This window comes from Desulfovibrio sp. 86, assembly GCF_902702915.1.
GTDB lineage: Bacteria > Desulfobacterota > Desulfovibrionia > Desulfovibrionales > Desulfovibrionaceae > Desulfovibrio.
On the sequence record NZ_LR738849.1, the window covers coordinates 1,267,126 to 1,324,796 of the forward strand.

General features: G+C 60.2%; 45 protein-coding genes (2 of these 45 only partly in view). 30 read left to right on the top strand and 15 right to left on the bottom strand.

Annotated features, from left to right (window positions below):
* A protein-coding gene (locus DESU86_RS05420) for a tRNA lysidine(34) synthetase (protein WP_179980114.1) crosses the window boundary here: on the bottom strand, positions 1-219 show its beginning. The gene continues 552 nt to the left of window position 1, outside the view; only the first 219 of its 771 coding nucleotides appear in the window; it begins with the start codon at positions 217-219; the stop codon falls past the left edge of the window.
* Positions 220-450: 231 nt separating this feature from the next.
* Between DESU86_RS05420 and rpoZ the strand changes: the two genes are divergently transcribed.
* Both rpoZ and dnaJ read left to right on the top strand, forming a co-directional pair.
* Positions 451-690 (top strand): DNA-directed RNA polymerase subunit omega, encoded by a 240-nt coding sequence (gene rpoZ, locus DESU86_RS05425; protein ID WP_179980115.1) that lies wholly within the window; start codon positions 451-453, stop codon positions 688-690.
* A 111-nt stretch (positions 691-801) separates the two neighbouring features.
* The gene (gene dnaJ / locus DESU86_RS05430) at positions 802-1,908 is read left to right on the top strand and encodes a molecular chaperone DnaJ (RefSeq protein ID WP_179980116.1); all 1,107 of its coding nucleotides are present in this window, start codon (positions 802-804) and stop codon (positions 1,906-1,908) included.
* 1,131 nt (positions 1,909-3,039) lie between these two features.
* Here dnaJ and DESU86_RS05435 read toward each other — a convergent pair.
* Positions 3,040-4,863: a carbon starvation CstA family protein gene (locus tag DESU86_RS05435; RefSeq protein ID WP_197957575.1), complete on the bottom strand. Its 1,824-nt coding sequence runs from the start codon at positions 4,861-4,863 to the stop codon at positions 3,040-3,042.
* Positions 4,864-5,715: 852 nt separating this feature from the next.
* On the opposite strand from DESU86_RS05435, the gene thiS reads away from it, so the two are divergent.
* The 4 genes from thiS to thiF all read left to right on the top strand — a co-directional run bounded on the left by thiS (position 5,716) and on the right by thiF (position 9,082).
* The gene (gene thiS, locus DESU86_RS05440; RefSeq protein ID WP_179980117.1) at positions 5,716-5,916 is read left to right on the top strand and encodes a sulfur carrier protein ThiS; all 201 of its coding nucleotides are present in this window, start codon (positions 5,716-5,718) and stop codon (positions 5,914-5,916) included.
* Between the two features lie 231 nt (positions 5,917-6,147).
* The gene (locus DESU86_RS05445) at positions 6,148-6,960 is read left to right on the top strand and encodes a thiazole synthase (protein ID WP_179980118.1); all 813 of its coding nucleotides are present in this window, start codon (positions 6,148-6,150) and stop codon (positions 6,958-6,960) included.
* A 161-nt stretch (positions 6,961-7,121) separates the two neighbouring features.
* A complete protein-coding gene (gene thiH / locus DESU86_RS05450) occupies positions 7,122-8,243 on the top strand; it encodes a 2-iminoacetate synthase ThiH (protein ID WP_179980119.1) in 1,122 nt (373 codons plus the stop codon).
* 239 nt (positions 8,244-8,482) lie between these two features.
* Positions 8,483-9,082, top strand: a complete 600-nt coding sequence (gene thiF / locus DESU86_RS05455; protein ID WP_179980120.1) for a sulfur carrier protein ThiS adenylyltransferase ThiF — start codon at positions 8,483-8,485, stop codon at positions 9,080-9,082.
* Between the two features lie 163 nt (positions 9,083-9,245).
* Here thiF and DESU86_RS05460 read toward each other — a convergent pair whose 3' ends face one another.
* The 7 genes from DESU86_RS05460 to DESU86_RS05490 all read right to left on the bottom strand — a co-directional run bounded on the left by DESU86_RS05460 (position 9,246) and on the right by DESU86_RS05490 (position 19,694).
* On the bottom strand, positions 9,246-10,883 hold the full coding sequence (locus DESU86_RS05460; protein WP_179980121.1) for an L-lactate permease: 1,638 nt from the start codon (positions 10,881-10,883) through the stop codon (positions 9,246-9,248).
* Positions 10,884-11,421: 538 nt separating this feature from the next.
* The gene (locus DESU86_RS05465) at positions 11,422-12,396 is read right to left on the bottom strand and encodes a glycosyltransferase family 2 protein (RefSeq protein WP_179980122.1); all 975 of its coding nucleotides are present in this window, start codon (positions 12,394-12,396) and stop codon (positions 11,422-11,424) included.
* Positions 12,393-12,950, bottom strand: coding sequence for a GtrA family protein (locus DESU86_RS05470; RefSeq protein WP_232088274.1), 558 nt, complete (start codon positions 12,948-12,950; stop codon positions 12,393-12,395). The genes DESU86_RS05465 and DESU86_RS05470 overlap by 4 nt, the downstream gene beginning before the upstream one ends.
* A complete protein-coding gene (locus DESU86_RS05475) occupies positions 12,917-14,056 on the bottom strand; it encodes a DegT/DnrJ/EryC1/StrS family aminotransferase (protein WP_179980123.1) in 1,140 nt (379 codons plus the stop codon). Before DESU86_RS05475 ends, DESU86_RS05470 begins: the two co-directional genes overlap by 34 nt.
* A 114-nt stretch (positions 14,057-14,170) precedes the next feature.
* Positions 14,171-14,665, bottom strand: coding sequence for a chemotaxis protein CheW (locus DESU86_RS05480; RefSeq protein ID WP_179980124.1), 495 nt, complete (start codon positions 14,663-14,665; stop codon positions 14,171-14,173).
* Between the two features lie 101 nt (positions 14,666-14,766).
* Positions 14,767-17,823, bottom strand: coding sequence for a response regulator (locus DESU86_RS05485; protein ID WP_179980125.1), 3,057 nt, complete (start codon positions 17,821-17,823; stop codon positions 14,767-14,769).
* A 152-nt stretch (positions 17,824-17,975) separates the two neighbouring features.
* Complete coding sequence (locus tag DESU86_RS05490) at positions 17,976-19,694, bottom strand: cobyric acid synthase (protein ID WP_179980126.1); 1,719 nt, start codon at positions 19,692-19,694, stop codon at positions 17,976-17,978.
* Positions 19,695-19,924: 230 nt separating this feature from the next.
* Between DESU86_RS05490 and DESU86_RS05495 the strand changes: the two genes are divergently transcribed.
* From DESU86_RS05495 to lepA, 13 genes are all read left to right on the top strand, one after another.
* A complete protein-coding gene (locus tag DESU86_RS05495; protein WP_179980127.1) occupies positions 19,925-22,117 on the top strand; it encodes an AsmA family protein in 2,193 nt (730 codons plus the stop codon).
* 535 nt (positions 22,118-22,652) lie between these two features.
* On the top strand, positions 22,653-23,501 hold the full coding sequence (gene motA / locus DESU86_RS05500) for a flagellar motor stator protein MotA (protein ID WP_179980128.1): 849 nt from the start codon (positions 22,653-22,655) through the stop codon (positions 23,499-23,501).
* Positions 23,502-23,795: 294 nt separating this feature from the next.
* Positions 23,796-24,506, top strand: coding sequence for an OmpA/MotB family protein (locus tag DESU86_RS05505; RefSeq protein WP_179980129.1), 711 nt, complete (start codon positions 23,796-23,798; stop codon positions 24,504-24,506).
* A 387-nt stretch (positions 24,507-24,893) separates the two neighbouring features.
* Positions 24,894-25,646: a shikimate kinase AroL gene (aroL, locus tag DESU86_RS05510; RefSeq protein ID WP_179980130.1), complete on the top strand. Its 753-nt coding sequence runs from the start codon at positions 24,894-24,896 to the stop codon at positions 25,644-25,646.
* Entirely contained in the window at positions 25,582-26,706 is a 1,125-nt protein-coding gene (locus tag DESU86_RS05515) for a glycosyltransferase family 2 protein (protein ID WP_179980131.1), read from the top strand. The genes aroL and DESU86_RS05515 overlap by 65 nt, the downstream gene beginning before the upstream one ends.
* Positions 26,707-27,036: 330 nt before the next feature.
* On the top strand, positions 27,037-27,456 hold the full coding sequence (locus DESU86_RS05520) for an ATP synthase F0 subunit B (protein ID WP_179980132.1): 420 nt from the start codon (positions 27,037-27,039) through the stop codon (positions 27,454-27,456).
* Positions 27,457-27,561: 105 nt separating this feature from the next.
* Complete coding sequence (locus DESU86_RS05525) at positions 27,562-28,143, top strand: F0F1 ATP synthase subunit B family protein (RefSeq protein WP_179980133.1); 582 nt, start codon at positions 27,562-27,564, stop codon at positions 28,141-28,143.
* The gene (atpH, locus tag DESU86_RS05530; protein ID WP_179980134.1) at positions 28,140-28,691 is read left to right on the top strand and encodes an ATP synthase F1 subunit delta; all 552 of its coding nucleotides are present in this window, start codon (positions 28,140-28,142) and stop codon (positions 28,689-28,691) included. The genes DESU86_RS05525 and atpH overlap by 4 nt, the downstream gene beginning before the upstream one ends.
* 3 nt (positions 28,692-28,694) lie before the next feature.
* Positions 28,695-30,203 (top strand): F0F1 ATP synthase subunit alpha, encoded by a 1,509-nt coding sequence (gene atpA, locus DESU86_RS05535; RefSeq protein ID WP_179980135.1) that lies wholly within the window; start codon positions 28,695-28,697, stop codon positions 30,201-30,203.
* A 26-nt stretch (positions 30,204-30,229) separates the two neighbouring features.
* A complete protein-coding gene (locus DESU86_RS05540) occupies positions 30,230-31,114 on the top strand; it encodes a F0F1 ATP synthase subunit gamma (protein ID WP_179980136.1) in 885 nt (294 codons plus the stop codon).
* Between the two features lie 11 nt (positions 31,115-31,125).
* Entirely contained in the window at positions 31,126-32,547 is a 1,422-nt protein-coding gene (gene atpD / locus DESU86_RS05545; protein WP_179980137.1) for a F0F1 ATP synthase subunit beta, read from the top strand.
* An 82-nt stretch (positions 32,548-32,629) separates the two neighbouring features.
* Positions 32,630-33,034 carry a F0F1 ATP synthase subunit epsilon gene (locus DESU86_RS05550; protein ID WP_179980138.1) on the top strand — a complete coding sequence of 135 codons (405 nt, stop codon included), beginning with the start codon at positions 32,630-32,632 and terminating at the stop codon, positions 33,032-33,034.
* Positions 33,035-33,684: 650 nt separating this feature from the next.
* Entirely contained in the window at positions 33,685-35,490 is a 1,806-nt protein-coding gene (lepA, locus tag DESU86_RS05555) for a translation elongation factor 4 (RefSeq protein WP_179980139.1), read from the top strand.
* A 321-nt stretch (positions 35,491-35,811) separates the two neighbouring features.
* On the opposite strand, the gene DESU86_RS05560 is transcribed toward lepA, so the two are convergent.
* Entirely contained in the window at positions 35,812-36,168 is a 357-nt protein-coding gene (locus DESU86_RS05560; protein ID WP_232088275.1) for a hypothetical protein, read from the bottom strand.
* Positions 36,169-36,355: 187 nt separating this feature from the next.
* Between DESU86_RS05560 and DESU86_RS05565 the strand changes: the two genes are divergently transcribed.
* The gene (locus DESU86_RS05565) at positions 36,356-37,036 is read left to right on the top strand and encodes an IS1595 family transposase (protein ID WP_179979375.1); all 681 of its coding nucleotides are present in this window, start codon (positions 36,356-36,358) and stop codon (positions 37,034-37,036) included.
* 207 nt (positions 37,037-37,243) lie between these two features.
* Here DESU86_RS05565 and cydB read toward each other — a convergent pair whose 3' ends face one another.
* Together cydB and DESU86_RS05575 are read right to left on the bottom strand one after the other, a co-directional pair.
* Complete coding sequence (gene cydB, locus DESU86_RS05570) at positions 37,244-38,269, bottom strand: cytochrome d ubiquinol oxidase subunit II (protein WP_179980140.1); 1,026 nt, start codon at positions 38,267-38,269, stop codon at positions 37,244-37,246.
* Positions 38,270-38,271: 2 nt separating this feature from the next.
* Positions 38,272-39,588 carry a cytochrome ubiquinol oxidase subunit I gene (locus DESU86_RS05575; RefSeq protein WP_179980141.1) on the bottom strand — a complete coding sequence of 439 codons (1,317 nt, stop codon included), beginning with the start codon at positions 39,586-39,588 and terminating at the stop codon, positions 38,272-38,274.
* Positions 39,589-39,830: 242 nt separating this feature from the next.
* Here DESU86_RS05575 and htpG point away from each other — a divergent pair, with 242 nt between their 5' ends.
* Positions 39,831-41,807: a molecular chaperone HtpG gene (gene htpG / locus DESU86_RS05580; RefSeq protein ID WP_179980142.1), complete on the top strand. Its 1,977-nt coding sequence runs from the start codon at positions 39,831-39,833 to the stop codon at positions 41,805-41,807.
* Between the two features lie 271 nt (positions 41,808-42,078).
* Positions 42,079-43,313 (top strand): IS3 family transposase gene (locus tag DESU86_RS05585; RefSeq protein WP_179980143.1). Its coding sequence is split into 2 segments (ribosomal slippage): positions 42,079-42,436 and positions 42,436-43,313, totalling 1,236 coding nucleotides; the frame shifts between segments, so codons are not numbered across the junction.
* A gap of 359 nt (positions 43,314-43,672) precedes the next feature.
* Here DESU86_RS05585 and DESU86_RS05590 read toward each other — a convergent pair.
* Positions 43,673-44,746: a M24 family metallopeptidase gene (locus DESU86_RS05590; RefSeq protein WP_179980144.1), complete on the bottom strand. Its 1,074-nt coding sequence runs from the start codon at positions 44,744-44,746 to the stop codon at positions 43,673-43,675.
* Between the two features lie 269 nt (positions 44,747-45,015).
* Between DESU86_RS05590 and DESU86_RS05595 the strand changes: the two genes are divergently transcribed.
* The 6 genes from DESU86_RS05595 (at position 45,016) to DESU86_RS05620 (ending at position 52,567) form a co-directional block, all read left to right on the top strand.
* Entirely contained in the window at positions 45,016-45,825 is an 810-nt protein-coding gene (locus DESU86_RS05595) for an iron-sulfur cluster-binding protein (protein ID WP_179980145.1), read from the top strand.
* Between the two features lie 682 nt (positions 45,826-46,507).
* A complete protein-coding gene (locus DESU86_RS05600) occupies positions 46,508-47,434 on the top strand; it encodes a dihydroorotate dehydrogenase (protein WP_179980146.1) in 927 nt (308 codons plus the stop codon).
* 3 nt (positions 47,435-47,437) lie between these two features.
* Positions 47,438-48,568 (top strand): hypothetical protein, encoded by a 1,131-nt coding sequence (locus DESU86_RS05605; RefSeq protein WP_179980147.1) that lies wholly within the window; start codon positions 47,438-47,440, stop codon positions 48,566-48,568.
* Positions 48,565-49,728, top strand: a complete 1,164-nt coding sequence (locus DESU86_RS05610; protein WP_232088276.1) for an NAD-dependent epimerase/dehydratase family protein — start codon at positions 48,565-48,567, stop codon at positions 49,726-49,728. Before DESU86_RS05605 ends, DESU86_RS05610 begins: the two co-directional genes overlap by 4 nt.
* Entirely contained in the window at positions 49,725-51,716 is a 1,992-nt protein-coding gene (locus DESU86_RS05615; RefSeq protein ID WP_179980148.1) for an ABC-F family ATP-binding cassette domain-containing protein, read from the top strand. The genes DESU86_RS05610 and DESU86_RS05615 overlap by 4 nt, the downstream gene beginning before the upstream one ends.
* A gap of 437 nt (positions 51,717-52,153) precedes the next feature.
* Positions 52,154-52,567: a (deoxy)nucleoside triphosphate pyrophosphohydrolase gene (locus DESU86_RS05620; protein WP_179980149.1), complete on the top strand. Its 414-nt coding sequence runs from the start codon at positions 52,154-52,156 to the stop codon at positions 52,565-52,567.
* Positions 52,568-52,982: 415 nt separating this feature from the next.
* Here DESU86_RS05620 and hemW read toward each other — a convergent pair whose 3' ends face one another.
* Positions 52,983-54,416, bottom strand: coding sequence for a radical SAM family heme chaperone HemW (hemW, locus tag DESU86_RS05625; protein WP_179980150.1), 1,434 nt, complete (start codon positions 54,414-54,416; stop codon positions 52,983-52,985).
* A gap of 373 nt (positions 54,417-54,789) precedes the next feature.
* Positions 54,790-55,386 carry a flavodoxin family protein gene (locus DESU86_RS05630; RefSeq protein WP_179980151.1) on the bottom strand — a complete coding sequence of 199 codons (597 nt, stop codon included), beginning with the start codon at positions 55,384-55,386 and terminating at the stop codon, positions 54,790-54,792.
* A gap of 131 nt (positions 55,387-55,517) precedes the next feature.
* Between DESU86_RS05630 and DESU86_RS05635 the strand changes: the two genes are divergently transcribed.
* Positions 55,518-55,907: a winged helix-turn-helix transcriptional regulator gene (locus DESU86_RS05635; RefSeq protein WP_179980152.1), complete on the top strand. Its 390-nt coding sequence runs from the start codon at positions 55,518-55,520 to the stop codon at positions 55,905-55,907.
* Between the two features lie 284 nt (positions 55,908-56,191).
* A protein-coding gene (locus DESU86_RS05640; RefSeq protein ID WP_179980153.1) for a leucyl aminopeptidase crosses the window boundary here: on the top strand, positions 56,192-57,671 show its 5' portion. It continues 26 nt past the right edge of the window; the window shows 1,480 of its 1,506 coding nt (coding positions 1-1,480); the start codon lies at positions 56,192-56,194; the stop codon falls past the right edge of the window.

The following is a 57,671-nucleotide window of genomic DNA, read 5'->3' on the forward strand; positions in this document are numbered from 1 at the left end:
GTCAAAACCGGGATTAAGGTGCAGGGCCATGATTTCAAAGTGAAAAGGTACGATTCCCTGGCGAATTTTAAGCGTCTTCATCAACACAAAGCTGTCCACCCCGCCGGAGGCAGCCACGCCTACGCGGCAGCCAGGCCAGAGCATATTTGTCATCTGCATGGCCTTGCCCGCGCTTTTTACGCACACTTCCTGCGCGAAAGACCTTTTTTCTCTGCTCATGGCTGGCGATCTCCTTCAAAATCGTCTATGCTGCCTGGCGCTCCGGGCATGCTTGACAGTGTCAATGGCGGCCTATATCATATCTTATTTCAGCAGGCAAAGCCTGCTCCAGGCGTATTCCACGCCCGGCCCTTTACAAAAGGTCGGGCGGTATTATTTATCAAAACGAACTGCGGCGGAAACCCTTTCGCCCCAGTCAGCGGCCCCGGCCGCGCACACTACGGAGGCAGCATGGCCCGTATTACAGTTGAAGATTGCCAGGAGCGCGTAGACAACCGCTTTCTGCTTGTGCAAATGGCCATCAAGCGCGTGCATCAGTACCGTGAGGGATATGAACCCCTTGTGGAATCACGCAACAAGGAAGTGGTCACCGCCCTTCGCGAGATCGCCGCGGGCAAAGTGCTGCCCGACGATGACAGCCTTTACAATCCCCTTGCAGAAGGACAGGCCGCGCCTGCCTCCGGCGAGTAGGGACTCATAGTTTGCCTTGTCTGCGCGGCGGCTGTCCTTGGGCAGCCGCCGCGCCTGTGAATACAACCTTTAGCCCAGGCGCACAAGCACGCAGCCACCGGAATCCGGACCATGATGGAGCTTGATTACTACGAGGTGCTGGGCGTCAGCCGCAGCGCTGGCGACGACGAGATCAAAAAGGCATACCGCAAGCTTGCCCTCAAGTATCACCCGGACCACAATCCCGGCGATCCCGAGGCCGAACAGAATTTCAAGCGCGCGGCCGAAGCCTATGACATTCTGCGCGACCCCGACAAGCGCGCCCGCTATGACCGTTTTGGGCATGCAGGCGTAAACGGGGGCGGAGGTTTTGGCAGCAACGAAGATATTTTCGCCCATTTCAGCGATATTTTCGGCGATCTCTTCGGATTTTCTGCCGCCAGCCGGGGGCCGCGCCCCATGGCCGGTTCAGATTTGCGCTACAACCTGACCATTTCTTTTTCCCAGGCCGCCACTGGTGATGAAATCACCCTTTCCCTGCCAAAGCACGTCACCTGCAGCGAGTGCAAGGGCAGCGGCGCGGCTCCGGGCAGCAAAGTCGAGACCTGCCGCCAGTGTAACGGCACGGGTCAGGTGCGCCGGTCACAGGGATTTTTCCAGATCGCCATGCCCTGTAACACCTGCCAGGGCACGGGCCGCGTCATTACCAAACCTTGCGCCAAGTGCAAGGGTGAAGGCATTGTGACCGACACCCGCGAACTGGTGGTGCGCGTGCCCGCCGGTGTGGACACGGGAACCCGGCTGCGCGTGCGTGGCGAGGGCGAACCCGGCGTACACGGCGGCCCTCCCGGCGACCTTTACGTGGTGCTGACTGTCGAGCTGGACAAACGCTGGCGGCGTCAGGGCCAGGATCTTGTCTTCACTCAGGAAGTAAGTTTTGTGCAGGCGGCCCTCGGCCACAGGGTGGAAATTCCCGGCCTGGAAAAACCCATTCCCCTGGATGTTCCCAAGGGCGTGCAGAGCGGCGCTGTGCTGCGCGTGCCCGGCGAGGGCATGCCCTACCCTGGCCGCAGACAGCGCGGCGACATGCTGGTGGAAGTCAGGGTGCTCACCCCCACGCGCCTCTCGGACCGGCAGGTGGAACTGCTGCGTGAATTTGAGGCAGCCGGGGAGCAGACGCCGCTGCAAAAAGTCAAAAAAGCCGCCAAAAAAATCAGCAAGGCCATGGGCCTCGATTAGAGCAAATACTGTTCACACGTCGGCAGCGCTTCCAACAGGGGGCGCTGCCTTTTTTTTCGGCTGCCGACGCTGTCTGCCGCCGTGCCTGCCTGTTATTCCGCACCTACCGACGCTGTGGCCCCGCCCCTGCCTGACAGTTTACGCCTGCGACTTTGCTCCACTGCGCAACACAATAAAGGTTTTTGGGGGGAGGGGGTGTGGGGGAGGAGACCCTTTTGCAAAAGGGTCCATCCCCCACAAAGCATCTCAAACGACGCGGGCGATACCGCGTCTGCCTGGCGTCGTCCCTCCCCCACAAAGCATTTCAAACAGGGGTCGCCCGGCCTACACACCCCCTTGCCGTTCAAACACAAGACCCCGGCCAGTTGTGGCCGGGGTCTTGGCGATTGCTGCAAGCTCGTCTGGGCGTGGGGATTGCAAGGATCCTCAGGCTCCGCCGGTACGTGCCGTTTGAGGCGGTAAACCTTCCCGATTCGGGAGAATTTACTTTTGGGCCGCCAAACGGTTTCGGCATCTGGAAGCGCCGCACGGTCATAACCGGCAACGTGTCCGGCGGGCATGCGGTCCCGCCTTTTCCAAATCCGGCGCAAGAGACGGGCTTGCCCGCCACTCTTGGAAATCGCGTCACTCTTGCTAGAAAATCACTGAAACGCTGCGTTGTGCCTGCGCAGACACAACACTTTCACGGCAGACATCTGGCCAGGCCTTTGCCTGCGCATCCACCGCGAGGGGTCCCCGTATGTCAGCGCGAGCAACCCGGAGCAGATCGCCCTAGCGCATAGGTATTTCAATAGCTCCGGCTGCAGGCACACGACAGCAAAAATCGCGAGCGGCTCCGACCATGATGGCTATTCAAGGGGAGAGCAGTTGTTTCTCACGTCTCGATCATGCCCAGAAAACGCTCTCTATTTTCCGTCGCGGTTCCGGTACTGCAACCGCGCACTGTTTGTTCAATCAATCTAGCAAAGGATGTCAATCTTGGCAAATGATATTTTTCACAGACCAAGCGCCACGGTAGTCCGGTCACGGCCAAAGGCACGTATGGCCTTGGTTTTCGGCCGCAGATTTATTTTGAAAAAGAGGGCCACTGCTGTGCAGTGACCCCCTTTCAGGCAGAGTTGTGCGTGTGGACTATTCTTCAACAAGCTCGCGTACGGATTCGCCGTAGGAGTCTGTAACCAGGGTCTTGATACCCATAAGTTCACTCCAGCGACGGAGCGTGCCCACGATAACAAAGACCATAAGCACCATGACAAGGCAGGCCAGGCCAGCCAGCAGATACTTGCCGTTGGGGATGTAGTCGGTCGTCAGTTGCAGATAGCCAGCCCAGAAGGTCACTGCCGTCATGAACACGCCGGGAACGGCCGTCATGAGGCAGTACTTGCCCCTGTTCATGCGCAGCAGCATGCTGGTGCAGACGATAAGGGCGCAGGAGGCCAGCAGCTGGTTGCTCATGCCGAAGAGCGGCCAGATGTTGCTGATGTTGCCGGTGTACACCAGGTAGCCCCACATGGAAGTGAAGACCAGGCTGGTGATGATGACGCCGGGCGTCCAGCTCTTGTCGCCAAACGGGGCATACACCTTGCCGAGCATTTCCTGGAGGAAGAAGCGGCCCACGCGTGTGCCGGAGTCGATGGCGGTCAGAATAAAGACCGCTTCAAACATGACGGCAAAGTTGTACCAGTAGGCCATGAGGTGATCCATATACGGGATCTTGTGGAAGATGTGGGCCATGCCCACAGCCAGCGACACCGCGCCGCCGGGGCGGGCGTGCAGGTTAAGGCCGATCTTTTCTTCAAAGAAGCCGAGATCAACGGTGTGCAGGCTGGGATGCGCAGCCAGCAGCGCGTCAAACTTGGCAGGCGTGGCGTTGATGGCAAAGTAGTCGCCGGGCATCAGGGTGCAGGCGGCGATAAGGGCCATCATGGCCACAAAGCCTTCGGTCAGCATGGCGCCGTAGCCCACAAAGAGAATGTCGCGCTCGTTGCCGAGCATCTTGGGCGTGGTGCCTGTGCCGATAATGGCGTGAAAACCGGAAATGGCGCCACAGGCAATGGTGATGAAGATGAAGGGCAGCACTGGGCCGCCGATCACGGGGCCACCGCCGTGAATAAAGGGCGTAATGGTGGGCATGAGAATGGTAGGCTGCACAAAGATGATGCCCACGGTCAGCATGAGGATGGTGCCTATCTTCAGATAGGTGGACAGATAGTCACGCGGCACCAGCAGGAACCATACGGGCAGCACCGAAGCGAAAAAGCCGTAAACGGCAATGGCGATGGCCACGGTATTTCTGTCCCAGTCAAAGGCCCAGCCCAGCACATCCTTCTGCATGAGGTCATGGCCGCTCAAAATGCCCACCACAAGCAGCACCAGGCCCAGAAGACTGGCAAACAGCACGCTGTTCTTCTTGTAGCGCATGATGAGGCCCATAATCATGGCTATGGGCATGGTGATGACAACAATAAACAGCGACCATGGCGCATTGTGCATGGCGCTGATGCAGGCCAGCGAAAGGCCAGCCAGGGTGAGAATGAGAATGCACAGGATGGCGATGCCAGCCACAGTGCCCGTGACAGGGCCGATTTCGCGCGTGGCGATGGCCGCGAGGCTCTGGCCTTTGTGACGCACGGAGGCGAAAAGAACCACCATGTCATGCACCGCGCCGCCGAGAACACAGCCGATAAGAATCCACAGCGCGCCCGGCAGATAGCCGAACTGGGCGGCCAGCACGGGGCCCACAAGAGGCCCTGCGGCGGCGATGGCCGCAAAGTGGTGGCCGTACAAAACGTATTCGTTGGTTTTCACATAGTCATGACCATCGGCAAAACGCACAGCCGGCGTCGTGCGGCTGCCATCAAGACACAATACTTTATTTGCTAAAAAAATCCCGTAGACACGGTATGCAATAGCAAAAATACACAACGCCGCAAACACGAGTGTTATGGCATTAATGTTTTCAAGAGCTTCCATCATATACTCCCGTCAGGGCTTGGCTTACTTTCTCAACCGGGCAGGCGGCCAGCGCCGCAGCCCTGCGAAACTGCCCAAAACCACACTCAAACACATACCAAAACAGTAGCCTATCAGCGATCTCCATCCTCCTCTTGAGAGACTGTTGAAAAAATAGCCCGATTGGCCAGTATACTGTATCAAAACCCAGTGATGCAGTTTTTACGGGCCTGCGTAATTTTTTGCTACACCCATTATGTGTATTTGTCCATGCCGGTGAAAACAGCGCGCCACAATCTTTTACCTGCAGCGGCTACATAAAACATACTTATGGCCCTTTTGCAACTCACTCCTGATAATGGCAACATGGTATATTAATTAAAATTTTAAGTTACATCCTGGAATATCTGCAGCGTAAAACACGGTTTGGAATTTATTTCGCACCTTGCACTTTTTTTCGCAATTATTCGACACCCCATGCCCTGGCCTTCTCCACGCGCGCCCACAAGGCGAATAGCATCACCAGCACAGGTTCCGAGCGGCAGAACCAGTACAAAAATGGTCTCGCCAGAGGGACTTGCATTTCATAATGCATGGGACTATCGTTTGTTTTCCGGCTGGGGGAGCCATCGATGGCTGAGAAAGGGTGATAGCGCCCTGACCCCTTGGATCGCGAAGAAAGACGCGATTCTGCACCTGACGCGGATAATGCCGACGAAGGGAAGCTGGCCAGCCTGGAAACAGGTTTGTGCTTGCCCGCAGCCGTATTGGTTCTGCGGGTTTTTTTGTGGCCCTGCTCGGTACCGTCAGCCACGCCCCCGCGGATCAGGCTCCTGTAACCTATGGAGGTTCTTTATGAACATCGTGGTTAACGGCCAAACCGAGGACTGCGCGCCAGGCGCCAGCATCAGCCGGTTTCTGACAGAGCGGGCGTATGAAGCCAGCGCTGTGGTTGTAGAGCGCAACGGGCAGATCATTGCCAGGGACACTTTTGCGCAAACCACGCTGCAACAAGGCGATTGCCTTGAGATTGTACAGTTTGTGGGTGGTGGATAGGGCATGTTCATCGTGTGCCAGTCCTGAGTATGCCAAGTCCTGGCGGCTGCCGGGCGGACGCTGGCCGTAAAGGCGTGGGCGCGGCAGCCGCGCTGTCACGCACAACAACGGGCCAGTGCGCGTCTTTGAGATGCATATGCGCAAAGACGCCCTGCCTCCCGCATCCACCTGTTTGCAAAACGCATCTCCACAACCGCAATCTTCCAGCAGCGCTTTTGCGCGGAGTACGCCATGAATACCAATGATCCCTTTGTGCTGGGCGGCATCAGCCTTTCCAGCCGCCTTTTTATCGGCACCGGCAAATACGGGGCCGACAGCCTTATCCCCGCCGTGGCCGAGGCCAGCGGTTCGCAAGTCATCACAGTGGCCATGCGCCGTGTGGACAGGCCCGGCTCACAGAACGACGGCGTCACGCCGGGGCAGGCCTCGCAAAACATACTGACGCACATCCCCGGCCACATGCGCCTTCTCCCCAACACCTCCGGCGCGCGCAATGCTGAAGAGGCCGTGCGCCTCGCCCGATTGGCCCGCGCCGCTGGCTGCGGCGACTGGATCAAGATCGAGGTCATCTCCGACACGCGCCACCTCTTGCCCGACGGCTACGAAACCGCCAAAGCCACGGAAGTTCTGGCCAAAGAGGGCTTCACCGTGCTGCCCTACATCAATCCCGATCTCTATGTGGCCCGTGCCTGCGTCGAGGCCGGAGCCGCCGCAGTCATGCCCCTTGGCGCGCCCATCGGCACCAACCGGGGGCTGCGCACCAAGGAAATGATCGCCATCCTGATTGAGGAACTGGACCTTCCGGTCATTGTGGACGCGGGCATAGGGCGGCCTTCGCAAGCCTGCGAAGCTATGGAAATGGGCGCGGCCGCCTGTCTGGTCAATACGGCCATCGCCTCGGCCAACGATCCTGTGGCCATGGCGCGCGCCTTTGGCGAGGCCGTGCGGGCCGGGCGCAACGCATGGCTCTCCGGCCCGGGATTCGTGCGCGGCAGGGCCGCCGGAGCCGAAGCCTCATCCCCGCTTACGGGCTTTCTGCGTTAGGGACTGTTTAAATAATTCTTTTGTCCAATTGGCTGCGTCAAAAGGCCATTTTTTACTCTTGTCGTGTACCGCAAAAGTACACTCCTTTCGTAAAAAAGCCTTTTTCCTTGCCCTTGGCGCAAAATCATTAATGTAAAAACAGCCCCCAAGGGGTAAAACATATGCAAACATACCAGGATTTTTTGCAGAACTGGCCCGCGCAACGAAAGGCCGAGGCCGTGCAGAAGGCCACGGAAGAACAGGTTTTTTCCGTCCTTGAAAAACACAGCCTCCTGCCCGAGGACTTTCTGACCCTTCTTTCCCCCGCCGCCGCCCCGCATCTGGAGCTTCTGGCCAGCCGCGCCCATGAGCTCACCCTGCGCTTTTTCGGCCGGGCGGTACACATTTTCACCCCGCTGTACATTTCCGACGTCTGCACCAACCAATGCCGCTACTGCGGCTTTAACGCCAAAAACAAACAGCCCCGCCACCACCTCAGCGTGGATGAGGCCGCCGCCGAGGCAAGGGCCATAGCCGACCAGGGCTTCCAGCACGTGCTGCTGCTCACCGGGGACGCCCGCCACCTGTCCTCTCCCCAATATATCGCCGATGTGGCGCGGCGTATAAAACCCTGGTTCGCCTCCGTGGGCATCGAGGTCTACTCCCTCACCACCGACGAATACAAGCTGCTTGTGGACGCGGGCGTGGACAGCATGACCATGTTTCAGGAGACGTATAATCCTGATCTGTACGCATGGCTGCATCCCGCCGGGCCCAAACGTGACTACGCCTTCCGCCTCAACGCGCCGCAGCGCGCGGCCGAAGCGGGCATGCGCTCCATGGGCGTGGGCGCGCTGCTGGGGCTGGAATCCTTCGAGCAGGACGCCTTCGCCACGGGCCTGCACGCCTGGTGGCTGCAACGCCACTACCCCGGCATGGACGTCAGCGTGTCCATACCGCGCATCTGCCCGCACGAAGGCAACTTCGACGTGCCGCACGCCCTGGACGACCGCCACCTCGTGCAATACGTGACCGCCCTGCGCTGCTTCCTGCCCCGCGCGGGCATCACCTGCTCCAGCCGTGAGAGCGCCTTTATGCGCGACCACCTGCTGCCCCTCGGGGTCACGCGCGTTTCCGCAGGCGTCTCCACGGCCGTGGGCGGCCGCGCCACCGAAGACCTGCACAACCCCGGACAGTTTGAAATCACCGACGGCCGCAGCCTGAAAGAAATGACCTCGGATCTGCTGGGCATGGGCTACCAGCCCGTACTCAAGGACTGGGAGCACCCGGCCACTGTATGCTAGAGCATTTAACACATTTCATTCGTAAATTGCTCTAACCGCCTGTCAACTGTCTGTTGCCCGCCTGCCCATCCTTTGCCGACGCCGGAATCCTCGACGTCGGCAAAGGAAGGCAGCGGCTTGGCCCGCCGTACGCGCCGCCAAAGGCATACGCGCTGTCTATCCAAAACGTCACGCGCCAGGCTCCAGCCAAAAATTTTGAAACTCCACACGCGCAACAGCGACCAGCCCAGGGAGACACCATGACCAATCCTCTGCATGACGGCCTCGGCCGCTACTTCAGCCCTCAACAGATGGACGCCCTGTTCAGCGCCCGCATAGGCATTGCCGGGGCTGGCGGCCTGGGTTCCAACGCTGCCCTCATGCTGGCCCGTTGCGGCGTGGGGCACATCACCCTGGTGGACGACGACGTGGTGGACGCCTCCAACCTCAACCGCCAGCAATACTGGCCGCGCCACGTGGGCCGCCACAAAGTGGACGCCCTGCGCGAACTGCTGCTGGAACTGAACCCGCATATGGACGTGGCGACGCACAAACTGCACGTCACGGCAGACAATCTGCCCGCCCTGCTGCCAGCCTGCCCCATCTGGATTGAGGCTTTTGACGGCCCCAACGACAAAAGCCTGTTTGTGGAAGGAGCCCTGCTGGCAGGACACAGGGTGGCCAGCGCGTCGGGCATGGGCGGCTGCGGCGGCGCGCCCATGGGCCGGAGAAATTTGGGCGCTCTGGTGCTGGTGGGCGATTTTACCACGGATATTCTCATGGCCCCGCCTCTGGCCCCCCGCGTCACCGAGGCCGCCGCCCTGCTGGCCGATGCCGTTCTGGAAATGCTGCTGGGCTGAATGTCCTTTGAAACGCTTTTTTTGGGGGGAGGTGTGGGCTGAAACCAAAGCTTTTCCGCCAGCCCCAACGGACTGCAAACAAAAGCCCTTGCGCAGTCCCCTCAGGCAAACAAAAAGCGCCGCCCCTTGCGGGGCGGCGCATACAATCAGCTGATGCCGGATGCTAGGAAGGAAGCATCCAGTGCAGCACGCCGGCCTGCAGGTAGGTGAGCGCGCAGATGAACAGGGTCATGGCGACACTGTGACCCAGGGTGAAGCGGAAGAGGTCGCCTTCCTGGCCCACCAGATTGGTAGCCGCGGTGGCCACACTGATGGACTGGGGCGAAATCATCTTACCCGTAACACCACCGGAGGAGTTGGCGGCCACGGCCAGGTTGGGGTCCATGCCCACCACTTCGGCGGTGGAACGCTGCATACCGCAGAAGAGGGCGTTGGAGGAGGTGTCCGAACCGGTCAGGAACACGCCGAGCCAGCCCAGGATGGGCGAGAACAGCGGGAACAGGGAGCCGGTCAGGGTGAAGGCGATACCCATTGTGGAGCTCATGCCAGAGTAGTTCATGAGGTAGGCCAGGCCAAGAATCATGGCGATGGTCAGAATGGGGAAGCGCAACTGGTAAATGGTGCGGAAGAAGCAGGCCACCGCCTTGCCGAAGGAATAGCCGGGCATGAAGGGCACGGCGATGAAACCGGCCAGCAGGATGGCGGTACCGCCAGCTGACAGCCAGTTAAACATGAAGACGGCGGGGTAATTGCTGTTCTTGGCCACGATGGGGGCGGTCTTTTCAACCATGCCGTCCAGGCCGGGCCAGGAGAACTTCATGACCGCGCCGGGGATGGCGTTCAGCATGTTCTTGAACTGGGGCAGGCCCCACAAAAAGACCATGATGGCCAGAATGATATAGGGCAGCCATGCGCGCAACACCACGCCAAAAGCCGGGGCAGCGCCTTCAAGCTTGCTTTCCTGCTCGCCTTCGAAACGCCAGATGTGGGCGGGCTTCCACACGCGCAGCAGCAGCACCAGGGCGACGATGGTGATCAGGGCCGACATGATGTCGGGCAGGGTCGGGCCGTGGAAGTTGGAGAACAGGAACTGCGAACCGGCAAAGGCCACACCGGCCACGAGAATGGCGGGCAGCACTTCCATGGCGCGGCGGAAACCGCACATGACGCAGCAGAGCCACAGGGGCACAAGAATGGACAGGAAGGGCAGCTGGCGGCCCACGATCTGACTCACGGTCATTTCGTTCAGACCGGAAACCTGCGCGCCCACGATGATCGGAATGCCGATGGCGCCGAAAGCCACGGGGGCGGTGTTGGCGATCAGGCAGATACCGGCGGCGTACAGGGGTCTGAAGCCCAAGCCCACCAGCATGGCTGCGGTGATGGCCACCGGGGTGCCGAAGCCGGCCGTGCCTTCAATGAACGAACCGAAGGCAAAGGCGATAAAGATGGCCTGCAGACGGCGGTCGTCCGTCAGGCGGGCAAGCGATTCCTTGATGTACTCAAATTCGCCTGATTCCACGGTCATGTTGTACACCCACACGGCTGTGACAACAATCCAGATGATCGGGAAGAGGCCGAAGGCCGCGCCGTAGGTCAGCGCGCTGAATGCCGTGCTCGTGGGCATGCCCCAAACAAAGAGGGCGAGAAGGAAGGCCAGGGCCACGGCCAGAGCCGCAGCGTAGTGACCTTTGGCGCGTCGAACCGCCAACATGTAAAAAAGGCTGATGAGTGGAATTCCCGCCACCAGAGCGGACCATACGGGGCCGCCCATCGGATCGTAAACTTGCGTCCATGCCATAACAACTGCTCCCTTAACGCTGTGGGTTTTTTGGAGGTACGAGTCACAGGCGCTTGTCCATCCCACGCGATCTGAAACCCGTCCATCCCCAAGAATAGCTCTTGGACGGATACCTGTTTCCTGAGCAAAAAACAATGCTTTTTTGAAAGTCGAACGGTATCAACGATAAAAAAATCGGCTTCAAGGCAGTTCAACGCTGAAAATATGCACTCTCAGATTTTTTTATGCGGCAGATCCGGCGTGCTGCAAACAGCACGATTTACCATCCTTTGACGGCGAGACCCGTTACCCCAGACACACGTTCGGACGGTGCGCGGCCTGAAAGACATGGCCTCCAGGTCAGAACTCCGCTGAAATGCTTTACGTTTTACTTTTCATTCCGCCCCAAAATGCCTTTTCCGGCAGAATCCGCGCCATGCTGCTCTCCTGCTGCATGGGCGTGCAGCAGGAGAGCAGGTAACCTTTTGCAAAGATTACCTGCTCTCAGATACGATAAAAATATAGGGGGTGGGGGCGTGGGGGCGGCGCCATGGGCGCGTTACCGGCGAAGAAAGGCAGGAAGGGCAAAATACAGGCGGGCGGCCGCGTCAAAGCACCCACCCGGCAAAAAGCTGGCCCACCAGAACATCTGGTATTTTTTGCCGCTGTTGCGCCAGGGGGCCATGGCTTTGCGCGCCTCGGCGTTTCTGCCTTCGCGCCACAGGGCCACGGCCTTTTGAAAGGCGGCCCGGCGGGTAAGCAGAAGCACAAGTCCGGCGTGCTCCTGGTCATAGCCAGGGTAGAGGCGGCGGTGTTTGTCCAGAATGCGCAGGGTTTCGTCCGCAAACTGGCCGAACTTGCGAAAGGTTGTGTTTGCCCCATGCACGCGCCACACCGTGAGCGGCTCGTCCACATGGTCCAGTTCCCAGTCGTGGGCAATGCGGTAAAAAACGTCGGCTTCTTCGCAGACGTTGAGGCTTTCATCAAACCAGCCGCCGTTTTCCCCCTGCCCTGTGGGCACGCCGCGCCCGGAAAGCCCGGCAAGGGCCTCGGCCCGAACCATGGCTGACGACATGGAAATCCACTGCCGTTCCATCAGGGCGGCAAAGGCCATGCCGCGTTCGGGACGCGTTTCGGCGAACAGGCGCTTGATGACTCTTTTGCCGTCGAAAATTTCCGTGTCTGTGCTGACCAGCCCCACGCGGGGATTGGCCTCAAACAGCCCCACCTGAAGTTCCAGTTTGCGGGGCCGCCAGATGTCGTCGCAGTCCAGAAAGGCGATATACCGCCCTCTGGCCTGCGCCAGAGCGAGATTACGGCCCGCGCCAAGCGGCACCGTGGTTTCGCCCCTGAAATAGCGCACTTTTTCGCCATAGCTTCTGGCAATGGCGGGGCTTTCATCCGTGGAGCCATTGTCCCAGAAAACGATTTCAAAATCCGTGAACGTCTGGGCCATGACGCTGTCCATAGCTTCGCGCAGGTCGCGGGAGCTGTTGAGGCAGTTCATGATGACAGAAACGGCGGGAACGCTCATGGTTTTTCCTCGTTGGTTGGGGGATGGCCGGACGAAGCCGCCTGGCCGGCAGGCCGGGCAGCCTGTTCCATCCCGGCACGCTGACGGAACACCCAGTACTTGCACAAAAGATAGACCATGACCGGCACAAGCAGCACGGCCATGGGCATGGCCACCTCATAGGACAGGCCAAGCCGCATGAGCAGCCAGATGATGGCGGAGTTGAAGCCAAGTCCCAGCGCCTGGGTGGCGGCGAAACGCGGCAGCATGGCCCAGTGGGAGAGCCCGCTTCCCGGCCCGGCGGTCTGGAAGGTCCACAGGCTCTGCCCCAGGTAGGAAACGATGAAGCTCAACGCATAGGCCAGGGCATTGCCTGCCAGAACGGGCATGCCCCACAGGTTGACGAACAGCAGGCCCAGCAGGATGTACGAAAGGCTGGCCGCCCCGCCCACCATGCCGAAGCGCACCCAGCGTCTGGCCAGCAGGGCCCTTACGAAGGCGGCAAGGTCAGATGCGCCGGGCGGCCGCAAACCTGCGCCGCTCAACGCTTCACTGCCCCGACTATTCCGGCGCACACGGCATCCACATCTTCCACGGTCAGACCGGGATGCATGGGCAGCGTCACCAACTCGGCGTACAGCTGTTCGGTGGCGGGCAGGCTTTCACCATGGCCGAAGTAACTCAAAAGATGATTGGGCTTGTAATGGACGCCCGTGGGCAGACCCTGGGCGGCCAGAGCTTCCTTCACCGCATCCTTGCGGCCGTCGAGCACGCGCACCGGCATGATGTGGGGCACCACGAAGTCGCGGGGGTCGGTGCGCAGCAGGGCCACGCCCGGCACGCCGGACAGGCGTTCGGCATAGCGGGCCGCAAGGGCGCGCCGTGCAGGGATGAATTCCGCGTCCAGGCGCGAAAGCTGCACGCGACCGATGGCGGCCATAATGTTGCTCATATGGTAACGCCAGCCCTGCCGCTTCACGTCGGGATCCCAGGAGCGGGCTCCGGCAAAACGCTTTTGCGCGTCGTCTTCCACAGAGAGCAGGCGGGCGTCGGAGGCCAGCCGCCCGGCTTCGGCGTCAAAAGCCACCAGGCAGCCGCCTTCGCCGCAGGTGATATTCTTGATGCCGTCAAAGCTGAAGCAGACCATATCGCCGAAACTGCCGATCTTGCGGCCGTCATGCTTGCAGCCGAACGCGTGGGCGGCGTCTTCAACGACGCGCAGCCCCTTGCGGCGGGCAAAGTCATAGACCTCGTCGAGACGCCAGGGGTTGCTGGCATAGTCCACGTACATGAGGGCAATGGTATTGGGGGTAAGGCGTTTTTCGGCGTCGGCCAGATCAAGGGTGCCGGTTTCGGTCAGCACGTCGCAGGCCACAGGCACGCAGCCTGCGGCGCTGATGGCCTGAAAGGACGCCACAAAGGTCAGGGAGGGCACAAGCACTTCGGGCTTGCCGGGCACAGAGCACTGGGCGGCCACGGCGTCTACGGCCAGATGCAGGGCCGCCGTGCCCGTATTGGTTGTAATGACCTGATCCGGCCTTACGCCGAGATATTGGGCCACTTCTTCTTCAAAAAGGCGCACTTCATTGCCCATGCCAAGATAGCCGTCTTCAAGAAGAACACGGCTGACGGCACGGGCTTCTGCTTCACCCACTATGGAACGGGAAAGACGCATGGACATACAGCCTCCTGCTGCGCGGGCGGTTGTCCGGCGGGCAGACGCCCGACCGGCGGCTGCGGCGCGGCATGCGCCGGATTGCCGGGCAGATCCTACATTGTGATGCAGTAATGCCGCCTAGCCCGCTTCGGCGTTCATTTCGCTCAATAACGTGTCAAGGTCAAGCAGAATAAGCAGGCGGTCGTCAAGCTTGCCCACGCCCCTGATATATTCCGAGCCGATGCCGCAGATTACGGGCGGGGCGGGCTCCACCGTGGACGCGGGAATGCGCAGCACCTCTGAAACGCCGTCCACCAGAAAGCCCACGATTTTCTGGTCAAATTCCATCACCACGATACGGGTGTCGCTGTCGCGTTCCAGGGCGGGCATATTGAAACGGGTGCGCATGTTGATGACGGGTATGACCTTGCCCCGCAGATTGATGACGCCTTCAATGAAGCGCGCCGCATGCGGCACCATGGTTATCTGCATGGGCCGGATGATTTCCTGCACGGAAAGGATGTCCACGCCAAATTCTTCTCCGGCTATGTGAAAGGTGACCAGCTGCAGCCTGTCGCCTTCGTGCCCGTCTTCAACGCTCCGCTCAAACGCGGTATCCGCTATATGATCCATGGTCTTACCTCCATCAGTGGCGGGCAAAAGGCCCCATTGGCTTTATCGGCTAAGACGCCTGCGGCAAAAGGGCACAGGCGGCATCGCCCCGCGAAAACACGTCAGGCTTGCCCGCGCAGCAGCTTTTTGCGCAAACGGCAGGCTTTGTCGGTCATGCCGTCCATATCAAAATCCTTGACAGCCACCAGTATGGCCGCCACTTCTTCAGCATGGGGCGTGCCTTCCATCAGCGGGATCAGCGTTTCCAGCGCGTTTTCCACCCCGCCCCAGTCCCTTTCCGCACGTTGGGGCAGTTCGCCCAGCAGGGCCAGCAGCGCGGTGCGGTGTTCTTCGGCGAGTTGCAGATTGCCGCTTCTGGTTTCACGGTCAAGGCCCTTTACGCCCTGAACAGATTCGAGCACACGCGCCATTTCCGCCTCAAAGGCGTTGAGCAGCCCCGGATCCAGCGGGGTATCCGGCAGCGCGTTTTCCATCATGCGGGTCAGGCGGAGGATGCGCTCCACCCCCAGATTGGCGGCCACGCCCTTGACGGTATGCGCCAGACGGGAGGCGGCATCAAGATCGCCGTCACGCAGCATGTCGCGCAGCCGGACGGCGCTGTCGCCATAGTGTTCCACAAAACGGAACAAAAGCTCAAGATACAGTTTTCTGTCATTGCCCACGGTGGCAAGACCGGCTTCAATATTGATGACGGGGTTGTGCTGCCCCTTCATGCGGGCCTTGATGGCCTGCAGACACCTGGCATGGCTGTCTTCCTCACCGGAGTTTGAAAGAAAAGAACCCGCCTGCGGGTCTGGCGGCCGTGCGTCCCCGGCACGCGCTTTTCTGAAAGGATTGCGGCGGAGCCCGCCCGGCAGCCATTTTTCAAGGCACGTATAGAGCGTTTCAGGATTTACGGGCTTGGTGAGATAGGCATTCATGCCCACATCCTTGCCGTCCATGCGCGAAGACATGTCCGCATGGGCCGTCATGGCAATGACAGGCAGGTCCACCGGGGCGAACCCCTCGCGACGGATGCGCCTTGTGGCCTCAAGACCGTCCATGACCGGCATCTGCACATCCATCAGCACCAGAGCGATGTCCGTGTGCGCTGGCGCTTTCAGCCGGTCCAGGGCTTCCTGCCCGTTGGCCGCCAGCACGACGTTCAATCCCGCCTGTTGCAGCAGTTCACGCGCGATTTGCGCGTTGATGTCATTGTCTTCCACCACCAGCACCGTACGGGGCGGAAATTCGGCCTGATCCGGGGCCTTCACGCCCTCTGCCGCCACGGCTGGCCGGACTGCCGCGGCTTCGGGGCCAACGCCAGTTTCGGGCGTGGCGTCAGCTTCGGGCAAGACGCCGATTTCGGACATGGCCCGCATGCGGCCGCCTGGCTCGCCTGCCGGACTCTGCGCCCCGGTGAAAAAAATCCCGGACGAGCCGCCGGCAGGGCGCACGGGCCGGGCAAGGGGCATTTTTTCCGCAGAACCGGCAGACAGGCTGAAGGTGTCCACCGTATCCACATCCACCGAAAAGAAGAAGCGGCTGCCCTCTCCCGGCACGCTGAACACCTCAAGTTCGCCACCCATAAGGCTGACCAGCTGTCGCGCCAGCGCAAGCCCCAGGCCCAGACCGCTGCGCGACCGCGTCATGGACTCGTCCCCAAGGGCAAAGGGCTCGAAAAGCTTTTTCCAATCCTCTTCGCGCAGGCCGGGGCCGCTGTCCTCCACCACAAAGGTCAGCCGCAGGGCTCCTTCTGTGGCGGCGGGTTCGTCCGCCCGCTGCACGCGCAAGGCGACGCTGCCGCGCACAGTGTATTTGACGGCATTGTCCAGCAGGATGCGCAGCACCTCTTCCAGATGGCGCTCATCACCCGCCACGGTGGCCGGAATGGACGTATCCCGCACCACACTGAGCAAAAGGCGCTTTTCCAGAGCCGTGCCCGCCACGCTCTGACGCAGCAGTTCCAGAAAGCCCGGCAAGTCGAAAACCCTGCGCTCCATACGCATGGACCCTTCGCTGGCGCTGGAAAAATCCAGAATCCTGTTGACCATGTCCAGCAGCACGCTTCCGGATTTGTTGATATGGGCAAGATAGTCGCGCTGCACGCCGCTGAGATCCGTCTGCAGGCTGAGGTAGCTCATGCCGATGATGGCATTGAGCGGCGTGCGTATTTCATGGCTGATGCGGCGTAAAAAATCGTCCTGCACGTGGGAGGCCCGCTGGGCGAGCTCCAGCGACGTGAGCGCCTGCGACCGCGCCTGTATGGCCTGCTGGCGGCTTTTGCGCGCCCACATTTCCACTTCTTTCAATTCGCTGATGCGCGAAAAAAGCGTGTCCTTCATGCGCTGCAACGAGGCGAACATGCCCGCCAGTTCGTCCCTGTGCCTGAGTTGCAGTGGCGCGGGATCAAGCCCTGCGGCAACGCTTTCGGCATAGCCGATCACCCTGTCCAGGGGATTGGCCACACGCGTTATGAAAATGCAGGCATTGCCCAGCGCGGAGGCCCCAAGCAGGATCAGGCCGCCCATGGCTGCCAGCATGGCCCAGCGCAGAAGGGCCTCACGCGTGTCCAGGCGGACAAAAAGGTCGGCGTACTGCGTGCTGCCGAGCTTGCTGGCGTCTGCGGCAATGGCGTCCGGCAGACGGGCCAGATTGCAGTCGCGCATCATGCGCAGGGCGGCTTGCGGGCCGGGGCGGGCGCTCCAGGCGGCGTCCGCCGTTGCATTGGAGTCCGGCTTCTGCCCAAGGGCAAGATTGACGACGTCCTCGGTCATGATGTTGAACGTGTCCACCTGCGCCAGAAGAGCGTGCATCTGCGCGCGTGTGGACGCGTCCGCCTCAAGATGGTCCACCAGGGCGGCCAGCGCCACACATTCGCCCGGAGCCGCGCTTGCCGTATCAGGACGGGGCGCCTCGCCCCGCGCCTCACGCAGAAGACGTCGCCAGCGTTCAAGGTGGGCGTCATCGCCAGTGGAAAGGTAGTCAAGGGCGGCGTGGTAGCTTTCACGCGGGGTGTTGCCTATTTCGACAAGCAGGCTCGCAACACGGTAATAGTTGTGCAGAAGCCCGTTGACCTCGGACAGGCTGCGTCCGAGCCATATGATGCACAGGCCAAGCATGAGAACCACGACCAGTTGCGCCATGTTGGAAGTTTTGATGAGGGTTCTGATGCTCATGCCTTGTGCTCCCGTAACCCGGGTACGACCGATACCCCTTGTCCCGACCAGTCGGGACACATCCGCGCGCCGCGTTCCCTGGTGGCGGAAAGGCAGGCGAACGGCATTTCTTTTTCCGGCATGGCGTGCGTAAAAGCACGGCCCCGGTCAGGCTAGCACAGCCCAAGAAGCCCGTAAATGGCCGCCATGTCCAGGGAGTTCTCAACGCAGTCCGCCAGCCTGTCAAGCTCCGGGCCAAGAGCGTAAGCAGAGCCCTCAAGGGGCGGCATGGCGCAGTCGCGGCGCAGGGAAGACAGAAAGGCATGACGAAAGGCGTCGGCATCAAAAAGGCCATGCACGTAGCTGCCCCAGACCCTTGCCCGCCCGGCGGCGTCGCACAGGCCCCAGCCCAGGGGACGGCCCGCCGCGTCCGCCAGCACCACGCGGGGATTGCGGGCATGCGCCTCTTCATGTGCCACTTCCGGCAGGGGCACGGTGCGGCCATGATGTATTTCATAGCCTTCCACTTCCTGGGCAGGAACCATAAGCCCCCCGGCCGCCGCGCTGCCCATGGACGTATCCGGCGGATCGGCCGTAAGGCAGACGCAGGCCCGCCCCGTGACCCGCAGCAGTTTTTTGTCCGCTTCAAGACGGGTTTTCAGGGGCAAAATTCCCAGGCCGCGCTCAAGGCCGCCCTCCTCAAGGCCCAGAGGATCGTCAATGACGCTGCCGAGCATCTGCAGTCCCCCGCAGATGCCCACCAGCGCGCCGCGCTTCTCTTCCAGGGCTGTGCGGGCAAAGCGCGTCATGGCGTCGGCCAGGCCTGTGGCGCGCAAAAAACGCAGGTCAGCCACGGTGTTCCGGCTGCCGGGCACAATAACGACGTGCGGGTGCCCCCAGTCCTCGCCGGCGCGCACGATGCGCAGGCGCAGTCCGGGCTCCTGCCGCAGGGCGTCCAGGTCGGTGGCATTGCTGATGTGGGGCAGATCGGGCACCACCATATCCAGCGTGTCTGCGGCCTCAGCACGGCCTTCGCCCATGCTGAGGCCGGGCGTGATGCCCAGCTTGAAGCTGACGGAGTCTTCTTCTGGCAGATGCAGATTTTCCAGCATGGGCACAACGCCCCAGAAAGGCTTGCCCGTGCGGCGGGTGAGGCTGTGCAGGGCCGGGTCCAGCAGCGTGGGGTCCCCGCGAAACTTGTTGAGGATAAAACCGGCCACCCGCGCCCTTTCCGCCCGCGTCAGCAGCGCCATGGTGCCCGCCAGGGCCGCGAAGGCGCCGCCCCGGTCAATGTCGGCCACAAGGGCCACATGAGCACGGGCATAGCGGGCCATGCGCATGTTCACGATATCGTGCGCCTTGAGGTTGATCTCGGCCGGGCTGCCCGCCCCTTCCAGCACCACCACGTCGGCTTCGGCCGCCAGACTGCGGTAGGCGCGCCGCACGGCCTTCCAGGCTTCGGGCTTGTACCGCAGATAGGCCCCCACACGCATCCGCCCCACAGGCTCCCCCAGCACGATAACCTGAGAGCCTGTGTTGGATGTGGGCTTCAAAAGAACGGGATTCATACGCACATCGGCGGCCAGGCCGCAGGCGGCGGCCTGAAGCGCCTGGGCGCGTCCCATCTCCTTGCCGTCGGCGGTCACAAAAGAATTGAGCGCCATGTTCTGCGCCTTGAAGGGCACGACCCTGAGGCCCCGGCGCGCCAGCAGGCGGCACAGGGCGGCCGTGAGCAGACTTTTTCCCGCGTTGGAGCAGGTTCCCTGAAACATGATCGCCGGAGGCAACCCAGCCGGGCCTTTAAAAGAACGGACGGACGGCGGCCATGAGCCGCCGGGGGCTTCAGCCCGGCCAAGGGGAACAGACGTGGGTGGGAACGGTGCTGACGACATGATTTTTTCATACGCGCAAGTATGGCCGTGGGCAAGCGACCCCGTAAAAATGGCGCAAGCCAACGGCTGGCGGTCAACTTGCACAGTATTTGCCCTTTTCGTATAAAGGAGATGGTAGGGAGAAAACCGGGCCGCGCCCGGCGATGATCCTGGCGCTATCCACGCGCACGGCAGCCTTTGCCGGTGAGGAATGTTCCGGCATGCGTGCCACGAGAGTTTTTGGAGACATGATGAAACGTTTTCTGCTTTGGACCGCTGGCGTGCTGCTGGTTGTCGCGGCGGCCCTGGCCATTGTTCTCAGCCAGATAGACGCCGCCTTTGTTATCCGCCAGATCGCTGACGCCACGGCCAGATCCACGGGCAAGCCCCTGGTCTTTGAAACTGCGCCGCAGATTTCCCTTTTTCCCCCTGGCGTGCGCTTCGGACAGGCCCGCTGGGGCCAGCCGGAGATGGGCGACGGCCTCGTTTTTTCGGTCAAGAGCGGCATGGCGGAACTTGAATTGATGCCGCTGCTTTCCGGCTCCATGGTGGTGCGTGAGGTGCGCCTGGACAATCCTGTGGTGGACGTGCGGCAGTATGCCGCCGCTCCAGCTGTGCCCGCTCCCACTGGCGCTGACGGCGCGGCTTCGGCCGCCGCTCCAACCCCGGCTCCTGACCATATCACTGCCCCGGCTTCGGGCGCGGCTGTCCCGGCTCCTGACAAGGCCCCTGCCTCTACCTCCGGCGCGGCAGATTCCCGCGTCTCCGGCAGCCCTGCGGGCGCGCCCGCTCCCAAGGCAGGCGTCAAGGCTCCGGCTGTGGAGCAGGCCAAGACGCTTGAAAGAGCGGCTCCGGCCATTGAACTTAAACGCCTTGTCGCGCGGCAGGGCATGGTGCGCTACACGGACGCGCAGGGGCAGACGCTGACCCTCGGCGATCTGAATCTTTCTGTGGAAAATCTGCGGCCGGGGCAAGAGGCTGTGGCCCAGTGCGACTTCACCTTTACCGCCAGCCGACCTGACACGACGGGCACGACGGACACGACGGCGGATACGGCAAAAGGCACGGCAAAGGACGGCGCGGCAATGCCCGTACCGCTGTCGGCCAACCTGGCCCTGTCGGCCAAGCTGCGCTATGCGCCGCCCAACATCGCCCTGCGCCAGACCCTGCTGACCCTCAGTCCCCTGGCCGGTCCCCTGCCCAAGGAAGCCGGGCCCCTGCAGCTGAATATCGAAGGCAGTCTGGACACGGACGCATGGCGCATGCATGTGGCCAAATGCTGGATTACCACGCCCCAGGCGCGTCTGGGCCTTCAGGGCGAAGCATCGTTCAACCCGCCGTCCTTCACGGGCAACCTTGAACTGGACGCGTCCTTGCGCAAGCTGGCCGCCCTGGCGGGGCAGCCTCTCAAACCCGCCCCCCGCGACGTCACGGACACGCTCAAAATCAAGAGCAGGCTGGCCTATGGCGACAACAGCCTCAATCTTTCGGACATTGACGCCCTTGTGGACGACGTGACCCTGAGCGGCCAATTCCGCCTGGGCATGGAACCGGGCGCGCCCCTGTCCATCACGACCGACATGCAGGTCAGCGCCGTCAATCTGGATGCCTACCTGCCCCTGCCCGAAAGCGGCAAGCCGCAGGGACAGACGACTGACGGGCCCAAAGGCAAAAAATCCGGGGGAACCGACGTGTCCCCCCTGCCGGACATCAACATCCGGGCCGCGCTGGCGGGCATCAGTCAGGGCAAGGTGCGCGCCAGGGATGTGCAGTTCGTGGCGCAGGGCCTGCGCGGCAACTACAAGATTTCGACCTTCAACTGCACCCTCGGCAGCGGTGGCTTCATCAAGGCCGAGGGCACGGCCAATGTGCCAGCCGCAGCCTATACCGTTAACGGCACGGCGTCGGACGTGGATCTGGGCGCTCTGCTGGAAAGTCTGGACAAGGGGCGTCCCGTGGAGGGCACAGCCCGTCTGGACGCCGACCTGAGCATGCACGGCAAAAGCGCCGTTGCCCTGCAAAACAGCCTTTCCGGCTCGGGGCTGCTTGAAATACGGCAAATGCGCCTGAAATCCCTGCCAACCCTGCCCGCCAACGTGCCCGGCATCGTGGGCAAGCCTGTGCCGGACACCTTTGAGAGTGCGCGCGCGCCCTTTACCATCAAAAACGGCGACATACACGCCAGCCCCGTCACGGTGAGCGCCACGGGACTCAGCGCCCGAGGCCAGGCGAAAATCAGCCTGCCGCGACAGTATCTGGAGGCCTCAGCCACTGTGGAAACCCTGGGCATGAGCGTGCCGGTCATTGCCAAGGGGCCGTTCACCAATATCGGATACAGCCTTGACCCGCGCTTTGCGCAGGGCAAGGGCAAAAAACTTCCCGGCCTGTTGCAGGACGGCATACGCGGCGCGGAAGGATTTGTGCGGGATCTCTTCGGCAACTAGATGGAGGCGCTTTTAGAGCATATTACCTTTGAAAAAGTGTAAATGCTCTAACGCTATACTCTTGTGCAACTTTCGGGCACGCATTTTTTTTCAAAGATAACACGCTCCGGACGCCAGAGGCTTGGCGCATGGGATAAAACCCATGCAGACAAACAGAAAATACTGTCTGATTGCACCATTATCTTATGTGTTTTCCGATTTTGTCCGGAACATTTCTCCATACGGGGCTTGCCTTTTCCGCACGACAGGCTAAAGATTTTACACGGTCAGGCGTTAAGAATGTAGAAAACCTCGGACTGAGCCTCCCTCGGAGTGGCGCACGCCGCTCTGAAACGGCCGGAAAGGGCTTTGACTACGCGGCACCCTGCTGGCATGTTTGCCACTGCGGGCCTGGCGGCAGCATCGGCGACCAGTGGCCTGCCAAGTGCGGGCAACGGGCACATACCGGCTCCGCAACACTTTTCCGGGGAACGTCATCCCCCGGCACGGCAGGTGATGGAACGACACAGGACGAATTGAGCCTACAGGCGGCACTATGTATTTATTAATAGGTCTTGGCATCGTTGCGGCTTCGGTGTTTACGGGATACACCCTGGCCCACGGTGAATGGGCCATCCTCTTTCAGCCCGCGGAATTTATCATTATTCTCGGCTGCGGCCTGGGAGCCTTTTTTGGTTCGCAGACCAAGTATACCTTCGGGCTCATTCTCAAGAGCATGAAGCACCTTTTCGCCGACCCCGGGTCCAGCAAAGGACGCTATCTTGAAACGCTGGCCCTCTTGTATACGCTCTTTTCCAAGATGCACCGCGAAGGCGTCATCAGCATTGAAAGCGATGTGGAAAAACCCGAATCCAGCCCCATTTTCAGCAAATATCCCAACGTGTCCAAGGACACAAAGATCGTCAACTTTATCGGCGACACCCTGCGCGTCTATCTGACCACGGGCGACCCGGCCGACATCGACAGCCTCATGGACGTGGACATCGCCACCATGCGCGAAGAAGGCACCCTGCCCGCCCATGCCGTTGGGCACATGGCCGAATCGCTGCCCGGCATGGGTATCGTGGCCTGCGTGCTCGGCGTGGTGCTCGCCATGGGCAAGATCAACGAGCCGCCGGAAGTTCTCGGCCACTACATCGGCGCGGCCCTTGTCGGCACATTCTTTGGTATTCTCTGCTGCTACGGCCTGTTCGGCCCCATGGGCTCCAAGCTCGAAAACTACGTGGCTGAAGAACATTTTTACTATCATTCCATCAAGGAAGCCGTGGCGGCGGCCATTCGCGGGTCCACGCCCCTTATCGCCGTGGAATACGGGCGCAGGGCCATCCCCTATCCCTTCCGCCCCACCTTTGCTGAAATGGAAGACAGACTGAAGAGCGGCTAGAGCATTTTAACTTTGAAAAAGTGTAACTGCTCTAACGCTGTACGAAAGTACCGCGCGCCGCGACGTGACGTGGATTTTGCCGAGTTTTAGCCGTTGCGCAGGCGGCCCCTGCCTGCCATAATGACTCAAAAGCCGGGACGGGCAAAAGGCAACGCGCTTCTGCCCCTTCCCCCCGGATTTGCGCTGGTTTTCCCCATTTTCCCCCTGTTTGCGTGGGCCGGGCCGGGGAAACAGGCATGACAGCCCCTCGCGCGAGGTTCTTGCGCGAGGCATACACGGTAAGGAGTTTCCTCTATGGGCGGCGGCGCATGGAAAGTCGCGTATGCCGACTTTGTAACGGCCATGATGGCCTTTTTTCTCCTGCTCTGGGTTCTCAGCATGGTGCCGCCCGAAACTCGGGCGGGTCTGGCCGCCTATTTCAGCGGCGACCGTAACTTTGACTCCAGTTCCACTTCGCCCATCTCCAACAATCCCTTCATCCAGAATACGGACAAAATCGACGCGCGCGACATCAAGATATCTGAAGTCGAAAAGTCCCATTACGCCATTGCCCAGAAAATCAAGCAGATGCTTATGGCCGACGCCATACCCCAGAGCTCTTCGGGCATCAGCGCCGACGACGTGGGCGTTCAGTTGCGCGTCAACTCCGACATCATGTTCAAGCCCGGCAGCGTCGATCTGCTGCCCGACGGCGAAAGAGTGCTGACCGCCGTGCTTGACCTCATGGAAGAATACAATCTCTATCTCGTGGTGCGCGGCCATGCCGATTCGGCCGAAACGGCCCCGCCTTTCACGTCCGCCTGGGAACTGTCCGGAGCGCGCGCCGCATCCATGGTCAACTATCTGGCGCAGCACGGCGTCAAGGCCACGCGCATGCGCGCCGTCAGTTATGGCGACACCCGCCCCCTCAAGCCCGGCATCGACGAGCAGAGCCGCGCCATGAACCGCCGCGTGGAGTTTTTCTTCCACAGGCCGGAAGTCATGTCCTACAGCGTGGTGTATTAGGGAAACGCGGATGTATTCCGTTTGGCGGACTTGCTTCACTTTTTTTGAAACAGTCGAGGACGGAAGAGTCCACTCCTGCTTCAAAAAAGATCGCGCCTTGCCAAAAGAAATACCAGCGCGTTTCCAGGAGGCTCTTTAATCAGTGCTTCCTTAGAGCATTTTACCTTTGAAAAAGTGTAAATGTTCTAACGCGGCACTAGACCAATTTCACTAGCGATGCTGTCGCCATCCGTAAGGCTTCTTCGTCGCCTAACGGCTGCCGCTTGAAATTGCTCTGGCGGCTGCGCGAACAGACGCCCGCCGCGAAGGTGTTAGCGCAGCGTGACGCCATGAATTACTTTGAACCCTGCGCGGTCCACCGGGCTGCCACAGCCATCAGGAAGCCCCATGCCTCTCATATTCCTTGTGGGCCCACGAGCCTGCGGCAAAACGACCATTGGCCGCCTGCTGGCGCAACGCCTCGCGCTGCCCTTCATCGACACCGACCACTATCTTCTTGAACAGGCGGGCCGCACCGTGGCCGAGATTGTGGAAGCTGAGGGCTGGCCCGGCTTTCGCAAGCGCGAAAGCGATGCGTTGCGGGCTGTGACGGCCATCCATCCCCAGGGAGCCGTTATCGCCACAGGCGGCGGCATGGTGCTGGACGAGCAGAATCGCATTTTCATGCGCGAACAGGGGCATGTCTTCTATTTGTCCGCACCAGTGGAGGCGCTGGCGGCGCGGCTTTCCAGCAATCCCCTGACAGCGCAGCGTCCGTCCCTCACTGGCGCGGACATCAGGGACGAAGTACGGCAGGTGCTGCACGAGCGGCTGCCGCTCTATCATGCAACCGCGCATCACCATCTGGACGCCAGCCTGCCCCCGCGCCGCATAACCTCACTGGTCGTGGATTTTCTGAACAGCCTTTCCGCGCAGGATGCGGAGAACGGATCTTGCTGCGCAGCCATGCCGTGCCGCGAAGCTGACCCGCGCCGCGAAGCTGTATCCTGCTCCGAAGCCATGTCGGGTCCCGAAGCCATGCCGTGCCGCGCAGCCGTGTCGAATCACGGAGCCGCCGTGGATGCGGAAACCAAAGATGTCGCCGCAGCAGGCCCCGCGCGTCAACCCGCCCAACACGGGGCCGACCCTGACCGTGAATAGGGCCCGCGCCTTGCGCGCAGACGCGCCGCCACTTGTTTCGGTTGTTCTGCCGGCGTTCAACGCCGCACGCACGCTGAAAACGGCACTGGACAGCCTTTTTGTTCAGGAACCGGCTGCCGGTTGTCCCCTCCCCTCCTTTGAAATCATTGTGGTCAACGACGGTTCCACGGACGACAGCGCCGCCCTGCTGGATACCTGCGCCAACGAAACAGCCGCCCAGAGCAGGTTGCGCGTCGTGCACCTGCCGCACGGCGGCATCGTCGCCGCCCTCAACGCCGGACTGGCAGCGGCGCGCGGCTCCTTCATCGCCCGCATGGATGCCGACGACACGGCCCATCCGCAGCGTCTGGCCCTGCAGGCCGCCCACCTCTGGGGCAAGAGCGGACTCACGCTTTCGGCCAGTCTGGCTGCTTTTGGCGGCAACCGCGCCAATGCCTACGGTTTTGCGCATTTTGTGGACTGGCAGAACAGCCTGCTATCCCCCACAGAGATCAGCCGCAACCGCTTCAGGGATACGCCGGTCTGCCACCCGACCACCATGTTCCGGCGCGAGGCGGTGGAGCGCTGGGGCTCCTACGCTGACGGGAATTTTGCCGAAGACTGGGAACTGTGGCTGCGCTGGCTGCACGAGGGCGCGCTTATGGAAAAACTGCCGCAAGCGCTTCTCATATGGAACGACGCCCCTGACCGCGCCACCAGGACGGACGGGCGCTATGCGGCGGATGCCTGCGATGGGCTGCGCGCGTTATGGCTGGCCCGTCACCTTGAGCGACACAACCCTTTTCATCCGCTGGTCTGGGTCATTGGCGGCGGCCGCATGGCGCGCAGAAGGCTCGCGCCCTTATGGCGGCGAGGCGTGTGCCCGGCTGCGTATATCGAAATTGACGCCAAAAAGATCGGCAATGTGGTGGGCGGCGTGCCTGTGCTGGGCAGGGAGGCCTTGCCGGGACCCGGCCGCTGCCGCATCCTCAACGCCCTGACCGCCCATGGCGCGGCCGAAGAGGCCGCAAACTGGCTTGAACAAAGGGGATACGGCCCGGCGGACTGGATTCTTGCCTGAACAATCAAACAATTTGCGATATTCACCTATATTGCGCAAGTGTTTTCTTTCATGATCTCAATGCCCTTCCACACCCCCAAAATGGCCGAAAAGGCGCGCTTTGCAGTTGCCAGCCCCTTGGCGGCAAAAGCCCCCTCATGGACGCGGCCCCATCAGGCTCCGGACATCTGTTTTTTAATATGCTGAATTTAAACATAATTTTAAAAAAACTTTCAGAGTTTGCGAAATTTGTCACCAATACCCTTTGACAGAACAGGGGCAAGGAGATATGTTGCAAGGGCTTAATGTCTTTTTCATTCCTACAATCCGACATCATCGGGAGGATGCGGCATGCTGGATCTTAACATTACAATGATCTTTCAGCTGGTGAACTTTTTGGTCGCCATTTTTGTGCTAAACATCCTCCTTATCCGACCCATCCGCGATATCATAAAAAAGCGCAACGGCATCATGGACGGCATGGCTGAAGAGGCCGAGTCTTTCGAGTACCAGGCTGCGGAACGCCTTGCCAACTATGAGGCCGAACTGGCCCGCGCCCGTCAGGACGCCGGTCTGACCCGTGAAGAAGGCCGCGCCGCAGGCACGGTTGAACAGCAGGTGCTGGTGGGCGAAGCCCAAAAAAGCGCCCGCGACATTCTTGCCGAAACCCGCGAGTCCCTGCGGGCCCAGGCGGCCAAGACCCTTGATGAGCTGAGAAACCAGGTGAGCGATTTTTCCGCCCGGCTGGCGACCAAGCTTCTCAAGGGTTAGTTTTTGCGCTTTTTCGGTTCCTTTTCGGACGCTTTTCAGGCGATCCGGCTTCTTTAGGCACAGTCTACGCTATTGCATTATTCTCTGAACAGAGGGGGGTGGGCTTTGAGCAAATGGAAACACGCGGGTTATATCCTGCCGCTCGTTATTGCCTTTGCCGCGCTTGTCTTCATTCCTTTTGAGGCGCTGGCCTCTGAAGGGCATGGGGAAGCGCGCTGGGGGGACTTCGGCTGGCGCGTGCTCAACTTCGTGATCTTTGCGGGCATCCTCTGGTACTTTGTTGGCGGACTGGCCAAGCGTTTCTTCAAGAATCGCCGCGAGACCATCAGCGGAGCGCTGGACGACCTGGATGAACGCCGCGCCAAGGCCAAGGAACAGTTGGCCGCCGTTGAGTCGCGCATTGCCCGCCTCAACGAAGAGCGTGAAGCCATTCTGGCCGAAAGCCGCAAACAGGCCGAAAACCTGAAAGCGGGCATTGTGGAAGAGGCGCACCGTCAGGCGGCGCAAATTGTGGAGCAGGCGCGCATGACCGCCGAAAATGAAGGCCGCACCGTGCTTGCTGAAGTGCGCGCCGTCATCGCGGACGAAATCGTGGACGCCGCCGAAAAGGCTTTGAGCAGCAAGCTCAATGCCGAAGCCCACGACAAGCTTATCGCCAACTCCCTTAAAAAGGTGGTGCTCCATTGATCGACACCGTGGTTGCACGCAGGTACGCCAACGCCATCTTTGCGTTGGGCAAAAAGGATGGGGACGAAGCCTTGAGTGCGCGGGGCCAATGCCTTGCCGCTCTTGGTGAAATGCTTGTCGCCACGCCGGGACTTGACCTGACCCTCAAAAGTCCCGTGATCGGCGTGGAGGAAAAAAAGGCAGTTCTCGACAAGCTGCTGGGCAAGCTCAAGGCCGACCAGACTATGCGCAGCTTCTGCTTTCTGTTGGCAGACAAGGAAAGGCTCGCCTTTCTGCGCGAAATTTCCGCCTGGTATGGCAAACTGCTCGACGAAGCCAAGGGCATAGTGCGTGGCCAACTCGTCACGGCAGTCAAACTTCCTGCCGACAAAAAGGCTAAACTCAAAGAATCGCTGGAACAGAAAACCGGCGCCGACATTGAGCTCACCTTTGCCGTCGATAAGGACATACTAGGGGGTATGGTGCTCAAAATGGGTGACCGGGTGCTGGACGCAAGTCTGCGCGCGCAATTGGGTATCCTCCGGGAGACATTCAAGAGGGGTGAATAGCACATGCAGATCAAAGCGGAAGAGATAAGCAAGATCATTGAGGATCAAATCCAGAACTACGAGCAGCGCGTAGAAATGAGCGAAACCGGCACCGTGCTCTATGTTGGTGACGGCATCGCCCGCGTCTACGGCGTGCAGAACGCCATGTCCATGGAACTGCTGGAATTTCCCGGCGGCGTCATGGGTATGGTGCTCAACCTCGAAGAGGACAACGTAGGTGTCGCTCTGCTCGGTTCGGACGTGGGCATTAAAGAAGGCGACCCGGTCAAACGTACCGGCAAGATCTTCTCCGTGCCTGTCGGCGACGGCGTTATGGGCCGTGTGCTCAACCCCCTGGGTGAGCCCATCGACGGCCTTGGCCCCATCGAGGCCGCAGCAGTGCGCCCCGTGGAAATCAAGGCCCCCGGCATCATCGCGCGTAAAAGCGTGCATGAGCCCATGCCTACGGGTCTGAAGGCCATCGACGCCATGACGCCCATTGGCCGCGGCCAGCGCGAACTTATCATTGGCGACCGCCAGACCGGTAAGACCGCTGTGTGTATCGACGCCATCCTGGCGCAGAAAGAAACGGACATCCACTGCTTCTACGTGGCCATCGGCCAAAAGAAGTCCTCGGTGGCTCTGGTGGCCGATACCCTGCGTCGCCACGGCGCGCTGGAGTACACGACCATCATTTCGGCCACCGCGTCCGACCCCGCGCCGCTGCAGTACATTGCAGCCTACACGGGCTGCACCATGGCGGAGTTCTACCGCGACAACGGCAAGCACGCCCTCATCATTTACGACGACCTTTCCAAGCAGGCCGTGGCCTATCGCCAGATGTCCCTGCTGCTCCGTCGTCCTCCGGGACGTGAAGCCTTCCCCGGCGACGTGTTCTACCTGCACTCTCGTTTGCTCGAACGTGCAGCCAAGGTGAACGACAGTCTCGGTGCTGGCTCCATGACGGCTCTGCCCATCATTGAAACCCAGGCTGGCGACGTGTCCGCGTACATCCCCACCAACGTGATCTCCATCACCGATGGTCAGGTGTACCTCGAACCCAACCTCTTCAACGCCGGTGTGCGTCCGGCCATTAACGTGGGCCTTTCCGTGTCCCGCGTGGGTGGCGCGGCGCAGATCAAGGCCATGAAGCAGGTGGCGGGCACCATGCGTCTTGACCTTGCCCAGTATCGCGAACTGGCGGCTTTTGCCCAGTTCGGCTCCGACCTGGACAAGGGCACCAAGGCCAAGCTTGACCGCGGCGCGCGTCTGGTGGAACTGCTCAAGCAGCCCCAGTACCAGCCCATGCCTTCCAATGAACAGGTCGCCTCCATTTACGCCGCCACGCGCGGACTTATGGATGACGTGCCGGTGGAGGACGTACGCCGTTTTGAAGCCGCCATGCTGACCTTCCTGCGCGACACCAGGAAAGACGTGCTGGACGCCATTAAAGAAAAGAAAGTCATTGACGAGGCTGTGGAAAAAGCGCTTACCGAGGCTATTGCCGCCTTCAAGCAGGGCTGGACGGCCTAGGGGCCCCCAATATCCGGGAGAAAAGCATGCCTTCACTCAAAGACGTAAAAATGAAGATCGTGGGGGTCGGTAAGACCAAGCAGATCACCAAGGCCATGAATATGGTGGCCTCGGCGAAGCTGCGTGGCGCTCAGGCCCGCATCGAGCGCTTCAGGCCGTACGCGGCCAAATACCGCGACGTGCTCGCCGAACTGTCGAGCAAGGTGGAGGGCAACGCCCACCCCCTGCTGGCCGAGCATGAGGAAAAGAAGCATTGCGCCATTGTGCTGGTGACCTCTGACCGCGGACTCTGCGGCAGCTTCAACGGCAATATCATTGCCACTGCGTTGAGGCTTGCCAAGGAGAAAAAAGCGGAAGGCCTTGAAGTGAGCTTTGTCTGCATGGGCAAGAAGGGCCGTGACGCCGTCAAGGCGGCCGGCTTCAAGATTGTCAAAGCCTATGCAGACCGCATGGGCAGCATCGACTTTGCCCTGGCAAGCTCCGTGGCCCAGGAAGTCATTCACGGCTACGAAACCTTTGGTCTCGACGAAGTGTGGCTCATATACGGCGAGTTTGTGTCCATGGGGCATCAGCCCCCGCGCAGTCTCTGCCTGTTGCCCCTGAAAACGCCCGAGGCTGAAGAAATCGCCGAAGAAGCCGGAGAAGCGCGCTGCGAATACGTTTACGAGCCGCAGGAAGAAAAGCTGTTGGCGGAGCTTCTGCCCCGCTACGTCAAGGTGCAGGTTTACCGTGGCATGCTGGACACTTCTGCCAGCGAACATGCGGCCCGCATGGCCGCCATGGACAACGCCACGCGCAACTGCAACGAGATGATCAACATGCTGACCCTGCTCTATAACAAGACGCGGCAGGCTTCCATCACCAGCGAACTCATCGACATCGTCGGCGGCGCTGAAGCGCTGAAGGGTTAAGGAGCCAACTAATGAGCAAAAACATCGGTAAAATCGTCCAGGTTATCGGCGCTGTTGTGGACGTTGAGTTCACCGACGGCAACCTGCCGAATATCTTCACCGCCCTGGAGATCCAAAATCCGAACAACACCGACGCCCCCCACTTGGTCTGTGAAGTTGCACAGCACCTGGGCGACAACGTTGTTCGCACCATCGCCATGGACGCCACCGAAGGTCTGGTGCGCGGCATGGAAGCGGTTGACACCGGTCAACCCATCATGGTGCCCGTGGGCAAGCCCTCTGTGGGCCGCATCCTCAACGTTATCGGTCGCCCCGTGGATGAACTGGGCCCCATTAACGCTGAAAAATACTATCCCATCCACCGTCCGGCTCCGTCTTTCACCGACCAGAACACCAAGGTCGAGCTGCTCGAAACCGGCATCAAGGTTGTGGACCTGCTTGTGCCCTTCCCTAAGGGCGGCAAGATGGGCCTCTTCGGCGGCGCCGGCGTGGGCAAGACCGTTATTCTGATGGAGATGATCAACAACATCGCCAAGCAGCACGGCGGCTCCTCGGTCTTCGCGGGCGTGGGTGAACGCACCCGTGAAGGTAACGACCTGTATCACGAACTCAAGGATGCGGGCGTTCTGGAACGCGCCACCCTTGTCTACGGCCAGATGAACGAACCTCCGGGAGCCCGTGCCCGCGTGGCCCTCACGGCCCTGGCCTGCGCGGAATACTTCCGCGATGAAGAACATCAGGACGTGCTCCTCTTCATCGACAACATATTCCGCTTTACCCAGGCCGGTTCCGAAGTGTCCGCCCTTCTGGGCCGCATGCCTTCGGCCGTGGGCTATCAGCCCACCCTTGGCACGGACCTTGGCTCGCTTCAGGAACGCATCACCTCTACCAACACCGGTTCCATCACGTCCGTGCAGGCCGTTTACGTGCCCGCTGACGACTTGACCGACCCGGCCCCGGCCACCACGTTCTCGCATCTGGACGGCACCCTCGTGCTTTCGCGCCAGATTGCGGAACTTGGCATCTACCCCGCCGTGGACCCGCTGGACTCCACCTCGCGCATTCTCGCCCCCGACGTGGTGGGCGAAGATCACTACATGGTGGCCCGGCGCGTGCAGATGGTGCTGCAGAAGTACAAAGAACTGCAGGACATCATCGCCATTCTCGGCATGGACGAACTGTCGGACGAAGACAAGCTCACTGTGGCGCGCGCGCGCCGCATCCAGCGCTTCCTGTCCCAGCCCTTCCACGTGGCCGAAACCTTCACCGGTACCCCCGGCCAGTATGTGAAGCTTGAAGATACCATCAAGGGCTTCAAGGGCATCCTGGACGGCGCGTACGACCACATGGCTGAAGGCGACTTCTACATGCTGGGCGGCATCGAACAGGCCGTGGCCAAGTACGAGCAGCGCAAGCTGCAGGAAGAAAACTAGATCGTTGAAAGACCAGTGACCGTGCCGCGTGGCGCGGTCACTGGACAAACGCATCTGGCATATCAGGAGCGAAGGAGTACCTATGGGCACACTGCAACTGGAAGTGGTGACGCCGGACAAAACCGTGGTAAGCGGCGAAGTTGAAATGGCCGTCTGCCCCGGTGTTGAAGGCGAATTCGGCGTGCTGCCCAAGCACGTCTCCCTGCTCTCCGCTCTCAAGATTGGTGGTCTGCGCTACAAGGTGGCAGGCGGCAAGGAGGAACACGTGTTCATTTCCGGCGGTTTCGCCGACGTGAACAACGACGTGCTCACCGTGCTGGCCGAGTCTGCCGAAATGGCGCAGGATATCGACACAGCAAGAGCCATGGCCGCCAAAGAACGCGCCGAACAGCGCATTGCCAGCCATGACGAGCAGATTGATTCGGTTCGCGCTGAAGCCGCATTGCACAGGGCTGTGATCCGCCTGCAACTGGCACAGTTCCGCTAGACCGTTTTTGTTCAGAGCTGACAGGCCGTGCGGCGTTTTTACGCGGTACGGCCTTTTTGTTTTTTTGGGGAAACGCTGATTTATTCCGTTTGGCGGCGTTGCTTCACTTTTTTTGAACCAGTCGAGGACGGAAGAGTCCACCCCTGCTTCAAAAAAAGATCGCGCCTTGCCAAACGAAATAACTGCGCCTTTCCAGCAGGCTCTTTATAGCATTTTCGCATTGAAAATATCCATTTTCAATGCTTCCAAGACGCCCGCTTCGGCGCATAACTGCGCAAATAAATTGCGCTTACGCCTCTGCTGCGGGCGTCTGCTCACGCAGACGCCTGAGCAATTTCAAAGTGAAATTGCTCTAATCGGTGCTCCAAAGAACAGATTTCCGCTGAAACGCTTCATATTTCAAATCTCCACTCTGTCGAAAAAGCTATTTTATCAAATCACACAATGTTGCTGTGCGCTGCACACTCACACGCTAGACGGGTAACACTCCTATTCGCCTGCACATAGCCGCGCAAGGTTGCACACAGGCTGAAATCCACCGCACCTGCCTCCGCTCTGGCCCGGCGAAAACGCTGGCCTTTGCATGGACTTCGTGACAAATCTTGGCTATACAGATCAGCTACGCAACCAGATTTTACGCAGGAAAAAACATGGTCAAGCAGGAAAATATACGCAATTTTTGCATCATCGCCCATATCGACCACGGCAAGTCCACCCTGGCAGACCGCATTCTGGAACTGACCAAGGTCGTCAGCCAACGCGAGGCGCGCCAGCAGTACCTGGACAGGATGGATCTGGAGCGCGAGCGCGGCATCACCATCAAGGCCCAGACCGTGCGCCTGCCCTACTTTGCCGCCGACGGTCAGGAATATGAGCTCAACCTCATCGACACGCCTGGCCACGTGGACTTCAACTATGAAGTATCACGCTCCCTGGCCGCCTGCGAAGGCGCGCTGCTGGTGGTTGACGCAACCCAGGGCGTGGAAGCGCAGACCCTGGCCAACGTATATCTTGCCTTGGACCACAACCATGAAGTGTTGCCTGTTCTCAACAAGATAGACCTGCCCAGCGCCGAGGTCGAACGCGTCAAGGCCGATATTGAAGAAAGCATCGGCCTCGACTGCTCCCAGGCGCTGTCCGTATCCGCCAAGACGGGCCTGGGCGTTGATGCCGTGCTTGAAGCCATCGTCAATCACCTGCCCGCGCCCAAGGGCGACAGGGCGGCTCCCCTCAAGGCGCTTATTTTTGACTCCTGGTACGACAGCTACCAGGGGGTCGTGGTGCTCTTCCGCGTTATGGACGGCGTCATTCGCAAGGGCGAAATCGTGCGCCTCATGAGCACGGGCAAGGACTATGAAGTGCTGCGCCTGGGCGTATTTTCGCCCGAAGCCGCTGACGTCAAGGAACTGCTGGCAGGCGAAGTGGGTTTTCTCTGCGGTTCCATCAAGGAGCTGGGCGACGCCCGCGTGGGCGACACCATCACCCACGCCGACCGCCCGGCCGCAAGCCCCGTGCCCGGCTTCAAAGAAGTGAAGCCCATGGTTTTCTGCGGCCTCTACCCCACAGAATCCGAGGACTACGAAAACCTCAAGAGCGCCCTGGAAAAGCTGCAACTCAACGACGCGGCCTTTTCCTATGAGCCTGAAACGTCACAGGCCCTTGGCTTCGGTTTTCGCTGCGGCTTTCTTGGCCTGCTGCATATGGAAATCATTCAGGAACGGCTGGAGCGGGAGTTTGAGGTCGGCCTTATCGCCACCGCGCCTTCAGTGGTGTACAAGGTTGACACCAATGACGGCAAGACGCTGGAAATCGACAACCCCAGCCATCTGCCCGATCCCACCAAGATCCACACGCTGTACGAGCCCTACGTCAACATGGACATTCATGTGCCCAATGAATACGTGGGCAACGTCATGAAGCTCTGCGAAGAAAAGCGCGGCACTCAGAAAAACCTGCACTACCTCGCTTCCAACCGCGTGGTGGTCACCTACGAACTGCCCTTTGCGGAAATCGTGTACGACTTTTTTGACAGGCTCAAGTCCGCCACTCGCGGCTATGCCTCCATGGACTATCATCCCCTGGACTACCGGGCCTCCGACCTCGTGCGCCTCGACATCATGCTCAACGGCGAAACCGTGGACGCCCTGGCCGTCATCGTACACCGCGATCGCGCCTATACCTACGGACGCGGACTGGCCCTCAAGCTCAAACGCAGCATCCCGCGCCAGCTCTTCCAGGTCGCCATTCAGGCCGCCATTGGACAGAAAATCATTGCCCGCGAAACCGTCTCCGCCTTCCGCAAGGACGTTACCGCCAAATGCTACGGCGGCGACATCACCCGTAAGCGTAAGCTGCTCGAAAAGCAGAAGGAAGGCAAACGCCGCATGAAACGCATGGGCAACGTGGAGCTGCCGCAGGAGGCATTTCTGGCCGCGCTCAAAGTGGGCGACGATTAGATCTGTGAGGGGGAGAAAGTTTGTGGGGGAGGGACCCTTTTGAAAAAGGGTCTCCTCCCCCACGCCCCCACCCCCTAAAACTTTTAGTATAGTTACGTATAGTTCGAAGTTTTTTACTCCGAAACGGGCAACTCGGCGAAGCGCCTGTCAGGCGCCACACCATCGCAAAATTCGTCTTTGGAAGCGCCAAAGCCAAATGCCTAAACCGGGGAAGAATCTGCATAACGATTCTTCCCCGGTTTTTCTTGTCTGTACGTTGGGGTGCAACCTGCACGCGGGAGTCCGTGCGCACAGCCCAAGGCCTTTCAGGCCAAAAACCCGCTACATCCAGATGTGCATATGCCGCATCCGCTCATCGCTCACGCCCATACGCCGCATGCACATGTCAAAGTAGGCCCGCCAGGGAAAGTAGCTCGTGTCGCCCCGCCATTCAGGATTCATTGATGTGGCTTCGCGTTTGCACTGCCTGTAGGCTTCAAGGTCCTGCTGTTCTTCAAACGTCAGGGGCCGATGCTCGCGCGGCGCGCACGCGCCAAGGCCCAGTGCAAGGGCAAGGCACAGCGCCATTACTGGCAAAAATCGCCCGCCCCTTGCCTTGACCGCCGTCACAGAGCCGGATTCTTTCCCGGCCCGTCCTGGCCGCATCCGACGCCACAAGGCCATTGCTGTCTTCTTCATATTTCCTCCGCCAACACTGTTCCTCACTCACGCCTTTTGCGCCCGCACACACTCCCTTATGGAGAGTTCAGTCTGGCACGGCCGTGAACAAGAAGTGACAAACAGCCTGCAGGATTGGACCACCAAGACCACAATAAAAGTTGGGTCATGACTAGCTGAGAGGCCAACAAAAGGCTAAAAGCTAAGTATGGCAACAAAAAACAAGTATGCTTATCGTTCGAGAATTTCCGAGGACAAAATCCGTCAAATCGTAAGGCTGTTTGCCGTTGATTTGGACGCCTCTCAAATTGCCGAGGTCACGAGCCTCAACCGCAATACCATTAATAGGTATCTCGCTGCGTTCCGGGAAAGAATCGCCCAGTACTGTGAGGCGGAATCGCCTGTCAGCGGTGAGGTTGAGGTTGATGAAAGCTACTTTGGAGCGCGCCGGGTCAGAGGTATCAGAGGTCGGGGTGCTCGTGGCAAAACTATCGTTTTCGGCCTGTTTAAACGCAATGGGCACGTCTACACCGAAATTGTGCCCGACTGTTCAAAAGCCACTCTCCAGGGCATCATCAGAGGTCGCGTTGAACTTGAGAGCGTTATTCACTCTGACGGATGGCGTGGCTATGATGGTCTTGTAGACCTTGGCTATCAAAAGCATTTTCGTGTTCAGCACGGCAATAACGAATTTGCAAACAACCATTCCCACATTAACGGGATTGAAAGCTTTTGGGCCTTTGCAAAAACTCGGCTCGTCCGATTTAGAGGCTTGCACCAGCACACTTTTTATTTTCATTTGAAAGAATGCGAGTTTAGATTTAACCATCGGCGAGAGGACATATACAAATTGGTGCTCAAAATGCTCCGCAATTTTCCTCTCAGCTAGTCATGACCCTAAAAGTTTTAGGGGGAGGGGGTGTGGGGGAGGAGACCCTTTTTCAAAAGGGTCCCTCCCCCACAAAGCATTCCAACGTGCCTTTACTTAAACATAACCCACACTGGCCTCATGCTCCAACCTACCTCTTTTTCTTTACAATGCACAAGGCCGCGCCCTTTGGGGGCGCGGCCTTGTTTCAACCATTTTGCAGCAGCCTTAATAGGCGTGATCGTCGTCCAGATCCTTGGGCAGCACCGGCTCTGAGAACAGCCGGTACATCCAGAACTGGTACAGAAGCACGATGGGCACCATGACCAGAGCCACCCCAAGCATGATCTTGAGCGTCAGCTGGCTTGAAGCCCCGTTAAAGGCCGTCACTGTGGCGGCAGGATCAATGGAAGAGATGATCATGCCGGGGAACATGCCCACGACGCCGAAGAAGGTGACGCCCAGGATGAACAGCGCGCTGAACGCCCAGGCGCACCAGAGCTTGCCAGCGTGCAGCATGATGCGCGCGCCCACAAGTCCTGCCAGGGCCAGCAGAGGCAGCACCAGCAGAATGGGCATGGCCAGATAGTTATCAAACAGCTTGGTGTAAAACGCCGAGAGAATAAGAAAGGCCACCAGCAGCACCAGCATGATGGGCCACATAAAGCTGGCCGTGGCTACCGCGCGGATTTGCAGGTCGCCGTGGCTCTTGATGGCCAGCCACAGCGAGCCGTGCAGCACGAACATGCAGAGAAAGAACACGCCGCCCGCCAGCCCGTACACATTGAGCAGGGCGAGCAGGTTGCCGTGGTAGACGCCCTGGGCGTCCACGGGAATACCCATAAAAAGGTTGGCAAAGGCCACGCCCAGCAGGATGCAGGGCACCAGGTTGGACACAAAGTGCACGCAGTCCCACAGGCTACGCCAGGCATCGTGCTCGACCTTGCTGCGGAACTCAAAGGATACCGCCCGGAAGATCAGGGCGAAAAGCAACATCAGCAAAGGCGCGTACAGCGCGCTGAACATGACCGCATAGGCCTTGGGAAAAGCCGCGAAGGTCACGCCGCCTGCGGCGATAAGCCACACTTCGTTGCCGTCCCAGAACGGCCCGGCGGCATTGTACATGATGCGGCGTTCCGACTCGTTTTTGCCCAGAAAAGGCAGCAACGTGCCCATACCAAGGTCAAAGCCGTCCAGAATGAAGTACACGGCCCACAGTAATGCCCACAGCACAAACCAGATGGTTTCCAGCATGGCTACACCTCCTGGGCGTCCGGGCCCTTGATGGCAAATTTGCGCAACAAATAGATGTCCAGGATGCCGAGCAGCGAGTACACGCCGATAAAGGCGATCAGCGAGATAAGCACGTTATCGGCCGGAACCGGCGAAACGGCATCCGTTGTACGCATGAGATTATAGACTATCCAGGGCTGACGGCCAATCTCCGTCACGGCCCAGCCCACCATCAGGCCGATGTAGGGCAGCGGAATATTGAGCACAAGCAGCTTGAGAAGCAGACTGTTGGGCACATCCTTTTTGCGTTGCAGAAAGGCCCAGAAGGAAAGCGCCAGGAATATGCCGCCAAGGGCGACCATGGTGCGGAAGGTAAGGAAGGTCGGCAGCACAGGCGGCCTGTCTTCCTTGGCAAAAGCCTTGAGGCCCTTGACTTCGGCGTGCACGTCGTCAAAGGCGATCCAGCTCAGCAGGCCAGGAATGCCGAGGGCCTGCACGGTATTGGTTTCATTTTCGGCGTCAGGCCACACCAGCAGGTAGAAGGGCACATCGGTATGCGTTTCCCAGTGCGCTTCCATCGCCGCCAGCTTGGCGGGCTGATACTTGGCCACGGTCTTGCCCTGCTGGTCGCCCGAAAGGGCCAGAAGCAGCGCGAAAATCAGGGTAAAGGGAGCCACCATCTTGAACGCGCGGCGGAAAAAGTCGGTATTGCTGCCGCGCAACAAGTGCCAGGAAGAAACGCCAAGCACAAAGAAGCCGCCAAGTACCCACGAAGCAAGGACCGTATGCGCGAACATGCCCCAGCCATATGGGTTGGTGACGACCTCGTAAAAGTTCGCCAGTTCCGCGCGTTTTGTGACTTCATTGATGTAGTAGCCCACGGGATTCTGCATGAATCCGTTGGCAAGGATGATCCACAGGGCGGAAAGGTTGCCCGCGAGGGCAACCAGCCAGATGCAGGCCAGATGCAGCCTCTTGCCCACGCGGTTCCAGCCGAAGTGCCACACCGCAAGAAACGTGGATTCAAGAAAAAAGGCCACAGTGGCCTCAATAGCAAGGAGCGAACCAAAAATGTCGCCCACGTATTCCGAATATCGTGACCAGTTGGTGCCGAACTGGAATTCCAGCGTGATACCGGTCACCACACCCAGGGTAAAGTTTATGACAAACAGCTTGCCCCAGAATTTGGCCTGTTTTTTCCAGAATTCGTCGCCAGTACGCACATAGCGGGTTTCCATCAGGGCAATGATTACCGAGAGGCCCAGCGTGAGAGGCACGAAAATGAAGTGAAAAAACACGGCCACAGCAAATTGCAGACGCGAAAGCATTACAACGTCCATTAGGCCCTCCTTATATATCCTATTTGTGCTTACTCTTTTCGCCCGTTGAAGGCAAGTGATTATGAATATCGATATCCTCTTATTCCCTTGTGTGGCGCTGGTTTAAATGTCCCGCCACCGTGACGAAAATGCCCTTGCGGCAAGGCGTGGGCCCATTTTTTTTCACAACAATGCCTCTTCAGCTCTTGAAAAAACTAAAAGCTGCATTACCTCTAAAGATATCACTTTTCAGGAGGTTTGTCATGGCAGAGGCTGGTAAAAAACCCCGCCAATTCCGTGCAGAGGTGCGTAAGGTTTTACACATCCTGACCAACTCTCTGTATACCAATCGTGAGATTTTCTTGCGTGAACTCATTTCCAACGCCTCGGACGCGCTGGACAAGCTGCGCTTTCGCGTCAATCGCGGCGAAAGCCCCAAACTGCCCGACCTGCCGCTGGAAATACGCATAACCCTTGATAAGGACGCCAAAACCCTCACCATAGCCGATACCGGCCTTGGCATGACGGCGGAGGAACTGGCCGAGAACCTGGGCACCATTGCCAAATCGGGCTCCGAGCAGTTTCTGGCCGACATCGCGGCCGAAAATGCCGCCAAGGCCAAGTCCGGCAACGGGCGGGCCGACGACAGCGAAGAGGGCGAAGAAGCCGTGGCGGACGCCGCCAACATTATCGGCCGCTTTGGCGTGGGCTTTTATTCCGTCTTTATGGTGGCCAACAAGGTTGCCGTCACATCGCGCCCGGCTTTTGGCGATGACGACGCGGCCCACACCTGGGCCAGCGACGGTCTTGGCACCTACACAGTGACCCAGTCCGACGAGGCCGAACCTGCGCGCGGCACGGTCATCAAGGCATGGCTCAAGGACGACGCCGTGGAGTTTCTTGAAAAATTCCGCGTTGAGTCGGCCATCCGCAAGCATTCTGCCTTTGTGCCTTTTCCCGTTTTTGTGGACGGCGAGCAGGCCAATACGCAGCCTGCCCTGTGGCGCGAGCCCAAGTTCTCCATCACCAAGGAGCAGTACGCGGCCTTTTACAAGGCCCTTACCTACGACAGCGCTGACCCGCTGGACGAACTGCACTTTTCGGTGGACGCCCCCGTGCAGTTCAACGCCCTGCTCTTCATCCCCAACAGCGCGCAGGATTTCTTCGGCTCCGACCGGGACTTCTGGGGACTTGATCTCTACGCCCGCCGCGTGCTTATCCAGCACCGCAACAAGGAACTGATCCCCGAATACCTGGCCTTCCTCAAGGGCGTGGTGGATACCGAAGACCTGCCCCTGAACATTTCACGCGAAACCCTTCAGGAAAACGTGGTTCTGCGCAAGATCAGCCAGGTTATCGTCAAGCAGACCCTCAACCACCTTGAAAAACTCGCCCGCGACGATGCCGAAAAATACAGCGCCTTCTGGCGGCTGCACGGCAAGGTCTTCAAGCTTGGCTATCATGATTTTGCCAACCGCGAGCGCATCACCGCCTTGCTGCGCTTCAACTCCTCCACCCTGGCCGACGCCGAGGCCCTGACCAGCCTTGACGGCTATATGGAACGCGCCCCCGAAGGCCAAAAGACGTTCTGGTTTGTGGCCGCGCCCAACCGCGAGGCCGCCCGCCTGAACCCGCACATGGAGCGCTTCCGCCAGAAGGGCATTGAAGTTCTTTATCTCTATGAGCCCATTGACGAATTCGTCATGGACGGCCTTGGCCGCTACAAGGAATGGGAGTTCAAGTCCGTGGAGGCCGCCTCCGACGACGCGCTCAAGGATTTTGCCGACAAGGAAGAGCCCGCCCGCGAGGCAGTGTCGCCCCTTTCAGACGAGGACTCCACCAGCTTTGAGTCCCTGCTGGCCAGAATGAAGGAAGTTCTTGGCGACAAGGTTACGGACGTGCGTGTTTCGCACCGCCTGGCCGACAGTCCTGCCGTGCTTGTGTCGCCTGACGGCGGCATGTCCTCGTCTATGGAAAAACTGCTCAAGGTCATGCAAAAGGACGACTCTCTGCCGGTCAAGGTGCTGGAAGTCAACCGCGATCATCCCCTGCTCCGCAACATGCTGCGCATGTTCAAGGCCGACAGGGACGACAAGACCCTGGCCGAAATGACGCAGGGCCTCTTTGACGCCAGCCTGCTGCTGGACGGCTACCTCAAGGACCCGCAGGCCCTCGCCGCACGCACCAACAAGCTGCTTGAAGAAGCTGCCGCGTGGTACACCGAGGTTCGCAAGATATAGAGCAGGTTCACCGTGGAAAACACTGATTAAAGAGCCTCTTGGAAACGCGCAGTTGTTTCGTTTGGCAAGGCGCGATCTTTTTTTGAAGCAGGAGTGGACTCTTCCGTCCTCGACTGCTTCAAAAAAAGTGAAGCAACGCCGCCAAACGGAACAAATCAGCGTTTCCTTTGGAATGCCTTGTGGGGGAGAGCCCCTTTTGCAAAAGGGTCTCCTTGGAGTAGCCCCCATTTCGACCGGACACCCCTCTAACTAAGGAGGAGGTGCTGGAACTATGTCTGGAACTAGTGCTAAAACAAGTTCAACGGTGGAGATAGTAAACATAACGCCCCGTCGCCGTTGGTCTGTCGGCGAGAAAGTTCGCCTGATAGAGGCCAGCATGGCCCCAGGTCAGTCGGTTTCTCTGGTGGCACGAACGTATGGCGTTGCTCCCAATTTGCTTTACCGCTGGAGAAAGCAGATGAGTGAAGGCGGCAAAACAGCCATTGGAGCCAATGACGAGGTTGTCAGCGTTGCCGAAGTAAAGGCCCTGAAAAAGCGAATCCGTCAGTTGGAACGCGTCCTTGGCAACAAAACACTGGAAGTGGAAATCCTCAAAGAAGCTGTTCGCATTGGCCGCGAAAAAAAACTTATCTCGCGGCTGCCCTTGTCCGGCGTGGAGGATTTCCAGTGAAACGGGTCACAGACGCCCTGGCGGTGTCCCGATCCAACACCTATGAACGTAGCCGCAGCCCACGGCCTCGCCCGGAACGATACAGCAAAGCAGAAGACGCATTCCTTCTACCGCTGATCGTCGAACTTTTGGGCGGACGCCAGACCTACGGCTATCGGCGTATCCAGCGACTGCTTAATCGGCAACTGGTTGCCGATGGGCGCACTCCGGTCAACCATAAACGTGTGTACAGGATAATGAGGCAAAATAACCTGTTGCTGGCACGGTTTACTGGCAGCCAACCTGACAAGGCACACACGGGCAAGGTTTCCACACTACAAAGAAATCAGCGTTGGTGCTCTGACGGGTTTGAGATTGCCTGCGACAACGGTGAGCGGGTGCGCGTCATTTTTGCCCTGGATACTTGCGACCGAGAAGTTATGGCCTATGCCGCCACCACTGGCGGGTACAGTGCTGACATGGCGCAAAGCGTCATGCTGGCATGCGTTGAAAAGCGGTTTGGGGATGTCAAAACATTGCAGCCAGTTGAATGGCTCTCCGACAACGGCTCCTGCTACACGGCAAGAGAAACAGTAACGTTTGCCGCCGCCTTGGGCATCGTCAGCAAGTTTACTCCAGTTCGCAGCCCTCAAAGTAACGGTATGGCTGAAGCTCTCGTCAAAACATTCAAAAGGGATTACGTCTTCTGCAATGATCGACCGGATGCCGAAACTGTGATGGCGCTACTCCCTTGCTGGTTTGAAGACTATAATGAAAATGCCCCGCACAAGGCCCTGCGGATGCTCTCGCCTCGTGAGTTTATCCGTTCATTGCAAATCTTGGAGTGTCCGGTTTAGCAGGGGCAACTCCACTCCTCCCCCACGCCCCCACCCCCCAAAACTCTTATTATGGTTTGGAGGGGGGGTGAAAGGGTTTTCTGATTTGGGACGGGACGTTGGAGAGAGGCTCTGCCAGGCATCCCCCGCCCAAGGTTTCGCCAAGCGGTTACGCATCATACCCCACGCCAAAAATACGGAAAGCCGGGATTGCCCCCGGCTTTCCGTATTTTTATGACTCATGTGGCTACGACCAATTAATGCACAGCGTGCGATCCTTCGTCACGGGCGCGACGCAGCCACAACACCCCGGAGCATCTCAAAGCAGCGCCGCACCGAAAAGCACGGGGCCACAAAATGCAGCATTTCAAAAAGCGGGATTACAAAATGCGCACGCCGTCTTCTTCCACCAGCACGGTATATTCCCAGCGCACCCCGCCCCACTTGTTGTAGTAGAGGCCCGGTTCCACCGTGACCACCATGCCCGGCTCAAGCACGCCTTCTGAGCGCGGCGAAAGGCTGGGGGCCTCGTGGGTTTCAAGCCCCACGCCGTGTCCCAGGCCGTGGGTGAACGCGTCTGCCGTTCCGGCCTTTTCAAACACCGCGCGGGCGTGCCCATAGGCGTCGCGCATGGGCTGGCCGGGCCGCATGGATTCAATGGCGGCGGTCTGCGCCTGACGTACCAGATCATAGGTGCGGCGGAACTCGTCCGTGGGCCGTTCGCCCACCCAGAAGGTGCGGGTCTGGTCAGAGCAATAGCTGTCCACGCGGCAACCCACGTCAATGAGCACAGGGCAGTTGTCCGTGATGACGTCCTCGCCGGGTATGGCGTGGGGCAGGGCCGCATTTTTTCCCACAGCCACAATATTGGCAAAAGCCAGTTCCGAAGCGCCGTTTTCACGGAAAAAGCGTTCAATGAGCCAACTGACCTGGGCTTCCGTGCGGCCCGGTTCCAGCTGGCTTTCCACCCATTGCAGCATCTTGTGGTTGAGGCTGAAAGACTTTTCCAGAGCCGCCACTTCGCAGGGCTCCTTGATGCGGCGCAAATGCTCCACAAGACCGTCCGCGGCTTCGCAGTAAAGGCCCGGCCCGGCCTGACGCAGATCACGGGCAAAGGCCAGGCTCATGCCCTGCGCCTCCACGCCGATGCGCCCGCCGCAGCGCCGCAGCAGTCCGTGAATATCCCGTGCCGCATAGCCGCCGTAAATAAAAATGCGTTCCACATCCCACAGACGGGTGGCGGCATCCAGATAGCGCGCGTCCGTGGCGAGCCAGTCGCGCCCGTCGGCGGTGATGACCAGCCGCCCGGCGCTTTCATTGTACTGCGGATCGTGCAGTTCAAAACCCGAAAGATAAAAACGGTTGGCAGCCTGGCTGACAAGCAGCGCATCCAGACCGCGAGCCCGCATGGCCTGACGCAATTTTTCGCGACGGTTGGCATACATATGGTTCATGACGGTTCTCCTGCCTGTAGTGTAGCGCGTGTGCGGCAGGCTGAAAAGTTGAAAATGTCGTGCATTGTGCGCAGTTTGCGCCGCCACGGCAGCGCCGGGGGCGGGCAGGCGGGCGGGCAGGCTGCCCAGAGACTCCACAAATGCCTTCCCCGCCGACCGCGCCACTGTTGTGAACCCATAAAATGCATACAAAAAAAGAGTATTTAATTGTCCACTTATCCGGATCCCCCCGGTTGACCACCCGAGCAAGTGCGCCTATACTTTTTCGCATGTCGCAACCTACTTCATGCGAGCTGAGTGTTCTGGACCTCGTCCCCTTTGGGCAGACCGGCAACGAAAGCCGCTTCTTCGCACTGCGCCTTACCCGCCCTGAATGGACCAAATGGCGGCCCGGCCAGTTTGTCATGCTCCGCCCCCAGTCTTTCGGCCTTGAAATTCCCTGGGCGCGGCCCCTTGGCATATGCCATATGACGGCCCGGCACATGATCTGTTTTTTTCAGGTCGTGGGCAAGGGCACACGCCGCATGTCCGAACTGCGCCCCGGTGAAAAGGTTCGCGTATGGGGACCTCTGGGCAACGGCTTTGCCATTGAGCCCGACACGCCTACCCTGCTTCTGGCAGGGGGCATGGGCATTGTCCCCTTTGTGGGCTATGTGAGCGAACACCCCAAGCCCTGGAACGTCAGCATGCTTTTCGGCCACCGCGAGCCCATTAGCTGCTATCCCGTGGACAGCATCAATGAGCATGTGCCGCTGGACAGCCTGCGTGAAACCGTGCCCGGCGACCTGGACAACTTTATATATTCCATTCAGGAACGCATGGCCGAATTTGCCGAACAAAAGGGATTGGTGCTGGCCTGCGGGCCCACGCCCTTTATGCAGACAGTGCAAAAATTTGCCGCCGAGCTTGGCGTGCGTTGCCAGCTTTCTCTTGAAAACCGCATGGCCTGCGGCGTGGGCGCCTGCCTTGGCTGCGTGAGCAAAACCACTGAAAACTGGCCCGTGCCCGACAAACGTGGCGGGCAGGTGCAGGTGTGCAATCACGGCCCCATATTCTGGTCGGATCAGATTGAACTGTGATGCGGCATTACGGTAACACGCCCGCCTGACGGCGCGGCGTGTTTGCCATATGGGCAGGAGATTGCGGCCTGCCCGCCATAATGACCCCATGCTGCAATGCTGCGATGTCGCATTGTCGCCACGTGATCAAAAAAAACAGCTGCCGGGCAGGCTTGCGTGACTTTACAGCGCAAATTTACTGCGCGGGTCGTGCAGCACGGTTCCACAGCGCGATATACTGCGCGGTCAAATTCTGCGGTCAGACGGCGCGGATAAATGGCGCGAATTGCGCGGATAAACGGCGCGGTTTTGCTTTGCGGTTTTCGCAGCGCGGGCTTTACAAAAATTCGCGCAGAGCCGATAGTCGCTGCTTGCCTGATCTGCCTTCAAGGACGTTGGCGGGTAAAAGATCCGCTCTTTGACCCGCAGACAGACTGCGCCTCAAGCGTATTTTTCGCATTGCCGTCACGGCAAAGCCCTTACGAGGCAGCAAGGCAAACGCGGCCGCAAGGCTGAAAGCCGGGGCAAAATCCGGCACTGAACGGCCTGCCGCCCGGCGGAGCAGCGCCGCCACTGATTGCGGCAGCGGCAGAAAGCAAACAACGCCCGTGAAGGCTCACCCGAGACGGGCATACAACCCCTCACCGCCCCCGCGCAAGGCTTTGCGCTAAGGCGGGTCTGCGCGGTTACTGGAGAACGCGGCATGGATCTTTCCGTCACATTGAACGGGCAGACGCACGATCTGTCCCTCAAAAATCCCATACTTACGGCCTCCGGAACCTTTGGCTACGGCCTGGAGTTCGCCACCTACGGCGATCTTGCCAGCCTCGGCGGCATGGTGGTCAAGGGGCTTTCCCTCCAGGCCCGCGAAGGCAACCCCACCCCCCGCATCGTGGAAACCACGGCGGGCATGCTCAATGCCGTGGGTTTGCAGAATGACGGGGTCGATGTCTTTTGCTCGCAAAAGCTCCCTGCCCTGCCCTGGCAGGAAACGCCCGTTATCGCCAATATTTATGCAAGCTCTGTCGAAGATTTCGGCCTGCTGGCCGCCCGCCTCAACGATGAGGAAGGCGTGGCCGCGCTTGAGGTCAACGTGTCCTGCCCCAATGTGCGCGAAGGCGGCATAGCCTTTGGCCAGGATCCCCGGATGCTGGCGCAGGTGACAGCCGCCGTGCGCGGCGCAGCGCCGGACAAGCACGTCATGGTCAAGCTTTCGCCCAATGTCACCGACATTGCCGTCATGGCCCGTGCCGCTGAAGAAGCCGGCGCGGACAGCATCTCCTGCATCAACACGCTTCTCGGTATGGCCGTTGACCTGCAACGCCGTCGTCCGTCCCTGGCCAACGTGGTCGGCGGCCTTTCCGGCCCCGCCATCAAGCCCGTGGCCCTGCGCTGCGTATGGCAGGTCGCCAGCGCGGTAAAGATTCCCGTGGTGGGCGTGGGGGGCATCTCGTGCGTCGAGGACGTGCTGGAATTCATTTTGGTGGGCGCGCACGCCGTTCAGGTGGGCACCGCCAGCTTCATGCGGCCGGACTGCGCCTTTGATCTGGTGAAGGAGCTTCCCGCCGCCTGCGAACGCCTGGGCGTTTCTTCGCTGAACGAGCTGCGCGGCAGCCTGCAACTGGGCTGATGTATGGCGCTTACCATCACCGCCGTCCGCTCTGAAGCGGAGTTCGCCCAGTTTCTTGACCTGCCCTGGGGCATCTACGCCCAAAGCCCTTTGTGGACGCCGCCCATCAAGAGCCAGGAGCGCGAACTGCTCACCCCTGGCGAGCATCCCTTCTGGGAAAGCGCCCGCCGTGAACTTTTTCTCGCTGCGCGCGACGGGCGGCTTGTGGGCCGCATCGCCGCCATCGTGGATGAGAAGTACAATGCCTACGCGGGCGAAACTTGCGGAGGCTTTGGTTTTTTTGAGTGTGAAGACGACGGGGAAGCCGCCCATGCCCTGCTGGACGTCGCCAGAGACTGGCTGGCCGGCCAGGGCATGACCTTCATGCGCGGGCCGCTGAACCCCTCCACAAACTATACCTGCGGACTGCTGGTGGACGGCTTTGAGCTTGCGCCCACCATCATGATGCCCTGGAACCCGCCGTACTACCCCGTACTGCTGGAAAGCTGGCATCTGCGCAAGGAACAGGACCTCTTCGCCTATCTTCTTGAAAGAAGCCGCTTCAATCCGCCGGAGTGGCTCCATGACGAAGTGGCCCGTCTCAAGGCCGAGGCCCATTTCACCTGCCGCACTTCCAGCAAGGCCACGCTGACTGAAGACATCCGCGACATGCTGGCCCTGTACAAGGTCTCGTGGGCGGACAACTGGGGCTTCTCGCCCCTTTCGGACGGCGAGGCCGAGCAGCACGTCAAGGAACTGAAAAGCGTGCTGGACCCGGAATTTTTCGTCCTCTTTTACCACAACGGCGAACCGGCCGCCGGCATGGTGGCCCTGCCCGACATGGCCCCGCTGCTCCGGCGGCTCAACGGCAAGCTCGGCCTCTCCGCCCTGTGGCACTGGTGGCGCGCGCGGGCCGAGATACGCGGCGGTTACCGCACCATTCTTTTCGGCATCCGTGAAGAATTCAGGCTCATGGGCCTGCCCTTGCTGCTGCTGGACTTCATGCTGGAAAAAGCCCGGCTGCGGCCGGACTTTCAGTGGGTGGAAGGTTCGTGGGTGCTTGAGGACAACGTGGCCATCAACGACCTTCTTGAAGATTTTTCGGGCCGCCTCACCAAACGCTACCGCATCTACCGCAGGGAGATTGAGGCATGAGCACGGCAGGCTGCGCCGCAGATATGGAACAGGCTGGCCCCGCCTGCACCGAAGGCTCCAGCGAGGCGGATTTTGCCGCCGCCGGGCATCTTGCGAACGTGCGGGTGCTGCTTACGGGCGGCACGGGTTTTGTGGGCCGCCACCTGCTGCCGCAACTGCTGCAGGCAGGGGCGCGCGTCACCTGCCTCACGCGGGCAAGCTCACACACGGCGGGCCTGCCTGAAGGCGTGGCCGTGGCCCAGGCCGATCTCGGCACCGGGCGCGGCCTGGCTGAAGCCCTTGAGGGGCAGGATGTGGTCATCCACATGGCCGCCCTTCTTTTCGGGCTGGGCTGGCAGGACTATCTGCGCGCCAACGCACGCGCCGCCGCCTGCCTGGCCGAGGCCATCCGCCAGGCCGACGGCAGCGCCGCCAGGCGCGGCCAGCCGGGCATGCAAAGGCTGGTGCTGGTGTCCAGCCAGGCGGCCACCGGCCCCTGCGGCACGGCCCCGGGCGTGGACGACCATGCTTTGCCCGCGCCCGTGTCGGCCTATGGCTGGTCCAAGGCGCTGAGCGAACAGATTCTGGGCCGCGCCCTTGGCGACCGCATGGTCACCTTGCGCCCGCCCATCATTTACGGATCGGGCGACAAGGGCCTTTTGCCCGTCTTCAAGGGGGCCATGCGCGGCGTGGCCGTGAGCCCCGGCTTTGGGCGGGAATTTCCTGTCAGCGCCGTACACGCGCGCGACATGGGCCAGGCCGTCATATGCGCTTGCAGGCCCGACGCCCGGGGCGTCTACCACCTCAATGACGGGCAGGCGCACAACATGAGCGATTTTTGCCGCGCCATGGGCCAGGCCGTGGACAAGGCACTGAAACGCCGCAGGCACGAGGTGCATGTCATCCACATGCCTCTGCCCATTATGGCGCTCACGGCGGGGCTTTCATCCGCCTTCGGCATTGTTGCCGACGCCCTGCTGGGCAGGCTGCCCGCCTCCTTCGGCGGCCGTCTGCGCCGCGCGCCCAACTGGAACCTGGACAAATACCGCGAAGCCCGGCAAGCTGGCTGGCTGAGCGATGGCAGCCGCATTCGGCGAGAACTTGGCTTCACCCCCTGCATGAGCCTTGAGGCTGGCATGGTCGAAGCAGTGGAAGGCTACCGCCGTGAGGGCTGGTTGTGAAAATAACGATTCAGGAACTTTCAAAATCTTTTGGCGGACGGGACATCTTCAGCAATTTTTCGCTGGAGGTGGATTCCGGTGTGCGCCTGTGCGTCTGTGGCCCCAACGGTACGGGCAAGTCCACGTTTTTGCGGCTGCTGGCCGGGGTGGACTCCGCTGACGGCGGGCGCGTCATTTTGCCGCGCGGCTGCCGCATGGGCTATGTGGAGCAGGAGCTTTCAGAAGAGGCGCTCAATACGCCGCTGCTCACCTACGTTCTGGACGTGCTGCACGACTGGAGCGACTTCTGGACGCAGTGGGAAGAAGCCGCCGCCGACAAGGACGAATCCCGCCTTACGGAACTCATGCACCGCCAGAGCGAGCTTGAGTCGCTCTACGGGTACAACCCGGAGCACAGGGCCAAGGCCGTGCTTTCGGGTCTGGGGTTCGCTGAGCACAAGTGGGGCCGAACCCTGCGCGAACTCTCCGGCGGCTGGCGCGAACGCGCCAAGCTGGCCCGCGTGCTCACCGCAGGGGCCGACGTGCTCTTGCTGGACGAACCCACCAACCACCTGGACATGGAAGCCGTGGAATGGCTGGAGTCCTTTTTGCTGGACTTCAAGGGCGCGCTGGTCTTCGTGGCCCACGACCGCCGTTTTATGGACACGGTGGGCACGCACGTGCTCTATCTGGGCCTCTCCCGCCCCGTGTTCCGCAAAGCCACCTACACCCAGTTTCTGACCCTGCAGGACGAGTACAACGCCCAGCGCGAGCGCGAAGCCCGCGCCCTCAGGGAAGACCTTGATAAAAAAATGGCCTTTGTGGAGCGTTTTCGCGCCAAGGCCACCAAGGCCCGTCAGGCTGGCTCACGTCAGAAGATGGCGAAAAAGCTTGAAAAAGAGCTTGAAGACTACAGGCCGGAACCCAAGCGCAAAGAGCTGAACTTTTCCTGGCCCGAAGCGCCGCACTCCGAAAAAATCGTTCTGGCGGCCGCTGATCTGGATTTTCATTTCGGCGACGGCAAAGTCATGTGGCCGCCCCTGACCTTTACCCTGTACCGTGGGCAGCGTGTTGCCCTCGTTGGGCACAACGGCTGCGGCAAATCCACCTTGCTCAAGCTGCTGGCGGGCACGCTGGAACGCTGCGGCGGCAATCTGGCCACGGCCACGCAACTGCGCATGGGCTACTATACCCAGCACCAGATGGAGACCCTGCGCGACGACACCACGGTGCTCAGCGAAATACGCCGTCTGTCCGACCCGCGCACCACGGAAGAAGAGCTCATGAGCGTGCTCGGCCTCTTTCTTCTGGGGCAGGACTATTTTGACAGGCAGGTGGGCGCGCTCTCCGGCGGTGAAAAAAGCCGCCTTGTGCTGGCGAGCCTGTTTCTGAAACGCTGCAACTTCCTGCTGCTGGACGAACCCACCAACCATCTGGACCTTGAAAGCCGCGAGGCGCTGGTGTCGGCCCTGCAAAAGTTCACGGGAACCCTGCTCATGGTCGCCCACGACCGCTGGCTGCTTTCGCAGGTGGGCGCGGAGGCCTGGGAGCTTGACAGAAAAGGCATTACGGTGTTTCCCGACTTTGTGGCCTATGACGCGGAACGCCGCGCGCGCAACGCTGCGGCGGGCGCGGGCGGCAACGGCCAGGGCGCGCAGGCGCAGGAAGCCGGATCAGCCGGGGACGCCGGCCAGGGCCTTTCGCGTGAGGAGCAAAAACGCCTCAAACGCGAACAGGCCGAAAGACGCAATGCCCTGCACAAGGAGCTCAAGCCCCTGCAAGGCAAGTATGACGCCCTGGAAAAAGAACTGGCCAAGGTGCTGGACGAACAGGGAACGGTTGAGGGCCAACTGGCCGACCCGGAAATTTACGCCGATCACGCGCGTTCCTCGGAACTGCTGAAAACCTTTGAGGCATGCAAAAAGCGCGGCGAAGACCTTTTTGAAGAAATGACCGCTCTTGAGGAGCGCATGGACGCCGTGCGCGGCCGGTGGAATACCGACGACTAGCCCGGGGAAACGGCGTTTTTGCCGTGGCCATGGCTGAACTGATCGGTGCGACAGCGGGGGCGCTTTCGGAAAACCAGCGGCTTGGACCTGCCCTGCTGCCCTAGTACAGATTAACTTTGAAATGCAGCACATTTCAAAGTTAAAATGCTCTAACGGCAGGCAGTGCGGCAGGCTTTTGGTCGCGCGTTCTGAAAGATATCTGGAGCAGACCACCGTTGAGAATGCCCTTCTCAACGGGTTTTTGACATGTCCGCTTCTGTGCTTATTTTAAAAGACTCACAGCCTTCACGACGGCGCTGCGCACGCGGCCGCCAGAGCAGTTTCAATGTGAAAAAGCTCGGCGGGCGGGCCAGGGCGTCGCATTACCCGTGGGCATGCCACAACATGGCAGACCTGCGGCGCAATTTCTCAAGAGATTCAGAGGGAAAAGATCGGGGATGGAGTACACGCAAACAATTGATGTGGCAGCGGGCATAATCTGGCGCGGCGGACTTTTTCTTGCCGCCCAACGGCCCACCAACAAGATCATGGAAGGCTACTGGGAGTTTCCCGGCGGCAAGCTTGAGGGCAATGAAAGCCCGGAAGAAGCGCTTAAACGCGAACTGGCCGAAGAACTGGGCATAGGCGTCAGCGAGGCCAGCTACTGGCAGTGTGTTGAGCACCATTACGCGGATCGGAAGCTCATCGTACGCCTGTATTTTTTTCATGTTACCGGATTTGCGGGCGAACCCTGCCCCGTGGAAGGGCAGAATCTGCGCTGGGTCAGCCCGGACGAGGCCCCGGACCTGGGCTTTCTGCCCGCCGACGCGGGCGTACTCGGACAGCTTCTGTCCCTCGGCAAGCTCCACTAGAGCATTTAACACTTGAAATGCTCGCGTACGGCAGGCAAAAGCCCGCCTACTCGCATTTCGTGGCAAGGATTTTCAGAAAAATCCTTGCAGAGCATTTAACTCATTTCATTCGTAAACTGCTCTAGAGAGAGTAGCTTTGAAATGCTTTGCGCGAAAAGACCCCTTGTAAAAGGGCCTTCTTTGTGTCTACCCTGTCGTAAAAAATATCTATTTATATTTCAGCCTATTATGTGAAATACCCAGACACTCAGGGTATTTCATGGACAGCGCTTCCCTAAAAAAAACTCCAGGGCAGCACATTTGCCCAAGAATGCGGCACACGCAAAAAGCCTCCGTGGGCGCGACCGCTGGCCTTGAACCTCAAGCGCACACCCCATGCCCGCGCCATCACGCTGAGCGCATCATGCCTCATTTCTCAGGCTTTGGGCCACTGCACCGGGCGTATTTCCGGACTGCTGCGGGCGTTCCTTTTATGACCCAGCGGCCCGGCGGGAATCACAACATCCTGCGCCGCTGCGTCAGCCGCTTCCGCCGCCGACCCTGCCGCCCCTGCCATCATATCTCCCGACTGTCCGGCCACCTGGCCCACGGCCCCTTCCGCCAGTACAGCCTCGCCAAGACTGCCAGCGCCAGTGCCGACAGCGGGCTTCACATCGGGACGTGCTCCGGGAGCCAGCCCCTGCTTGAGAACTTCGCGCGTGCGCGCAAAGAGATTGCTCAAAATGGAGTTGGACACCAGCATGCCGCTGCGCGTCAGCCGCAAATACCCGTTCCGTATGCGTATGAGTCCGTTTTCATGCAGGGCCTGCACCAGGCGCTGGTGATCGCGCACAAAGTCCCGCCCGGTCATCTCCCGGTAGGCTTTGACCTGCAACCCGCGTGACGTGCGTAGCCGCAGCATGAGCAGTTCAAGCACGCGCGTCTGCGCATCAAGCACTTCCACTTCCTGCCCGAGGCTTCCGTCGCGGGCGCGCATGTCCCAGGCTCTCTGGCTGGCCGGGTTGGTCCAGCGCTGCCCGTCTATGGTCGATGTGGCGGATGGCCCGAGGCCCAGATAGTCCTCGCCTTCCCAGTAGCCCATATTGTGGCGGCACTGAAAGCCCATGCGGGCGAAATTCGAGATCTCATAGTGCAGGTAGCCGTGCTGTTCCAGCAGGGCCGCGCCTTCCATAAACATGATGTTCTGGTCGCGCTCCGTGGGCAATATCAGGCGGCCGTCCTCCACGTCCAGTTCCAGAGGCGTGCCCGGCTCCACAGTCAGGCCATAGGCCGAGATATGATCCGGGCTCATGCGCATGACGTCCTTGAGGGTTTGCAGCCACTGCCGCACGCTCTGCCCCGGCAGGCCCCACATGAGGTCCACGTTGATGTTGGCGCAGCCAGCCTCCCGCGCCAGAAAGGCCGCGTGCAGACTGTCCTGAGCCTTGTGCGGACGCCCCAGCATGCGCAACATGCTGTCGTCAAGACTCTGAATGCCGATGGAAAGACGGTTGATGCCCGCTTCAAGATACTGGGTCACGCGGTGGCCGCCCCGCAGGGATTCGGGGTTGGCCTCAAGCGTCACCTCGGCCTTGGGCGCCAGTGTGAAGTAGCGGCCAAGGCGTTCCATAATGTGCCCGATGACGCGCGGCGGCAGCAGACTCGGCGTGCCGCCCCCGAAAAATACCGACTCCACCGTGCTGCCGCTCAGACGGTCGCCCCAGTGGGCCATCTCCATAAACAGGGTGTCCACATAGTCGCGCACCAAGGGCGATGACACAGGGTCCACCCCGCGCCCCAGAGGGTTGGAAAAAAAGGCGCAGTAGCGGCAACGCGTGCTGCAAAAGGGAACGTGGATATATACGAGCATGGTCCTTCCAGTGACAGAAAAATGGCGCGGTCAATGCGGCGGCAAGCCCCTGCGGAATAGCTGCAAAGATTATGCCCCACCATGCCCGCACCGCCCGCCCATGGCAAGACCAGCCTTGCCGCCGGAGCGCTGACAAGGCTGGTCTTCGACGCACCCCGGCCAGCACGGCGCGTGGCGCTTTCGTCTCTTGCAAAGTTACCCGTATCTTGTGAAGTTGCCGCAACTTGCGGAGCTTACCCACCTCTTGCGGGGAGCTTTCGTCTTTCGTGGGGTTTGCCCGTAGCTTGCGGGATTCGCCACGCCGTACTCAACCCGCTCGTCGCTTGCGGAGTTCGTCCGTAGCTTGCGGAGTTCGCCCGTATCGTCAAGGCCGCTATGCGGGAAAGCTCGCCAGATGCGGCGCTGTCGCCTTGCCGAGCCAGGCTATGGTGCGGCCAAGATGGTTCATGTTTTCCATACCGTAGCTGTCGTTGAGCACGTCTTTTTCATTGGTGCCATAACCCATGTTCCAGTAGCTCGACCCCGGCACGAGCATGCGCGACATGAGGAACATGTGGTTGATGCTGTCAAAGGCGTGCGTTGCGCCGCCCCGGCCCACGGCCACCACGGCGGCCCCTATCTTGCCCTGAAACAGGCCGCCGTTGACAAAGGCCACAAATCCGGCGCGGTCAACCAGCGCCTTCATCTCCGCGCTCATGTCGGTAAAATAGCAGGGCGTGCCAAGAATCAAGGCGTCCGCCGCGAGCATTTTTTCCAGAACGCCGTTGAGGATGTCGTTGTCAAACACACATCGCTGGTTCTTCTTTTCCGCACATTTCAGGCAGCCCCGGCAACCCTGGATCTTTTGGCCGCCAATCTGCACAAGCTCGGTTTCCCATCCTGCCTCTATCAGTGGCGACAGAACTTTTCCAAGCAATGTAGCCGTGTTTCCATTTTTTCTCGGACTTCCGTTAAGTGCCAGTGCTTTCATGATATTACTCCTTGCGAATCACGTTCTGTCCGGATACTATCCTTTTCATGCGATTTTGTAAGTACTGACAAAAAAGACATGTACTAACAAAAAATATAGTAAGAATATTTTTTACCAAGCCGGAGCTGCCCATGCCTGAGGCCTGCCAAACAAAAACACTGGGGAACAAGCCGTACCGCTGCGGCTTTGAGCTCACGCTTGACCTTATTGGCGGCAAATGGAAGCTCCTTATCATCTATTTTCTGGCGGAACGCCCTGTCCTGCGCTTTGGCGAACTGCGCCGCTGCCTGCCCGAGGTCAGCGAACGCATGCTGGTCAAGCAGCTTCGAGAACTTGAGCATGACGGCATCATTCACCGGGAAGCCTACGGAACCGTTCCGCCGCGCGTGGAATACTCACTGACGCCCATAGGCGTATCGCTCATCCCCATCATGCGCTCCTTGCGCGCCTGGGGCGACGGCTATGACGAAAAATTGCGGGGATTGGCCAAAAACCCGGAAAAAAACGCCGCCGCGACGTAAGCCTGGCAGGACTGTCGCTGCCCCGCGCGCCGCACCCCGGCGAGTGCCCTTTGCGGTCGTGTCCGCCTTCTCGTCGCTGCCCCGCGCGCCGCGCCCTGCGCATGACTTCTGACCGGCATGGGGATATCCCGTAACCACGGCGGCCCGGCTCGGCCTGTTGCGCTGCGCCCTTGGCAAAACGGGCCGGGCAGCGTATATTCCCAACCCGGACAGGCCGCCGCACCCAGTGCCCAAAGCCTGCCTACCACCGCACGCGTGCGGCACATATGAGGAGAACGCAGCCCATGGATATACGTTTTCAGAATCTTGGCCCGGAACACTGGAAGGCCGAAGTCATGCTGGCCCCTGTCTGCCAGGATGAAGCCCTGACGGAAGTCTGCCCCCAGATCGACAAGGCCGCGCCCTGGCTGGTCATCGCGCCCGCCCTGCGCGACTTCAAGGGCAAGACCGGCGAGCTTGCCCTCATGCACGGGCATCCCGAGCTTTCCGTGCCCCGCGTGCTGGCCGTGGGCCTTGGCCCCAGAGAAAAGGTGGACACCGCAGGCATCCGTAAGGCCATTGCCGCTGCCGTGCAGTTGTGCCGCCAGAAGGGCTACGCCTCCATACTGCTGCCCGAATCGGCTCTCGCCCGCCTGCCCGGCGGCCGCGAACGCCTGGTGGAAGAATGCGTGTGCGCGGCCCAACTGGCCCTGTACCGTTTTTCGGCGCTGAAAAAGGCCGACAAGGACGAGCCCGCCGATCCGCAGTGGCTGGCCCTCGGCTTTGACGGCGAAGAAGTGCCCGACGCTTCCCATGCCGCCGCCCGCCGTGGCGAAAACGCCGCCTGGGCCGTAGGCATGGCCCGCGATTTGTCCAGCACCCCGCCCAACCTGCTCTATCCTGAAAAGCTGGCCGAACGCGCCCAGGAACTGGCCCGCCAGAAGGGCTTTGCCTGCACAGTGCTTGACGAGCACGCCCTCGAAAAAGAAGGCATGGGCTGCCTCATGGCCGTGGGCCAGGGTTCGGGCCGTCCGCCCCGCCTCGTCATCATTGAATACGCCCCCAAGGGCCACGAACAGGACAAACCCCTTATCCTCGTGGGCAAGGGCATCACTTTTGACACGGGCGGCATCAGCCTCAAGCCCGCTCCAAACATGCACCAGATGAAGGCCGACATGACGGGAGCCGCCACCGTGCTGGCCGCCGTGGCCGCTCTGGCGCAGGAAGAGGCCCCCCGCCGGGTCATCGGCCTTCTGGCCTGCGCCGAAAACATGCCCGGAGGCCGCGCCATGCGCCCCGGCGATGTTGTGCGGGCCGCCAACGGCGATACCGTTGAAATCCAGAATACCGACGCCGAAGGCCGTCTTGCCCTGTGCGACGCCCTGGCCTATGCCCAGAAAACCTGGACCCCCGCCGCCATGGTAGACATAGCCACCCTCACGGGAGCCTGCGCTGTGGCCCTGGGCTCGCAGGTGGCCGGTCTTTTCAGCGATGATGAAGACCTCAGCGAGCGCATCCGCGCCGCCGGGGGCGCATGCGGCGAAGAATTCTGGCCCCTGCCCCTGTGGAAGCCCTATGCCGAGCAGTTGAAAAGCGACGTGGCCGACATCTGCCACATGGGCCCGCGCGAAGGCGGAGCCATCAACGCCGCGCTCTTTTTGCAGCACTTCATTCAGGAAGGGGTACGCTGGGCGCATCTGGACATTGCCGGGGTTGACTGGGCCGCCAAGCCCACCCCCCTGTGCCCCGCCGGGCCCTCGGCCTTTGGCGCGCGCACGCTGCTTG

What these genes read in the sequence shown, in the direction of transcription:
- rpoZ (WP_179980115.1), top strand. Translation starts at nt 451, where the DNA reads ATGGCCCGTATTACAGTTGAAGATTGCCAGGAGCGCGTAGACAACCGC.
- dnaJ (WP_179980116.1), top strand. Translation starts at nt 802, where the DNA reads ATGATGGAGCTTGATTACTACGAGGTGCTGGGCGTCAGCCGCAGCGCT.
- thiS (WP_179980117.1), top strand. Translation starts at nt 5,716, where the DNA reads ATGAACATCGTGGTTAACGGCCAAACCGAGGACTGCGCGCCAGGCGCC.
- DESU86_RS05445 (WP_179980118.1), top strand. Translation starts at nt 6,148, where the DNA reads ATGAATACCAATGATCCCTTTGTGCTGGGCGGCATCAGCCTTTCCAGC.
- thiH (WP_179980119.1), top strand. Translation starts at nt 7,122, where the DNA reads ATGCAAACATACCAGGATTTTTTGCAGAACTGGCCCGCGCAACGAAAG.
- thiF (WP_179980120.1), top strand. Translation starts at nt 8,483, where the DNA reads ATGACCAATCCTCTGCATGACGGCCTCGGCCGCTACTTCAGCCCTCAA.
- DESU86_RS05460 (WP_179980121.1), bottom strand. Translation starts at nt 10,883, where the DNA reads ATGGCATGGACGCAAGTTTACGATCCGATGGGCGGCCCCGTATGGTCC.
- DESU86_RS05465 (WP_179980122.1), bottom strand. Translation starts at nt 12,396, where the DNA reads ATGAGCGTTCCCGCCGTTTCTGTCATCATGAACTGCCTCAACAGCTCC.
- DESU86_RS05475 (WP_179980123.1), bottom strand. Translation starts at nt 14,056, where the DNA reads ATGTCCATGCGTCTTTCCCGTTCCATAGTGGGTGAAGCAGAAGCCCGT.
- DESU86_RS05480 (WP_179980124.1), bottom strand. Translation starts at nt 14,665, where the DNA reads ATGGATCATATAGCGGATACCGCGTTTGAGCGGAGCGTTGAAGACGGG.
- DESU86_RS05485 (WP_179980125.1), bottom strand. Translation starts at nt 17,823, where the DNA reads ATGAGCATCAGAACCCTCATCAAAACTTCCAACATGGCGCAACTGGTC.
- DESU86_RS05490 (WP_179980126.1), bottom strand. Translation starts at nt 19,694, where the DNA reads ATGTCGTCAGCACCGTTCCCACCCACGTCTGTTCCCCTTGGCCGGGCT.
- DESU86_RS05495 (WP_179980127.1), top strand. Translation starts at nt 19,925, where the DNA reads ATGAAACGTTTTCTGCTTTGGACCGCTGGCGTGCTGCTGGTTGTCGCG.
- motA (WP_179980128.1), top strand. Translation starts at nt 22,653, where the DNA reads ATGTATTTATTAATAGGTCTTGGCATCGTTGCGGCTTCGGTGTTTACG.
- DESU86_RS05505 (WP_179980129.1), top strand. Translation starts at nt 23,796, where the DNA reads ATGGGCGGCGGCGCATGGAAAGTCGCGTATGCCGACTTTGTAACGGCC.
- aroL (WP_179980130.1), top strand. Translation starts at nt 24,894, where the DNA reads ATGCCTCTCATATTCCTTGTGGGCCCACGAGCCTGCGGCAAAACGACC.
- DESU86_RS05515 (WP_179980131.1), top strand. Translation starts at nt 25,582, where the DNA reads ATGTCGCCGCAGCAGGCCCCGCGCGTCAACCCGCCCAACACGGGGCCG.
- DESU86_RS05520 (WP_179980132.1), top strand. Translation starts at nt 27,037, where the DNA reads ATGCTGGATCTTAACATTACAATGATCTTTCAGCTGGTGAACTTTTTG.
- atpA (WP_179980135.1), top strand. Translation starts at nt 28,695, where the DNA reads ATGCAGATCAAAGCGGAAGAGATAAGCAAGATCATTGAGGATCAAATC.
- DESU86_RS05540 (WP_179980136.1), top strand. Translation starts at nt 30,230, where the DNA reads ATGCCTTCACTCAAAGACGTAAAAATGAAGATCGTGGGGGTCGGTAAG.
- atpD (WP_179980137.1), top strand. Translation starts at nt 31,126, where the DNA reads ATGAGCAAAAACATCGGTAAAATCGTCCAGGTTATCGGCGCTGTTGTG.
- DESU86_RS05550 (WP_179980138.1), top strand. Translation starts at nt 32,630, where the DNA reads ATGGGCACACTGCAACTGGAAGTGGTGACGCCGGACAAAACCGTGGTA.
- lepA (WP_179980139.1), top strand. Translation starts at nt 33,685, where the DNA reads ATGGTCAAGCAGGAAAATATACGCAATTTTTGCATCATCGCCCATATC.
- DESU86_RS05560 (WP_232088275.1), bottom strand. Translation starts at nt 36,168, where the DNA reads ATGAAGAAGACAGCAATGGCCTTGTGGCGTCGGATGCGGCCAGGACGG.
- DESU86_RS05565 (WP_179979375.1), top strand. Translation starts at nt 36,356, where the DNA reads ATGGCAACAAAAAACAAGTATGCTTATCGTTCGAGAATTTCCGAGGAC.
- cydB (WP_179980140.1), bottom strand. Translation starts at nt 38,269, where the DNA reads ATGCTGGAAACCATCTGGTTTGTGCTGTGGGCATTACTGTGGGCCGTG.
- DESU86_RS05575 (WP_179980141.1), bottom strand. Translation starts at nt 39,588, where the DNA reads ATGGACGTTGTAATGCTTTCGCGTCTGCAATTTGCTGTGGCCGTGTTT.
- htpG (WP_179980142.1), top strand. Translation starts at nt 39,831, where the DNA reads ATGGCAGAGGCTGGTAAAAAACCCCGCCAATTCCGTGCAGAGGTGCGT.
- DESU86_RS05590 (WP_179980144.1), bottom strand. Translation starts at nt 44,746, where the DNA reads ATGAACCATATGTATGCCAACCGTCGCGAAAAATTGCGTCAGGCCATG.
- DESU86_RS05595 (WP_179980145.1), top strand. Translation starts at nt 45,016, where the DNA reads ATGTCGCAACCTACTTCATGCGAGCTGAGTGTTCTGGACCTCGTCCCC.
- DESU86_RS05600 (WP_179980146.1), top strand. Translation starts at nt 46,508, where the DNA reads ATGGATCTTTCCGTCACATTGAACGGGCAGACGCACGATCTGTCCCTC.
- DESU86_RS05605 (WP_179980147.1), top strand. Translation starts at nt 47,438, where the DNA reads ATGGCGCTTACCATCACCGCCGTCCGCTCTGAAGCGGAGTTCGCCCAG.
- DESU86_RS05610 (WP_232088276.1), top strand. Translation starts at nt 48,565, where the DNA reads ATGAGCACGGCAGGCTGCGCCGCAGATATGGAACAGGCTGGCCCCGCC.
- DESU86_RS05620 (WP_179980149.1), top strand. Translation starts at nt 52,154, where the DNA reads ATGGAGTACACGCAAACAATTGATGTGGCAGCGGGCATAATCTGGCGC.
- hemW (WP_179980150.1), bottom strand. Translation starts at nt 54,416, where the DNA reads ATGCTCGTATATATCCACGTTCCCTTTTGCAGCACGCGTTGCCGCTAC.
- DESU86_RS05630 (WP_179980151.1), bottom strand. Translation starts at nt 55,386, where the DNA reads ATGAAAGCACTGGCACTTAACGGAAGTCCGAGAAAAAATGGAAACACG.
- DESU86_RS05635 (WP_179980152.1), top strand. Translation starts at nt 55,518, where the DNA reads ATGCCTGAGGCCTGCCAAACAAAAACACTGGGGAACAAGCCGTACCGC.